Annotated in this window: 39 protein-coding genes; 20 read left to right on the top strand and 19 right to left on the bottom strand. The window is 72.6% G+C overall.

What is annotated here, in order from left to right:
* Window positions 1-723, top strand: a 723-nt coding sequence (locus OJ962_RS28915; protein WP_270006777.1) for an MFS transporter, incomplete at its 5' end; no start/stop codon positions are given.
* Here the strand turns inward: OJ962_RS28915 and OJ962_RS28910 are convergent.
* Together OJ962_RS28910 and OJ962_RS28905 are read right to left on the bottom strand one after the other, a co-directional pair.
* Window positions 644-1,339, bottom strand: a complete 696-nt coding sequence (locus tag OJ962_RS28910; RefSeq protein ID WP_202953971.1) for an SRPBCC family protein — start codon at window positions 1,337-1,339, stop codon at window positions 644-646. The two genes, OJ962_RS28915 and OJ962_RS28910, sit on opposite strands and share 80 nt — an antisense overlap.
* On the bottom strand, window positions 1,336-1,650 hold the full coding sequence (locus tag OJ962_RS28905) for an ArsR/SmtB family transcription factor (protein ID WP_202953972.1): 315 nt from the start codon (window positions 1,648-1,650) through the stop codon (window positions 1,336-1,338). The genes OJ962_RS28910 and OJ962_RS28905 overlap by 4 nt, the downstream gene beginning before the upstream one ends.
* Window positions 1,651-1,681: 31 nt before the next feature.
* On the opposite strand from OJ962_RS28905, the gene OJ962_RS28900 reads away from it, so the two are divergent.
* Window positions 1,682-2,458, top strand: a complete 777-nt coding sequence (locus OJ962_RS28900) for a 50S ribosomal protein L11 methyltransferase (RefSeq protein WP_202953973.1) — start codon at window positions 1,682-1,684, stop codon at window positions 2,456-2,458.
* Window positions 2,431-2,856 (top strand): hypothetical protein, encoded by a 426-nt coding sequence (locus OJ962_RS28895; protein WP_202953974.1) that lies wholly within the window; start codon window positions 2,431-2,433, stop codon window positions 2,854-2,856. The genes OJ962_RS28900 and OJ962_RS28895 overlap by 28 nt, the downstream gene beginning before the upstream one ends.
* Here the strand turns inward: OJ962_RS28895 and OJ962_RS28890 are convergent.
* Window positions 2,843-6,394: an alpha-L-rhamnosidase gene (locus OJ962_RS28890; protein WP_202953975.1), complete on the bottom strand. Its 3,552-nt coding sequence runs from the start codon at window positions 6,392-6,394 to the stop codon at window positions 2,843-2,845. The genes OJ962_RS28895 and OJ962_RS28890 overlap by 14 nt on opposite strands.
* Window positions 6,395-6,485: 91 nt before the next feature.
* Here OJ962_RS28890 and OJ962_RS28885 point away from each other — a divergent pair, with 91 nt between their 5' ends.
* The 4 genes from OJ962_RS28885 to uvrA are packed head-to-tail and all read left to right on the top strand — an operon-like array spanning window position 6,486 to window position 12,375.
* A complete protein-coding gene (locus tag OJ962_RS28885; RefSeq protein ID WP_202953976.1) occupies window positions 6,486-7,256 on the top strand; it encodes an A/G-specific adenine glycosylase in 771 nt (256 codons plus the stop codon).
* A gap of 31 nt (window positions 7,257-7,287) precedes the next feature.
* Window positions 7,288-7,902: a DivIVA domain-containing protein gene (locus OJ962_RS28880; protein WP_202953977.1), complete on the top strand. Its 615-nt coding sequence runs from the start codon at window positions 7,288-7,290 to the stop codon at window positions 7,900-7,902.
* A complete protein-coding gene (locus tag OJ962_RS28875) occupies window positions 7,899-9,431 on the top strand; it encodes a carboxypeptidase M32 (RefSeq protein ID WP_202953978.1) in 1,533 nt (510 codons plus the stop codon). Before OJ962_RS28880 ends, OJ962_RS28875 begins: the two co-directional genes overlap by 4 nt.
* Before the next feature lie 55 nt (window positions 9,432-9,486).
* Window positions 9,487-12,375 (top strand): excinuclease ABC subunit UvrA, encoded by a 2,889-nt coding sequence (uvrA, locus tag OJ962_RS28870; RefSeq protein WP_202953979.1) that lies wholly within the window; start codon window positions 9,487-9,489, stop codon window positions 12,373-12,375.
* 88 nt (window positions 12,376-12,463) lie between these two features.
* Here the strand turns inward: uvrA and OJ962_RS28865 are convergent, their stop codons facing one another.
* The 3 genes from OJ962_RS28865 to OJ962_RS28855 all read right to left on the bottom strand — a co-directional run bounded on the left by OJ962_RS28865 (window position 12,464) and on the right by OJ962_RS28855 (window position 15,397).
* A complete protein-coding gene (locus OJ962_RS28865) occupies window positions 12,464-13,894 on the bottom strand; it encodes an MFS transporter (RefSeq protein WP_202953980.1) in 1,431 nt (476 codons plus the stop codon).
* A gap of 42 nt (window positions 13,895-13,936) precedes the next feature.
* Window positions 13,937-14,413, bottom strand: coding sequence for a MarR family winged helix-turn-helix transcriptional regulator (locus OJ962_RS28860; RefSeq protein WP_270006776.1), 477 nt, complete (start codon window positions 14,411-14,413; stop codon window positions 13,937-13,939).
* A gap of 66 nt (window positions 14,414-14,479) precedes the next feature.
* On the bottom strand, window positions 14,480-15,397 hold the full coding sequence (locus OJ962_RS28855; RefSeq protein ID WP_270006775.1) for a LysM peptidoglycan-binding domain-containing protein: 918 nt from the start codon (window positions 15,395-15,397) through the stop codon (window positions 14,480-14,482).
* 133 nt (window positions 15,398-15,530) lie between these two features.
* Between OJ962_RS28855 and OJ962_RS28850 the strand changes: the two genes are divergently transcribed.
* Window positions 15,531-16,103 (top strand): acyltransferase, encoded by a 573-nt coding sequence (locus tag OJ962_RS28850; protein WP_202953982.1) that lies wholly within the window; start codon window positions 15,531-15,533, stop codon window positions 16,101-16,103.
* Here the strand turns inward: OJ962_RS28850 and OJ962_RS28845 are convergent.
* Genes OJ962_RS28845 through OJ962_RS28830 form a run of 4 tightly spaced genes read right to left on the bottom strand, consistent with a single transcriptional unit; the run spans window position 16,087 to window position 19,193 of the window.
* Window positions 16,087-16,683 carry a DUF47 domain-containing protein gene (locus OJ962_RS28845; protein ID WP_202953983.1) on the bottom strand — a complete coding sequence of 199 codons (597 nt, stop codon included), beginning with the start codon at window positions 16,681-16,683 and terminating at the stop codon, window positions 16,087-16,089. The genes OJ962_RS28850 and OJ962_RS28845 overlap by 17 nt on opposite strands.
* Window positions 16,684-16,713: 30 nt before the next feature.
* Window positions 16,714-17,607: a 3-methyl-2-oxobutanoate hydroxymethyltransferase gene (panB, locus tag OJ962_RS28840; RefSeq protein WP_202953984.1), complete on the bottom strand. Its 894-nt coding sequence runs from the start codon at window positions 17,605-17,607 to the stop codon at window positions 16,714-16,716.
* A 33-nt stretch (window positions 17,608-17,640) separates the two neighbouring features.
* Window positions 17,641-18,495 carry a pantoate--beta-alanine ligase gene (panC, locus tag OJ962_RS28835; protein WP_202953985.1) on the bottom strand — a complete coding sequence of 285 codons (855 nt, stop codon included), beginning with the start codon at window positions 18,493-18,495 and terminating at the stop codon, window positions 17,641-17,643.
* A complete protein-coding gene (locus tag OJ962_RS28830; protein WP_238931350.1) occupies window positions 18,492-19,193 on the bottom strand; it encodes a DUF2520 domain-containing protein in 702 nt (233 codons plus the stop codon). Before OJ962_RS28830 ends, panC begins: the two co-directional genes overlap by 4 nt.
* A gap of 63 nt (window positions 19,194-19,256) precedes the next feature.
* On the opposite strand from OJ962_RS28830, the gene OJ962_RS28825 reads away from it, so the two are divergent.
* Entirely contained in the window at window positions 19,257-19,949 is a 693-nt protein-coding gene (locus OJ962_RS28825; protein ID WP_202953987.1) for a uracil-DNA glycosylase, read from the top strand.
* On the opposite strand, the gene OJ962_RS28820 is transcribed toward OJ962_RS28825, so the two are convergent.
* Window positions 19,946-21,763 carry a methyl-accepting chemotaxis protein gene (locus OJ962_RS28820; protein ID WP_202953988.1) on the bottom strand — a complete coding sequence of 606 codons (1,818 nt, stop codon included), beginning with the start codon at window positions 21,761-21,763 and terminating at the stop codon, window positions 19,946-19,948. The two genes, OJ962_RS28825 and OJ962_RS28820, sit on opposite strands and share 4 nt — an antisense overlap.
* Before the next feature lie 37 nt (window positions 21,764-21,800).
* A complete protein-coding gene (locus tag OJ962_RS28815; RefSeq protein ID WP_238931351.1) occupies window positions 21,801-22,412 on the bottom strand; it encodes a GNAT family N-acetyltransferase in 612 nt (203 codons plus the stop codon).
* Window positions 22,413-22,454: 42 nt separating this feature from the next.
* On the opposite strand from OJ962_RS28815, the gene OJ962_RS28810 reads away from it, so the two are divergent.
* Together OJ962_RS28810 and OJ962_RS28805 are read left to right on the top strand one after the other, a co-directional pair.
* The gene (locus tag OJ962_RS28810; protein ID WP_202953990.1) at window positions 22,455-22,763 is read left to right on the top strand and encodes a hypothetical protein; all 309 of its coding nucleotides are present in this window, start codon (window positions 22,455-22,457) and stop codon (window positions 22,761-22,763) included.
* A complete protein-coding gene (locus tag OJ962_RS28805; protein WP_202953991.1) occupies window positions 22,760-23,731 on the top strand; it encodes a glycosyltransferase family 4 protein in 972 nt (323 codons plus the stop codon). The genes OJ962_RS28810 and OJ962_RS28805 overlap by 4 nt, the downstream gene beginning before the upstream one ends.
* On the opposite strand, the gene OJ962_RS28800 is transcribed toward OJ962_RS28805, so the two are convergent.
* The 3 genes from OJ962_RS28800 to OJ962_RS28790 form a co-directional block, all read right to left on the bottom strand.
* The gene (locus OJ962_RS28800) at window positions 23,728-24,867 is read right to left on the bottom strand and encodes an HD domain-containing phosphohydrolase (RefSeq protein WP_202953992.1); all 1,140 of its coding nucleotides are present in this window, start codon (window positions 24,865-24,867) and stop codon (window positions 23,728-23,730) included. The genes OJ962_RS28805 and OJ962_RS28800 overlap by 4 nt on opposite strands.
* 244 nt (window positions 24,868-25,111) lie before the next feature.
* The gene (locus tag OJ962_RS28795; protein WP_202953993.1) at window positions 25,112-26,311 is read right to left on the bottom strand and encodes an MFS transporter; all 1,200 of its coding nucleotides are present in this window, start codon (window positions 26,309-26,311) and stop codon (window positions 25,112-25,114) included.
* An 18-nt stretch (window positions 26,312-26,329) separates the two neighbouring features.
* Window positions 26,330-27,445: a glycosyl hydrolase gene (locus tag OJ962_RS28790; RefSeq protein WP_202953994.1), complete on the bottom strand. Its 1,116-nt coding sequence runs from the start codon at window positions 27,443-27,445 to the stop codon at window positions 26,330-26,332.
* Window positions 27,446-27,469: 24 nt separating this feature from the next.
* Between OJ962_RS28790 and OJ962_RS28785 the strand changes: the two genes are divergently transcribed.
* A complete protein-coding gene (locus tag OJ962_RS28785; protein ID WP_202953995.1) occupies window positions 27,470-28,645 on the top strand; it encodes a glycosyltransferase in 1,176 nt (391 codons plus the stop codon).
* A 303-nt stretch (window positions 28,646-28,948) separates the two neighbouring features.
* Window positions 28,949-29,824: a sigma-70 family RNA polymerase sigma factor gene (locus OJ962_RS28780; protein WP_407697549.1), complete on the top strand. Its 876-nt coding sequence runs from the start codon at window positions 28,949-28,951 to the stop codon at window positions 29,822-29,824.
* On the opposite strand, the gene OJ962_RS28775 is transcribed toward OJ962_RS28780, so the two are convergent.
* The gene (locus tag OJ962_RS28775; protein ID WP_270006774.1) at window positions 29,825-30,628 is read right to left on the bottom strand and encodes a glycosyltransferase family 2 protein; all 804 of its coding nucleotides are present in this window, start codon (window positions 30,626-30,628) and stop codon (window positions 29,825-29,827) included.
* A complete protein-coding gene (locus tag OJ962_RS28770) occupies window positions 30,625-31,569 on the bottom strand; it encodes a glycosyltransferase family 4 protein (RefSeq protein WP_202953997.1) in 945 nt (314 codons plus the stop codon). The genes OJ962_RS28775 and OJ962_RS28770 overlap by 4 nt, the downstream gene beginning before the upstream one ends.
* A gap of 24 nt (window positions 31,570-31,593) precedes the next feature.
* On the opposite strand from OJ962_RS28770, the gene OJ962_RS28765 reads away from it, so the two are divergent.
* Together OJ962_RS28765 and OJ962_RS28760 are read left to right on the top strand one after the other, a co-directional pair.
* Window positions 31,594-33,045 carry an oligosaccharide flippase family protein gene (locus tag OJ962_RS28765; RefSeq protein ID WP_202953998.1) on the top strand — a complete coding sequence of 484 codons (1,452 nt, stop codon included), beginning with the start codon at window positions 31,594-31,596 and terminating at the stop codon, window positions 33,043-33,045.
* On the top strand, window positions 33,042-34,529 hold the full coding sequence (locus OJ962_RS28760; protein ID WP_202953999.1) for a hypothetical protein: 1,488 nt from the start codon (window positions 33,042-33,044) through the stop codon (window positions 34,527-34,529). The genes OJ962_RS28765 and OJ962_RS28760 overlap by 4 nt, the downstream gene beginning before the upstream one ends.
* Here the strand turns inward: OJ962_RS28760 and OJ962_RS28755 are convergent.
* A complete protein-coding gene (locus OJ962_RS28755; RefSeq protein WP_202954000.1) occupies window positions 34,490-34,972 on the bottom strand; it encodes a cupin domain-containing protein in 483 nt (160 codons plus the stop codon). The two genes, OJ962_RS28760 and OJ962_RS28755, sit on opposite strands and share 40 nt — an antisense overlap.
* Before the next feature lie 20 nt (window positions 34,973-34,992).
* Here OJ962_RS28755 and OJ962_RS28750 point away from each other — a divergent pair, with 20 nt between their 5' ends.
* The 4 genes from OJ962_RS28750 to OJ962_RS28735 are packed head-to-tail and all read left to right on the top strand — an operon-like array spanning window position 34,993 to window position 40,973.
* Window positions 34,993-35,379, top strand: a complete 387-nt coding sequence (locus OJ962_RS28750; protein ID WP_202954001.1) for a hypothetical protein — start codon at window positions 34,993-34,995, stop codon at window positions 35,377-35,379.
* Window positions 35,369-37,606: a YfhO family protein gene (locus OJ962_RS28745; RefSeq protein WP_202954002.1), complete on the top strand. Its 2,238-nt coding sequence runs from the start codon at window positions 35,369-35,371 to the stop codon at window positions 37,604-37,606. Before OJ962_RS28750 ends, OJ962_RS28745 begins: the two co-directional genes overlap by 11 nt.
* Entirely contained in the window at window positions 37,603-39,906 is a 2,304-nt protein-coding gene (locus tag OJ962_RS28740) for a YfhO family protein (RefSeq protein ID WP_202954003.1), read from the top strand. Before OJ962_RS28745 ends, OJ962_RS28740 begins: the two co-directional genes overlap by 4 nt.
* On the top strand, window positions 39,903-40,973 hold the full coding sequence (locus tag OJ962_RS28735; RefSeq protein WP_270006773.1) for an acyltransferase family protein: 1,071 nt from the start codon (window positions 39,903-39,905) through the stop codon (window positions 40,971-40,973). Before OJ962_RS28740 ends, OJ962_RS28735 begins: the two co-directional genes overlap by 4 nt.
* Here the strand turns inward: OJ962_RS28735 and OJ962_RS28730 are convergent.
* The gene (locus tag OJ962_RS28730; protein ID WP_202954005.1) at window positions 40,894-42,321 is read right to left on the bottom strand and encodes an O-antigen ligase family protein; all 1,428 of its coding nucleotides are present in this window, start codon (window positions 42,319-42,321) and stop codon (window positions 40,894-40,896) included. The genes OJ962_RS28735 and OJ962_RS28730 overlap by 80 nt on opposite strands.
* Window positions 42,322-42,323: 2 nt before the next feature.
* Here OJ962_RS28730 and OJ962_RS28725 point away from each other — a divergent pair.
* Window positions 42,324-44,341, top strand: a 2,018-nt coding sequence (locus OJ962_RS28725) for an alpha-(1->3)-arabinofuranosyltransferase domain-containing protein (protein WP_270006772.1), incomplete at its 3' end; no start/stop codon positions are given.

Here is a 44,341-nt window from a genome sequence, read left to right as displayed (position 1 = left end):
ACGGGCCGCGAGGTGCGCCCGCCGGCCGCGGCGGTCACGCCAGGCGCTGCCGCGCTGCCGGCCGCTGCGGCCACGCCCCGCGCCGCCACGTCCGCCCGCGTCGCCGACGTCTTCGCCGGCTGGCGCTTCATCCTGGCCAGCCCCGACCTGCGGCCGCTGTTCTTCAACACGCTGCTCGTCAACGGGCTGATCATGGCCACGGCGCCGCTGATGGCCGTGCTCATGCTCGGCGAGCTCGGGTTCTCGCCGCTGGAGTACGCGGTCGCGTTCGGCGTGCCGTGCGTCGGCGGGATCGTCGGCGCGCGGCTCGCGCGGCGCTGGTCGGGTGACCGGGCGCTGCTGGTGGCCGGCACGCTGCGCGGCTGCTTCGCGCTGCCGCTCGCGTTCGTCGTGCCCGGCGCGCCCGGCCTGCTGATCGTCCTCGCGACGCAGTTCGCGCTCCTGGTCGCGATCGGCGTCTTCAGCCCGCTGCTCGCGACCCGGCGGCTGCAGCTCACGCCCGACGACCGGGTCGCGCGCACGCTGGCGGCGTGGACGGTGTCGGGCAGCCTCACGACCGCGCTCCTCACCGCCGCCTGGGGCGCGCTCGCCGCGGTCGTCGGCCTGCGCGAGGCGGTCGGCGCCGCCGGCGCGCTGCTGCTGCTCACCCCGTTGCTGCTCGTGCGACCGCGGCGCGCACCCACGCCGTCGCCGGTTCCAGCTCCGCCTCGTCCGACCCGTTGACCGCGACGACCAGCCGCGCGCCGTGGCCGGTGCCGTCACCGAGCTTGACGAGCACGTTCGGCACGTCGAGCGACCCCGCGCGCAGGCGATCCCACGCGACGGCGGCCGGAACGACCAGCTGGCGCTCGATCCGCACGCTCCAGCCCGCGTCGCCGCGGATCACGACCGGGTCCTCGAGCCCGAAGGCGCGGACGAGCTCCTCATGACGCGCCTCGAAACGCTCCGGCTCCGGCAGCGGCGCCCCCGCCAGCACGAGGCCCAGCACCTGCAGGCAGTGCTCCCACCCGCTGGCGAAGCTGGCCGCGCCCGCGCGGTCGTCGAACGAATGCGTGAGCACGAACACCGTGCCGGCGCCGTCCTCGCGCAGCGAGAACTCGAGCTGGTCGCCGCCCCAGGTGAACACGAGCCGGCGCGGGGGCTCCATCGTCAACACTTGCCCCGTGCTGTCACCGAAGTCGGCCACGTCGCCCGCGAACCGGACGGGGGCGGGAAACCACGCGGCCAGGCCCTCCGGCGACGTCACCGCCCGCCACACGGCTTCGATCGGATGGTCGTAGCGGCGCTCGACCCGCACCGCGGGCCGGGCGCCGTCTCGCAGGAACACGGGATCGCTCATCGGGAAGCCTCCTCGTCATCCAAGTACCGGCCGAGCCGGTCGAGCCGGTCCTCCCACATCCAGCGGTAGGGCTCCAGCCACTGCGCCACCTCCACGAACGGCTCGGGACGCAGCTCGTACCAGCGCCGCTGCGCGTCCGGCCGCACGCTCACGAACCCGGCGTCCTTGAGCACCCGCAGGTGCTTGGACGTGATCGGCTGGCTCAACCCGAGCGCGTCGGACAGCTCGCTCACCGAGCTCGGGCCGCTCCGCAGCCGCTCGAGGATCTCGCGCCGGGCGGGCAGGGACAGCACCTCGAAGGTCGTCAACATACCTTTGAAAGTATATACCTTCTACGTGCATATGAACGAGGTCTGCGACGCTTCGCCACCGATGTACCGGCTCACCTTCCGCGGCGACGAGGACCTGCTGGACGCCGTCCTGCCGCTGCTCCCCGGCGGCGTGCGCGAGGACGAGGACGCGCTCGTGGCCTACTCCGGCGCGCCGTTCTCCGACGCCGTGCTCGCGCTCACCGGCGGCGCCGTGGACGAGGTTCCGGCCGATTGGAAGCAGCGCAAGATGAGCGCGGGCGTCGTGATCGGCGGCGTGGTCGGCATCCGCTCGCCGTTCGACCGCGAGTCCGGCGCGCCGATCGAGGTCGTGGTGGAGCGGCGCGGGAGCGCCTTCGGCTCCGGCTCGCACCCGACGACCCAGATGTGCGTGGCGCTGCTGCTCGAGCTCGAGCCGGGCGGGAGCGTCGCCGACCTCGGCTGCGGCGTCGGCACGCTCGCGATCGTGGCCGCGAAACTGGGCTGGGCGCCGGTCGTCGGCGTCGACCGGGTGCCGGTGGCGATCGAGGTCGCGCGTGAGAACGTCGAACGCAACGGGGTGGACGTCGACGTCGCCGTGTCCGACCTGGCCGTCGACGACATCCCGCTCGCGAACGTGCTGCTGGTGAACGCGCCGCCGCCCGTGCACGAGCGCGTGGCCGCCGCCGTCGACGACCGCGTCCGCCACGTGATCGTGTCCGGCATCGTGGCCGAGGAGATGGAGGACGTCGTCCGGCGCTACACGGGCTTCAAGATCGCCAAGGCGCTGGGAACGGAGGACGAGTGGATCGCGCTGCGGCTGAGCTGCTGAGCGCGGACCGCGCCGTGAGCGAGGGCGCCGCGCTCGGTCAGCTGGCGTGCGCGCTGCCGGACGGCGGGCTGCTGATCACGGCCTCGCGGCTGGTCGAGTTCGGCGCGCGGGCGGCGATCCTGCTCGCCCCGGGCCTGTTCCGCCTGGACCTGACGCCGCAGGAGGAGACGCTCGGCCTCTATCCGCGGATCCTCGGCCCGTGGGAAGTCGACTGGCGCGCAGCGGAGGAGTCGTGGGACGGCTACCGCGACGCTTCCGGCCCGGCGCCGATCGAGCTGCACGGGACGTTCGGCGATCAGTACACCGCGTGGATCCACGTGCTCTCGTTCACGGAGCGGGACGCCTTGGCCACGCACTTCGTGGCCAAGGCGGAGATCCGCGTCGTTACGGAGCGGTAGTGCTCAGCGTGAACGTGAGCGTCTTGCTGTAGCTGCCGGTGCGCAGGGGCTCGTCGGCGCCGACGTCCTGCGCGAACGTGAGCGTCTTGGCGCCGTTGCTGACCGGTCCGGTCCACGTGTGCAGCGGCGTGGGGGAGCTCGACCCGCCGACCGCCTTGCCGTCGATGCGCAGCGGCTGGGCGAGCGCGAACGAGCCGTTCACGAGCCGGCCCGTGGCCGTCGCGCTCGGGTCGTGCACGCTGAGCGCGGCCTCGCCGGCGGTGGACGTCACGGTCGCGCGCGCCTCGCCGTCGTACGTGCGCGGGACGCCGGGAACGAGCGCGCCCAGCGTCACGGGGCCGACGCTCAGCGCGAGTGTCGGGGGAACCGTCCCCGCCACGTCGCCGTTCACGCTCGTGGCGTTGCTCACCGCCGCCAGGAAGCGGTAGCTGCCCGAGCCGACCTCGTAGGTGGCGACGCCGTTCGCGGTGCCCTTGTGCACGACGCCGGGCTGCTCGGCCGCGGGCTTGCCGTTCTCGAACACGACCTGCCCGTCCGCGAGCGGCAGGCGCAGCTCGGCGCGCGTGTTCACCGGGACGTCGACGTCGATCGTCAGCCGGCCCGCGGCGTCCTTGGACCAGGCGGTCCGCGCGGGGCCGTACGCCGTCTTGACGGAGGACGACGCGCTCCCCAGGTCGCCCGTGGACGGCGCGACCAGCAGCTTCTTGTAGCCCGGCTCGAGCGGGGCGAGGCCACCGACCTCGTCGTAGAGCCAGTCGCCGATCGACCCCAGCCCGAAGTGGTTGAACGAGTTCATCCCGAGGTCCTGCAGCGTGCCGTCCGGCTTGATCCCGTCCCAGCGCTCCCAGATCGTCGTGCCGCCGCGGCTGAGCATGTAGCCCCAGCTCGGGTAGGTGTCCTGCACGAGGAGCTCGTGCGCCAGATCGGCGCGGCCGCCGTCCTCGAGCACGTTGAGCAGGAACGGCGTGCCGAGGAAGCCGGTGCTCAGGTGGTTGCCGCGGTGCGCGACGTCGTCCGCCAGGCGGTCGAAGGCGCGCTGCTCGAGGTCATCCGGGACGAGCCCGAACTTCAGCGCCAGCACGTAGCTGGTCTGGCTGCCGGTGCCGACGGTGCCGTCCGCGCGCACCCAGCGGTTGGCGAAGGCGGACTTGATCTGGGCGTGCAGGCTCGCGTAGGAGGCGGCGTCGGCGTCCTCGCCGAGGATCGTCGCGGCCTGGCGGACCAGGTCGGTCGAGTAGGCGAAGAACGCGGTGGCGATGAAGTCCTGCGCCGTGTTGTCGACGGCGAGCCAGTCGCCGTAGCCGCTGTTGGGCCGGATGAGGTTGGTCGAGTTGGCCCGCAGGTAGGCGATCCAGCGCTCCATCGCGTCGTAGTTCTCGCGCAGGACGCGGACATCGCCGTAGCGCTTGTAGAGCGCGAAGGGGACGACGGTGCCCGCGTCACCCCAACCGGCGACGCCCTCGCCGCAGCACGTCTTCGGCGCCACGTCGGGGAACGCGCCGTTGGCGGACTGGCTGTCGCGCAGGGTCTGCATCCACTGGCCGAGGTAGTGGCTCGCGTCGCCGTTGAACGTGCCGGTCGTGGCGAAGGCCTGGATGTCACCGGTCCAGCCCAGGCGCTCGTCGCGCTGGGAGGCGTCGGTGGGCACGGCCAGGAAGTTCGACCACTGGCCCCAGCGAATCGCGCTCTGGATCTGGTTGACGAGCGCGTTGGAGGAGGTGAAGGTGCCGAACTCGGGCAGGTCGGAGGTCACCACGCGGCCTTCCAGGCTGTCGACCGTGCCGCCCGTGACCTCCACGTAGCGGAAGCCGTGGTAGGTGAAGCGCGGCTCGTGAGTCTCCTGGCCGCCACCGCGCAGGGTGAACGTGTCCGTCTGCAGCGCGGAGCGCAGGTTGGCGGTGTGGACGGTGCCGTCGTCGTTGAGGATCTCGCCGAAGCGCAGCTTGAGCTGCGTGCCGGCGGCGCCGGTGGCCTTGACGCGCGCCCACCCGGCGAAGTTCTGGCCGAGGTCATAGACGGTGACGCCGGGCTTGGGCGTGGTGACCGTCTTGGGGACGAGCGTCTCGATGACGCGGATCGGCGGTGAGCGGTCCGGCTCGATCGTCATCGTCTCGTTGCGCAGGACGGCGTTGCGCCAGCCGCCGTCGAAGCCGGGCTGGTTCCAGTTCGCACGCTCGAGGCGTGCGTCGAACGTCTCGCCGTCGTAGATCGAGGAGGCGCGCAGGCCGCCCGTGCCGGTCTGCCAGCTGTCGTCGGTGACGACGCGGGTGGTGGTGCCGTCGGCGTAGGTGATCTTCAGCTGGGCGATCAACGCAGGGTTGGTGCCCCACTTGCGCCCGCCCTGGAGGCGGCCGGCGTACCAGCCCTCACCGAGGACGGCGCCGATCGCATTCTCACCCGGCTTGACGAGGCCGGTGACGTCGTAGGTCTGCGCGGGGACGCGCTTGGTGTACTCGGTCCAGCCCGGGGCGAGCACGCGGTCGCCGACCTTCTGGCCGTTGATGGACAGCTCATAGAGGCCGAGGGCGGAGACGTACAGGCGGGCCTGCGCGACGGTCTTGTCGGCGGTGAAGTCCTTGCGCAGGTACGGGCTCGGCTGGGAGGGGAGGGAGACGTTGCTGCCCCACGGTCCGGAGCCGTACGTGGCGAGCTCGCGCGCGGCCTGCCAGGCGGAGTCGTCGAAGCCGGGCTGCTCCCAGCCCGCAGGGGCGTTCGCGTTCGACTTCCAGCTGAGCGCCATCGTCTGGCCGCCGGCCTGCAGGCGGCCGATGAAGGCGCCCGGGGTGGCCGCTCCGCTGCCGTTGAGGCGGTTCTTGGCCTGAACGGCGATCGTGTTCGCGCCGGCCTTGAGCGGGACGTCCACGAGCTGCGCCTTCTGCCACGCGTTCTCGTCGGCGTCGCGGATGCTCTTGGTGTCGATCACGAGCGTGCCGTTGACGTAGACGGCGGCCTCGTCGTCGACGGTGAACAGGAAGCGGCCGCTGCTCGGCGCGGTGGCCAGGTCGACGGTGGCGCGCAGGTAGCGCGTCATCGCCGGCATGTTCTGCGTGCCGTCCTCGTGCCAGATCCAGCGGGCGCCGCTCAGGTTCAGGTCATCGCTCGGCGCGGCGATCCACTTCGCCGCGGACCAGTCCGCGTTGGTCAGCAGGGCGGTCTCGAGCGTCGCGGGCGCGCTGTAGTCGCTCGGGCGGCCCGCCTCGTCCCAGACGCGGACCTTCCAGCGGTACTGCGTGCCCGATTCCAGCGCGGGTCCGGCGTAGGGGACGTTCGCCGACGCGGGGGAGCGGACCTCGCCGCTGTCCCAGACGGTTTGGTCGCCCTGGGTGACGATCACCTGGTAGGCCGACTGGGAGCGGTTGCGGCCGTCACCGTTGAGCGTCCAGCCGAAGGCGGGGCGGGCGCTGGCGAGGCCGAGCGGGTCGGTGAGCCGGTCGGCGGTCAGCGCGCCGGGGGTGAGCGGAGCGGCCTGGGCGACGGCAGGTGGGACCGCGACGCAGGCAGCGGCGATCGCCGCGGCCGCGAGGACACGTTGCAGCAACTTCGTTCTCTCCTCCTGGTTGACTGCTTGGGCGGAACGGTACAAAACGATCACGACCGAACGCAACCGCTCTCGCTTCTATGGTCCGTGTGTGGACGTAGAAGCGCTGCTGGACTGGTACGAGTGGGTGCGCCGGCCGTTGCCCTGGCGCGAGACGCGCGACCCGTACGCGCTGCTCGTGAGCGAGGTGATGCTCCAGCAGACGCAGGCGCTGCGGGTGGTGCCGTACTACGAGCGGTGGCTGTCCGCGTTTCCGACCGCGGCTTCGTTGGCCGCCGCTCCGACGCGGGACGTGCTCGCGCTGTGGTCGGGCCTCGGCTACAACCGCCGGGCGCTGGCGCTGCAGCGCGCTGCCGTGTTCGTCTCCGAGCACGGCTGGCCCTCGGACCTCACCGAGCTGCCCGGCGTGGGGAAGTACACGGCGGCTGCCGTCTCCTCGTTCGCCTGGGACCGGGACATGGCCGCCGTGGACACGAACGTGCGCCGCGTGATCACCCGGCGTGAAGGGCTCGACGTCGACGTGGACGCGCGCGCCGACGCGCTGCTGCCGCGCGGGCGGGCGGCCGTGTTCAACCAGGCGATGATGGAGCTCGGGGCGACCGTCTGCCGCCCTCGGGTACCCGACTGCGCGCGGTGCCCGGTCGAGCGTGGCTGCCTCCGGCTGGTGGTCGCGCCGGCCCGTCGCGTCAAGAAGGAGAAGTTCGAGGACACCGACCGCTGGGCGCGCGGGCGCGTCGTCGCCTCGCTCCTGGCCGGCGAGCCCTTCCCGCTGGACGGCGAGCGGTTGGAACGGGCCCTGGCGGGTCTCGAACGCGACGGCCTGATCGTCCGGGACTCGTCCGGTCGTCCACAACTGCCGTAGGCCGCGGGTGTGCCTCCTATCCTGAGCGGTCGTGGATCGCGACCGGATCCTGCGCCGTGACTTCCCGACGGGTCGTCGCGGCTACGACCCAGCCGCCGTGGACGAGCACCTGCGCCGGGTGGCGGACGCCTTCGAGGCCAACGCGCCGCTTCCCGCGCCCTCGCTGGCCGCCTCCACCTCCGAGCAGGTCCGCGAGATCCTCGAGGCCGCCGAGCGCAGCGTCGCCCAGGTGCGCTCCGACGCCGCGCGCGAGGCTTCCGACCACGTCGCTCAGGTCCAGCAGGCCACGTCCGGCATGCTGGCCCAGCTCGACGCCCTCGAGTCCGAGCTCGGCCGCCTGCTCGAAGCGCTCCGCGCCTCCGGCGAACGCCTCACCGAGGGCCTCCAGCAGCTGCAGGCGGACGTCGCCGGCGCCGCGCCGCCGCCCGCCGAGGCGCCCGCTCCGCCCGCGGACTCCTCTTCCCCCGCCGACGCGGCCCCCGTCTCCGCGCTCCCCGCCGACGACGCCGGTGCGCGGCTGATCGCGCTCAACATGGCGCTCAGCGGCTCCTCGCGCGAAGAGACGGCCGCGTACCTGGCCGAGCACTTCGAGCTCACCGACGCCGAAGGCCTGCTCGACGACGTCTACGCGCGGGCCCAGAAATGAACGAACTCGCCGAGTTGCACCGCCGCGCGCGGGAGATCGCGGACCTGAACGGGATCGGCGGTCTGCTGCTGTGGGACCAGAACACGATGATGCCGCCGGGCGGGGCGAGTGCGCGCGCCGATCAGTTCGAGGCGCTCGAGCGCATCCAGCACTCGCGGCTGACCGACCCGCAGCTCGGCCGCATCCTCGAGGAGCTCGCGCCCTGGGCCGCGTCCGAGGACCCCGACTCCGACGACGTCCGCCTGATCGCCACCCTCAAGCGCGACCACGAGAAGGCGGTCCGCGTGCCGACGGACCTCGCCGCCGAGATGTCCTCGGCCGCCGCGCACGCGCAGCAGGCCTGGCTGGAGGCCCGCGAGCGCAGCGACTTCGCCCGCTTCGCGCCCGCGCTCGAGCGCATCCTCGAGCTCCAACAGCGCTACATCGCCTGTTTCGACGACACGGGCGAGTACGCGCACCCGTACGACATCCTGCTCGACGACTACGAGCCGGGCCTCACGACGGCCGAGATCCGCGACATCTTCGGCGTCCTGCAGCAGGAGCTCGTCCCGCTCGTCTCCGCGGCCGCCGCGGCGGGGGAGGACGGGCGCCTGTTCCCGGGCCAGTTCCCGGTCGAGCGCCAGAAGCCGTTCGCGGAGGAGCTGCTGCACGCCCTCGGGTACAACGCCGAGCACTGGCGGCTGGACCCGTCCGTGCACCCGTTCGCGCGCTCGATGGCGCACACGGACGTCCGGCTCACCACGCGCTGGGAGCCCGACGACCTCTCGATGGCGTTCTACTCCTGCCTGCACGAGTTCGGGCACGGGCTCTACGAGGCGCAGATGTCGCCGTCCCACTACCGGACGACGCTCGCCGACGCTGCCGGGCTCGGCACCCACGAGTCCCAGAGTCGGCTGTGGGAGAACCTGGTCGGTCGCGGCAAGCCGTTCTGCGACTGGGTCCTGCCGGTGATGCAGCGCCACTTCGGCCATCCGTTCGACGCGTGGAACGCGGGCGAGCTCTACCGCGCCGTCAACCAGGTGCGGCTCTCGCTGATCCGCATCGAGGCGGACGAGACGACCTACAACCTCCACATCGCGCTGCGCTTCGAGCTCGAGCTGGCGATGGTCGAGGGGCGGCTCTCCGTCGCCGACCTCCCGGACGCGTGGGACGAGGCGACGCATCGGCTCCTGGGCCTTGAGACGCCGTCGATCCACGAGGGCGTTCTGCAGGACATCCACTGGGGCGCGGGCATGATCGGCTACTTCCCGACGTACACGATCGGCAACTTGATGGCGGCCCAGCTGTGGCAGGGCCTGCGCGCGGAGCTGCCGGACGTCGATGATGCGATCGCCGCCGGCGACTTCGGGCCGCTGCGCGAGTGGCTGCGCGACAACATCCACCGGCACGGCCGCAAGTTCGACTCGCGCGAGCTGCTGCGGCGGGCAACCGGGGAGGACCTGCAGGTGGAGCCGTTCCTCGTCTACCTCGAGGACAAGCTGCTCGACGCCGGGTTGCTGACCGCTCCGGTGCGCGTTCCCCGCTCCTAGCGAACGTCTGTTCGAAAAGTCCGTCCGCCCGGGGCCTAGACTGAGAGGCGGTCTTATGTCCAGCCGCCAGAACTCCATCGTCGTCTCGGGCGCCCGCGAGCACAACCTCAAGGACGTCACCGTCGAGCTGCCGCGTGACTCGCTCGTCGTCATCACGGGCCTGTCCGGGTCGGGCAAGTCGTCCCTGGCCTTCGACACCATCTACGCGGAGGGCCAGCGCCGCTACGTGGAGTCGCTGTCCGCCTACGCGCGCCAGTTCCTGGGGCAGATGGACAAGCCGGACGTGGACTCCATCGAGGGCCTGTCGCCGGCCATCTCGATCGACCAGAAGACGACTTCGAGGAACCCGCGCTCGACCGTGGGGACCGTGACGGAGATCTACGACTACCTGCGCCTGCTGTGGGCGCGGATCGGCAAGCCGCACTGCTTCAACTGCGGCCGGCCGATCGCCGCCCAGTCGGCGGAGCAGATCATCGACCAGATCATGGGCATGGAAGAGGGCACCCGCTTCATGGTCATGGCGCCGATCGTGCGCGGGCGCAAGGGCGAGTACGGCAAGCAGCTGGCCGAGCTGCGGTCCGAGGGCTTCACGCGCGTGAAGGTGGACGGTGAGCTGCGCCAGCTCGAGGAAGAGATCGTGCTGGACAAGAAGTTCAAGCACGACATCTCGGTCGTCGTCGACCGTCTGGTGATGCGGCCGGACCTGCGCAAGCGCCTGGCGGACAGCGTCGAGACGGCGGTCGCGCTGGCCGACGGCATCCTCGAGGTGGAGACCGTCCCGCGCGAGGGCGAGCCGGAGATCCACACCTACTCCGAGCGCTTCGCCTGCCTGCACTGCGGGATCTCGATGCCTGAGCTCGAGCCGCGTTCGTTCTCGTTCAACGCGCCGCACGGCGCCTGCCCGCGCTGCACGGGCCTGGGCTCGATGATGGAGATCGACCCGGAGCTGGTCGTGCCGGATCCGTCGCTGTCGATCAACGAGGGCGCGATCCTGCCGTGGTCGTCGGGCGCCAACAGCTCCTACGAGCAGATCACGCAGGCCATCGCCGAGCGCTACGAGGTGGACGTCGATGCCCCGTGGGAGGAGCTCTCGGACGACATCCACAACCTGTTCCTGTACGGCACCAACGGCGAGAAGCTGTACGTCTCCTACCGCAACCGGATGGGCCGCAAGCGGTCGTACATGACGACCTTCGAGGGCATCGTCCCGAACCTCGAGCGCCGCTACAAGGAGACCGACTCCGACTGGTCGCGCGAGAAGATCGAGGAGTACATGTCCATGCGGCCGTGCCCGGAGTGCAAGGGCGCCCGGCTGCGGCCCGAGTCGCGCGCGGTCAAGGTCGGCGGGCTGCCGATCCACGAGTTCACGGCGATGAGCGCCAAGCGCGCGATCGAGTGGCTGGACGGGCTGGACCTCTCGTCGCAGGACCGGGCGATCGCGCGGCTGATCCTGCGCGAGATCGACGAGCGGCTGCGCTTCCTGGACAACGTGGGCGTCGGCTACCTGTCGATGGAGCGCGCGTCGGCCACGCTGTCAGGCGGCGAGGCGCAGCGCATCCGGCTCGCCACGCAGATCGGCTCGTCGCTGGTGGGCGTGCTCTACATCCTCGACGAGCCGTCGATCGGCCTGCACCAGCGCGACAACGAGCGGCTGATCGCGACGCTGGAGCGCCTGCGCGACCTCGGCAACACCGTGCTCGTGGTCGAGCACGACGAGGGCACCATGCGCGCGGCCGACTACGTCGTGGACATGGGCCCGGGCGCGGGCGAGCACGGCGGGCACGTGGTGGCCAAGGGCACCGCCGAGGAGATCATGCGGGTCGAGCACTCGCTCACCGGCCAGTTCCTCTCGGGCACGCGCAGGATCGAGGCGCCGGGCGCCCGCCGCAAGCCGACGGGCTACGTCGAGATCGTCGGCGCGAGCCAGAACAACCTCAAGAACGTCAACGTCAAGGTGCCGCTGGGCGTGTTCTGCGCGGTCACGGGCGTGTCCGGCTCGGGCAAGTCGACGCTGATCAACGAGATCCTCTACAAGGCCGTCGCCAACAAGCTCAACCGCGCGCGCATGCGCCCGGGCGCGCACAAGACGATCAAGGGCCTCGAGCACCTGGACAAGATCATCCAGGTCGACCAGTCACCGATCGGCCGCACCCCGCGGTCGAACCCGGCCACGTACATCGGACTGTTCGACCAGATCCGCGACCTGTACTCCAAGACGCAGGAGTCCCGCGCCCGCGGCTACAAGGCCGGCCGGTTCTCGTTCAACGTCAAGGGCGGCCGCTGCGAGGTCTGCAAGGGCGACGGCCAGATCAAGATCGAGATGCACTTCCTCCCGGACATCTACGTCCCGTGCGAGCAGTGCCACGGCAAGCGCTACAACCGCGAGACGCTGGACATCCGCTTCAAGGGCAAGACCATCGCGGACGTCCTCGACATGCCCGTCGAGGAGGCGCTCGAGTTCTTCGCCCACATCCCGAAGCTCAAGCGCCGGTTGCAGACCCTGCACGACGTCGGCCTGGACTACATGCGGCTCGGCCAGCCCGCCACGACCCTGTCCGGGGGCGAGGCCCAGCGCGTCAAGCTCGCCTCCGAGCTGGCGAAGGTCGCCACCGGCCGCACGCTGTACATCCTCGACGAGCCCACCACCGGCCTGCACTTCGCCGACATCCAGAAGCTCCTCGAGGTCCTTCAGACCCTCGTGGACGCCGGCAACTCCGTCGTCGTCATCGAGCACAACCTGGACGTGATCAAGACCGCCGACCGCCTGATCGACATGGGCCCCGAAGGCGGCGAGGAGGGCGGCACCCTCATGGCCGCCGGCACCCCGGAGGACGTCGCGGCCGTCGAGGAGTCCCACACGGGCCGCTTCCTGCGCGACCTCACCCCCCCGGCCCCGAAGCCCAAGCGCAAACCGCGCGCCCGCAAGGTCCCCGCGGCGGCCTGAACCCGCACGCCATCGGTCACTTGACCCCCTCTGCGGGGGTCAAGTGACCGATCGCGAGGCGGCGGCGGGGCGCCCGCCGTCTGGCGCGCTACACGGTCACCGCGACCGCCGGCTCTTCCACGGCCGCCTCGGCCGCAACGGCCGGGCGGCGGCGCAGCACGACGACCGCCATCACCAGCGCGGCGGCCGCCAGGGCCGCAGCGAGCTCGAACGCGGCGCTGTAGCCCGCGACGAGCGAGGCCGGGTCCTCGCCACCGCCGGATTCGCGCGCCGCGACGCTGGCGAGGATCGCGATGCCGAACGCGCCGCCGACCTGCTGGGTCGTGTTGATCAGCCCGGAGGCGAGGCCCGAGTCCTGCGGTGCGACGCCGGCCATCGCGAGCGTCATCAGGGCCGGGATGACCAGGCCCGCGCCGACGCCCATCAGCAGCAGGGCCGGCAACACGTCGACCCAGTACTGCCCGTCGACGCCCGCCTGGCCGAGCAGGAACAGGCCGACGGCCATCAGCGCCAGCGCCGGGAGCAGCACGAGCCGCGCACCGAAGCGCATGATCAGTCGTGCGGAGAAGCCGAGCGAGAGCACGCCGATCGCCAGCGAGATGGGAAGGAAGGAGACGCCCGTCGTGAACGCGTCGTAGCCGAGCACGCGCTGCAGGTACAGGACGGCGAGGAAGGACATGCCGAGCATGCCGGCCACCGCGACCATCTGGACGACGTTCGCGCCGACCACGTCGCGGGACTTCAGGAGGCCGAGGCGCAGCAGCGGGCGCTCCGCCGTGGCCTGGCGAGCGACGAACAGGGCCAGCAGCGCGAAGGCGACGCCGCCGAGCAGCCACGACTCCGCGTCGACGATCGTGTAAACGGCGAGCATCAGCGCCGCCGTCACCAGCACGGCGCCCGGGACGTCAGCGCCGGCGCGCAGCCCGAGCCCGGGCTCCCGCGCGAGCAGCGGCCGCGCCAGCACGAACGCGACCACGCCGATCGGCACGTTGACGAAGAAGATCCAGTGCCAGCTCAGCAACTGGGTCAGGACGCCGCCGAGCAGCAGGCCCAAGGAAGCGCCCGCGGAGCCGACGAACGAGAACACGGCGATCGCCTTGGCCTGCTCCCGCGGCGTCGGGAACATGGTCACGATCATGCCGAGGATCACGGCGGACGCCAGCGCGCCGCCCACGCCCTGCAGGAACCGGGCCGCGATCAACTGCCAGGCCTCGGCCGCGAACCCGCACAGCAGCGAGGCGAACGTGAACAGCGCGAGCCCGGCCAGGAACACCTGGCGCCGGCCGATGAGATCGCCCACCCGGCCGGCCAGCAGGAGCAGCCCGCCGAACGCGATCAGGTACGCGTTGATCACCCACGCCAGCCCGTCGGAGGACAGCGCGAGGTCCGTCTGGATCGACGGCAGCGCCACGTTCACGATCGTCGAGTCGAGGATGATCATCAGAAACCCGACGCATAAGACGACAAGCGCGAACCAGCGGTTCTCAGGGGTCAACACGGCACGAGTTCGGTCTTTCATAGACCGAACCGTACCAGATGATCTAGAAGTAGACGATCTAAATCAGGATGACCTGGGTCTCCGCACGGTCGCGGAGCACTCGGCCGGCTCGGCGAGCCGGCCGTTCATCAGGGTCTGCAGCGCGCCCACGAGCGCCTCCCGCTGATCCTCGGGCAGCGACCCGAGCACGTCGGCGTAGAGCGCGCTGACGATCTGCTCGCCGCGCTCGACGACCTCCTCACCGGCCGGCGTGACGGCGATGATGCGTGCGCGCCGGTCCGTGGGGGAGGACCGGCGCTCGGCGAGCCCATCCTTCTCCAGCGCGTCCATCGTCACGACCATCGTGGTCTTGTCGAGCGCGCAGAGATCGGCGAGCTCCTTCTGGGTGTACTCGCCCTTGCGCGCGTTGCCGAGGACGCAGTAGGCGCGCGGGGTGGCGTTGATCTGCTCCAGCGCCGCGGTCATCTCCGTCTGGAGCGCATGCGCGGCCCGGGAGAGCAGGAAGATCAGGTCAACGGGCGGGGCGGAGACGGCGGCCACGTGCCCAACGATACCAAGAACGGTCCGCGACGAGATCATCTCGCCGCGGACCGATCCGCCGTTCAACTATCCGCCGAAGCGCGGTCTCAGCGCCTGGACGTTCGCGATGTACTGCCTCGTGTCGTCAAAGACGCCGCGTGATTGCAGCGCCCCCAATCCCTGGTAGTAGGCGGCGATCGCAGCGTTCTCGTCGCCACCGGTCTGGTTGAGCAGCTGCTTGAGGTAGAGCACGCCGGCGGTCACGTTGTCGTGCGCCGACTCGGGGTTGAGCTGGCGCTGCGCGAGGTTCTGTTGCACGTAGTCCCACGTGCCCGGCATGACCTGCATCACGCCGCGCGCGTTGGCCGAGGAGACCATCGCGTTGTTGAAGCCGCTCTCCTGCCACGCGATGGCGGTGGCGAGCGAGGGGGAGACGCCGTGCTGGGCGGCGACGTTCTGGACGTCCGCGGCGCCGACGCGCGTCGCGGTGGGCTCGGGGGCGGCGGCCGGAACGACGGTCGCCTCCGGCTCGGGCGCGGCGGCGCGCGCGGGGGCGGGAGCACCCGTCGGCAGCTTGATCACCGTGCCGGCGAGCAGGACCCCGTTCGGGTCGAGCCCGTTCATGGCCGCGATGTCGCTCACGGCCACGCGCGAGGACGCGGCGAGCCCGGACAGCGTGTCGCCCGCGCGCACCGTGTAGCCACCCATCGGCGCGGGCGCAGCCGGAGCGGCGGCCGGGGCGGACGATGAGGGAGCGCTCTCGGTGGCGGCGGGCGTCGAGGACACCAGCCCCGCGTTCTGGAGGGCGGCGTAGCCCTCCGACGTCGACGGCACCTGGATCGTCGAGCCGAGCACGACCTGCGAGTTCTCGGACAGCCCGTTGAAGGCGGCGACGGTGCGGGTCGTCAAGTTGTTGGCCGCCGCGATCGACCACAGCGTCTCGCCGGGCTGCACGACATGCGGCACGGCGGCGGTGGAAGGAGCGGCGAAGAGAAGCGCGAACACTACGGCGTACAGCGGGGTGAGCCGCAAGACAAAGGCCTCCTGCGTTGGGTGTGACCCCACGAGGCTTGCCCGTCGGCTCTCATATTGGAAGCGCTGCGCGCGGCTTTACGTCCCCCTGCATAACATCGCCCACGTGGACGACCTCAAGCTGTGGGCGCAGAAGTGGCGCTGGTACCAACGCAACTCCCTCCCCTGGAACCGCGCGCGCATCCACTACGAGTTCGCGAAGCGGCGCTCGTTCGCGCGCTGGCCGATCCACGGCGAGATCCTCGAGCTCTTCGACGAGAACCGCCTCACGCTCGGCGAGCACGTCCTGCTGGAGCCGAACGTGTGGCTCACGGGCTCGGGCCGCATCCACATCGGCGACGGCAGCATCCTCAACCTCGGCGTCCAGGTCGCGGCGGTGGACCGGGTCACGATCGGCGCGCACTGCATGTTCGCCAACGGCTGCTTCGTCACGGACGGCAACCACCGCTTCGACGACCCCGACCAGCCGATCACCTGGCAGGGCTTCACGTCCAAGGGCCCGACGACCATCGGCGACAACGTCTGGTGCGGCGCCAACGTCGTCATCACGTCCGGTGTGACCGTCGGCGAGCGCTGCGTGATCGGCGCCAACAGCGTCGTCACGACCGACATCCCGCCGTTCAGCATCGCGGCCGGCGCACCCGCCCGCGTGCTGCGCGAAATCACTTACCGTGCTTGATGATGATGCCCTCGAGCGTGTTGGCCGTGCGCTCGGTGGCGTCGATCGCCTCTTCCAGGCGCTCGAAGAGGTCCTTCCAGCGGATCACGAGCATCGGATCGATCCCGTGGTCGAACAGGGCGGCGACCGCCTCGCGGTAGATCCGGTCGCCCTCGTCCTCGAGCCGGTTGACCTCGAGCCGCTGCGGGTGGATGTCCTGCAGCTTGCGCAGCCGCGGCATCGCCTCGGCGATCTGCCGGGCCGCGTCGCGCAGGACGCGGGCCATCTGCTCGGCGGCCTCCATCGGCGCCTCGATCTTGTACAGCCCGAGGAAGTCCGCGACCTCCTCGGTGAAGTCGACGATGTCGTCGAGCGCCGAGGCGAGCGTGATCACGTCCTGGCGGTCGAAGGCCATCTTGCCGCCCTCGTTGAGCCAGCTGAAGATGTCGTGCGTGATGCGGTCGCCCTCGTGCTCGCAGTCGACCATCTCGCGCGTCGTCGCGGCGGCGTCCGGCCACTGCTCGAGAATGGTCACGAGCAGGTCAGCGGCGCGCACCGCATTGCGCGCCGCCTCCTCGAGTAGATCGAACAGCCGCCTCATCCCGCGGCCACTATATGTGAACGCGGAGCGTCACCCGACGTGGGTGCGCGGCACGGCGGGCAACTCGGCCCGGAAGCGCTCGAGCTCCTCGGGCGCGATGTTGTAGGTGTGCTCGGGCGCCGGGAACGTGCGTGAGCGCACTTCGTCGGCGTAGGCGTCCACGCCGCGGCGCATCTCGTCCTTGACCGCTGCGAACCGCTTGGCGAACTTCGGCTGGAAATCGTCGTGGATCGTGAGCAGATCGTGTAGGACGAGTACCTGCCCGTCCGTGCTCGCGCCCGCCCCGATGCCGATGATCGGGATCTCCATGTAGGGCATGATCGCGTCGGTCACGTCGGCCGGGATGGCCTCGAAGACGATGCTGAAGGCGCCCGCCTCCTGCAGCGCCAGCGCGTCTTCGAGCACGGCGCGGGCGCGGGCGGCGGTGCGGCCCTGCGCGCGGTACCCGCCGAGCATCGTGGCCGTCTGGGGGGTGAGCCCGACGTGCCCCATCACGGGTACGCCGGCGCGCACGATCGCGCGCGCCCGCTCGGCCATCGCGCCGCCGCCCTCGAGCTTGACGGCGTCGCAGCCCGCCTCCTTGACGAAGCGGTGCGCGGTCTCGATCGCCTGCGCGTCGCTGGCCTCGTAGGAGCCGAACGGCAGGTCACCGACCAGCAGCGGCGTCTTGAGCCCGCGCCGCACGGCGCGGGTGAGCATCAGCAGTTCCTCCACCGTCACCGGCACCGTGTCGGGGTAGCCGAGCACGTTGTTGGCGGCGCTGTCGCCGACGAGGACGACGTCGACGCCCGCCTCCTCGACCACGAGCGCGCTCGGGTGGTCGTAGGCGGTGATCATCACGATCGGCTCGCCCAGCGCACGCATCTCGTGCAGCTTGGTGAGCGTGATCCGCTTGCGGTTCGGGTCCTTGGGCGGGGTGGACATGGTGCCTCCTGGGATTGGTTGACGCCTGAGGGCTCAGGTCGCCACCGGGGCCGGAACGGGTTCCAGCACGAGGTTGTCTATGAGTCTGACGGGTCCGACGCGCGCTGCGACCGCGACCAGCGCGGGCGCGGCGATCGTGGACAGTGGAGAGAAGGTCAGCGGGTCGACGACCGCGAGGTACTCGGGGTCCTCGATCTGGGCGAGCGCGGCGGCGCGGATCCGCTCGACGTCACGCTCGCCGGCGGCGACCGCGTCCCGCGCGGCGAACAACGCGCGGCTGAGCGAGAGCGCCTGCTCGCGGTCTTCCGAGCTCAGCCGGACGTTGCGGGAGCTGAGCGCGAGGCCGTCCGGCTCGCGCACCGTCGGCAGGACCTCGATCTTGGACGAGAGGTCGAGATCGCGCACCATGCGCTTGACGACCGCGACCTGCTGGGCGTCCTTCTGGCCGAAGTAGGCGGCGTCGGGCGCGACGATGTTCAGCAGCTTGCAGACGACGGTGCAGACGCCCGCGAAGTGCCCGGGGCCGCGCTCGGCGCCCTCGAGGATCTCCGACAGCCCGGCGACGCTGACGGTCGTCGCGAACCCCTCGGGGTACATCTCGCTCGCGGGCGGGGCGAACAGCACGTCGACGCCCAGCTCGGACGCCTCGACCGCGTCGTTGGCCTCGCTGCGCGGATAGTTCTGCAGGTCCTTCGGATCGTTGAACTGCGTCGGGTTGACGAACAGGCTGACCACGACCGCGTCCTGCTCGTCCTTGGCCGCCCGCATCAGCGAGTGGTGGCCGGCGTGGAAGGCGCCCATCGTCGGGACCAGCCCGACGGACCGGTTCTCGGCGCGGCAGTTCCCCAGCCAGGCGCGCATCTCGGCGATGGTGCGGATCGTTCTCATGCCCAGCTTCTTCTACCCGCCACGGCGCGGGTGACTTCGGCCAACTCGGTCCAGACCGGCAGCAGCTCAGGCGTCCGCTCGGCGATCGTGGCGCGATGGCGCTCGACCGTGAGCTCGTCTCCGCGTGCGATCGCGCCCGTGAGCGCCTGCTCTGGACCGATCTCCGCCCACTGGCGCGCGGTCGCCAGGACGAGCGGGGCGAGCTGGCGGCGCGAGATGCCCGCGGTGGCGGCGAGCCGCTCGGCGCAGGCCTCGAGCGCGACCAGGAAGTTCGCGGCGATCGCGCCCGCGGCGTGGTAGGCGACGCGGTCCTCGGCGGGCACGCGGGTGACCTCCAGCCCGAGCCGGTCCGCGAGGGCGAAGGCCACCTCCAGCGCGCGGTCCGACGTCCCGTCCACGGCCCCACCCGCGCCGCGCAGGATGCTCGGGTCGCTGCCGGGCGGCGTGGACATCATCGGGTGCAGGCTGAAGCCCTCGCGGGCGCCGAACACCTCCAGTCCGGTGGCGCCGGACACGTGGCCGAGCAGCGGGCCTTCCGGCATCGCGGCCGCCACGGCGGCGATCGCGGTGTCGGGGACGGCGAGCAGGAGCACGTCCACGTCGGCCGGAACCGGCTCGTCGCGCCGGAGCGCGCGCGCCTCGAGCGCCTGCGCGAGGACCGTTCCCATCCGGCCGGCGCCGACCACGGCCACGGACATTCTTGTCGCGGAGTTTGCGGGCATTCAGGCCGATTCTGCCGTGCCCGGCGGTACCGTGACGCCATGTCCAGCGCTTCGGAGCGGCGCGAGGAGCTCAAAGCCGTCTTCCACCAGTCCCAGGGCTGCGTGAAGTGCCCGCAGCTCGCGGCGGGCCGGACGACCGTGGTCTTCGGCTCCGGCCACGCCGACGCGGACCTGATGTTCGTCGGCGAGGCCCCGGGCGCCAACGAGGACAAGCAGGGCGTCCCGTTCGTGGGCCAGGCCGGCCGCCTGCTCGACACCCTGCTCGGCGAGATCGGGATGACGCGCGGCGACGTCTTCGTGGTCAACGTCTTGAAGTGCCGCCCGCCCGGGAATCGCGACCCGCTCCCGCAGGAGATCGACAACTGCCAGGACTACCTGTTCCGGCAGCTGGAGCTGATCGAGCCGAAGGTCGTGTGCACCCTCGGGAACTTCGCGACCAAGCTGCTGCGCGCCGACCCGACCGGGATCACGCGGCTGCACGGGCGCGCCGAGGAGCGGCTGATCGGCCCCCGCCGCGTCCGGCTGTACCCGATCTACCACCCGGCGGCGGCGCTCTACACGCCGTCGATGCTGGAGATCCTGCGCACGGACTTCCACCGGCTGCCGGCGCTGCTGGCGCTGCCCGCGCCCGAGCAGCCCGAGCCGGAGCCCGTGGTCGTGGAGGAGCCCGAGCCCGAGCCGGTGATTCCGGAGCCCGAGCTCATCTACGAGCAGCAGCTCGGCCTCTTTTAGGTTGCGACGGTGAAGCGGCCGACGAGGCCGTTGAGGTGCTCGGCGGTCTGCGCGAGCTCCTGTGCCGACGCGGCGATCTCCTGCGCGGACGCGGACGTCTCCTGCGTGGACGCCGACACCTGCTCGGCGGACGCCGACGACTGCTCGGCCACCGCGGCGACCTCGGCCACGTCGTGCTCGGCCCGGCCCGCCTCGGCCGAGATCTGCTGCACGGCGGCGGCGATCTCGCCGACGCGCGCGCTGACCTCGCCGACAGAGCCGCCGATCGCCTCGAACGCCGCGCGGGTCCGCTCGACGGTGGCGACGCCGTGCTGCGTGCGCTGGGCGCCGTCGCCGACGGCGTTGACGGCCAGCACCGTCTCGGCCTGGATCTCGCTCACGAGCTCCGCGATCTGCCCCGCGGCGGCCTGGGACTCCTCGGCCAGCTTGCGCACCTCCTCGGCCACGACCGCGAAGCCGCGGCCCTGCTCGCCGGCGCGCGCCGCTTCGATCGCCGCGTTGAGCGCGAGCAGGTTCGTCTGCTCCGCCAGCCCGGTGATGGTGGTCACGATCCCGCCGATGCGCTCGGACCGCTGTGAGAGCTCGTGGATGGCGCGGCCGGCCAGCTCGGAGGCCTCGGCGACCTGGCGGATCGCGTCGGAGGCGTCCCCGGCGGCAGCGACGCCGTCGGCGGCGAGCCGGCGGGCCTCCTCGGCCGCGCTGGCGGTGTCCTGCGCCGTCTGGGCGCTGGTGGACGCGGCGCGCGAGGCCTCCTGCACGGCTTCGCGGGTGGACTCGACCATGCGCACCTGGCGCTCGGCGCCCTGGGCGACGTCGGTCAGGGCGGAAGCGATCTCACCCACGGCGCGCCCCGCCTCGTCCGAGGACGTCGCGACGTGCTGGGAGGCGGAGGAGACGGTGCCGGCGCTCGTCGCGAGCTCGCCGACGAGGGTCGCGAGCTGGGCGCGCATCTCGTTGTAGTCGGCGATCGAGTGAGCGGTGGTGGCGCGGATCTCGTCCACGGCGCGCGCGACACGGGCGATCTCGTCGCCGCCGCTGTGCTCGAGCGGCAAGGTGGTGGGCGAGAGCGTCCGCGTCAGGTCGCCGGCGGCGATGGCGGCCAGGCCGCCGGACAGGTCGGCGGTGTCGTGCTCACGCAGGGACCCGAGCCGGTCGAGGATCGCGCGCACACCGCGCGTGACGCCGCGGATGATGAGCGTGGCGCTCGCGGCGGCGATCAGCAGCGCGAACAGCGCGACGAGGATGACGGTCCGCTTGCCGCCGCTCGCGGCTTCGGCGGCGCCGACGGACGCCGCTTCGCTGAACGCCTCGGAGTTGGTTTCGACGGCCTGGTTGAGCTCGGTGAAGGTGTCAAAGGCAGGAAGACTCGTGCTGCGCCGGTTCGCGCGCGCCGCGTCGAGGTCGCCCGCGCGCACGAGCTCGAGCGTGCGGGTGATCGACCCCTGCAGCTGCGTGGCGGCTGCGGCGCTGTCACGCAGGCGGCGCGGCATCTCCAGCACGGCGAGCCGCTGCGCCTCGGCCAGTGATTCGGCGAACGCGTCGCCGTCGTCCGTGGTCCACGCCGCCTTCAGGCGGTCGTCGAGCGTGCTCGGCGCGCCGTACAGCAGCGCGGAGGCCTCGACGTCGAGCGCCTCGCGGGCGGCGATCTCCATCGACATGATCTGCTCGTCCAGGACCGCGCCGCGCTTGGCGTCCGCGGTGCGGTCGGCGAGCGCGCCCATCCTCGTCACCGCGACGGCGGTCACGGCGAGCAACAGCAGCAGGGTGACGCCGAAGGCAGCGGCGAGCTTGGATCCAAGGGACAGACGCGACATGAGTTGACCGGGAGATCGGCACCGGTCAACGATTGCTTTAGGCGGCTTCGCTGTTCTTCGCGGCCGCGTGCTCGTCGGCGGTGATGGCGTAGCGCTCGTGATCGCGCCACTGGCCGCCGATCAGCAGGTAGCGCGGGGAGAAGCCCTCGAGGCGGAAGCCGGCGCCGCGGGCGAGCGCGATCGACGGCTGGTTGCCGGGCTGGATGTTCGCCTCGACGCGGTGCAGGCCGAGCGGGCCGAACGCGTGGGCGAGGATCTGCTCGAGCGCCTCGCGCATCAGACCCTGCCCGGCGTGGCGCTCGTGCGCGTAGTAGCCGAGGTAGGCGGACTGGAACGCGCCGCGGACGATCTGGCTGATCGTGAACACGCCGGCGATCGCGCCCGTGTCGCTGCGGCACGCGAGCAGGCACAGGAAGTCCTCGCGGCGCGAGCGGCTGTAGAGCTCCTCGAACTGGTCGGCGCGCTCGGGCGGGTACGTCCACGGCCGGTGCAGCCGGTGGCTCTCACGCGCCAGGGCGAGGAACTCGGCGCGGTCCTCGCGCGCCAGCACCCGCAGGTAGACGCGCGCGCCGGCGGGCGACTCGGCCACGGCGATCTCGGCGGGGCGGACGACGTCTCCCGGACGGCGACGGAGCACTGGCCTCTTCATGCGGCTGCTTATCAAAGCGCACGCATCAATACTGTGCGACCGATGAAGCGCGTGGTGGTGATCGTGGTGACCGGACTGGCGGCGTGGACGGGGTGCGCGGCGAGCTCGTACAAGTTCTCGTGCACGAACCGCGTGTGCGAGGTGGAGACGTCCGGTCCGGCCGAGCTCGACTTCGAGGAGGAGTACGGCGAGACGGTGGAGGTCGTCGAAACGCGCGACGGGCGTGTGACGCTGCAGGCCGGCACGGCGCGCGCGACGCTCCGGACCGGGCAGAACGGCGCGCTCGGGGCGCTGAAGGTGGACGTCTCCAGCGTCAAGGGCGAGCGGGCCTACTTCACCCTGCGTCCTTGACGGCGCCCGCGATCGACGCGCGCGCGGCGGCCCGGCCGGAGCTCGGCGGGGTCGAGCGGTGGGCGCGTGAGCTGTCCGCCCGGCTGCCGTACACCGTGCACCGCCCGCCGGAGGCGCTCTCACACCGGGCCGGGCACGCGTGGGAGCAGGCCGTGCTGCCGCTGCTGAGCGCACGCGCGCCCGCCCTGCTGTGCCCGGCGAACCTGGCGCCGCTGGCGGCTCGCAACGTCGTGGTCGTCATCCACGACGCCGCGCCGCTGCGGCGCCCGGACTGGTATTCGAACCTGTACGCGAGCTTCCAGCGGCGCGTGTTGCCGCTGATTGCGCGCCGCGCACGGGCGGTCATCACCGTGAGCGAGTTCTCGCGCCGGGAGCTGCGGGAGCTGCTGGGTGTGGACGCGCACGTCGTCTACGGCGGCGTGGATCCGCGTTTCGCGCCGGGGGAGAAGGCCGAGCGGCCGTACGTGCTGTGCGTCGCCTCCCACACGGCGCGCAAGAACCTGCGGGCGTTGGTGCCGGCGGCCGAGGCGCTGGCGCGCGAGGGCGTGGAGCTGCGCGTGGCGGGCGGGCACCGGCCGCAGTTCGCCGCCGAGAGCGGGCTGGGCGCCTTGAAGCTGCTCGGGCACGTCGACGACGCCGCGCTCCCGGCGCTGTACGCGGGCGCGGTGGCGTTCGTGCTGCCGTCGGTCTACGAGGGCTTCGGGCTGCCGGTGCTGGAGGCGATGGCGAGCGGGACGCCGGTGGTCGCCTCCGGCGTGACCGCGCTGCCGGAGACGTGCGGCGGCGCGGCGCGGCTGGTCGAGCCGGACGGCGAGGCGATCCGTGAGGCGCTGCTGGCCCTGCTGGGCGATGCGCGCGAGCAGGAGCGGCTCCGCGCGGCAGGGCTGGAACGCGCGCGCGAGTTCCGCTGGGAGCGCACCGCGGGCGAGGTCGACGCGGTGGTCCGCTCCGTGGCGCGGGCGCGCTAACCCGCCGCGATGGCGCGGCGCAGGGGCGCCGGGACACGCAGGGCGTGCAGGCGCGGAACCGGCGCAGGCTCGCGCTCGGAGACGGGCTCTTCGGCGACGACCGCGAAGCACGCCTGGACGACGCGCGGGTCGAAGCGGGTGCCGGCGGCGTTCTCGAGCTCGACCAGCGCGTCGGCGTGCGAGAGCTCGGGGCCGCCCTTGGCGGTCAGCGCGGACCAGGTGTCGGCGACCGCGACGATGCGCGAGGCGATCGGGGTCACCGAGCCGCGCAGGCCCGCGGGGCCGCCCCCGCCGTTCCACCACTCACCGACGTGTCCGGCCTCCCAGGAGGCGCGAGACGGGTCGCGGAGGGTCTGGCGCGCGTAGGCGATCGGGTCGCCGGCGTCGGCGCGACGGGCGAAGGCCAGCTCGGTCACGCGGAGCAGGTGGCGGCGCTCGGCGCGATCCAGCCCCAGGTGGAGGGCGAGCGCGTAGGCGTAGCGACGCGTCGCGGCCAGCGGGTCCAGCGCCGCGACCGGACGCGTGCGTGCGGCCAGGAACAGCGCGGTCTGCGGGACCACCGCCACCAGCGCGAACAGCGCCAGCGACAGCACGCCGACCAGCGGGTACAGCAGCACGGTGATGCCCGCGAGCGTGAGCATCACGATCGTGGCGGGCGCCGTGTCGGCGATGATCTGCGGGCCGGCGGTCCAGCGGTGGCCCAGGTACAGCGGCGCGTAGAGCGCCGGGCCGACCGAGATCTGCGTGACCATCATGACCATGCCGGCCGCCAGCAGCCACGGGAGCGCCTCGAGGCCCAGGGTGGACGCCGAGACGCCGGCCGCCGACAGCAGCGCGGCGCCCGCAAGCGCTTCCCAGCCGAAAGCGGCGACGTTCGCCAGGTTGCCCTGGCGGACGATCCGCTCCCGGCGTATCAATCCGCCGATCGCGAGGGGCAGCACCGCCACCAGGAAGGCGGGGAACGGCCCCATCAGGACCAGGGTGATCAGCACGAGCTCGAGCGCCGCGTCGAACGAGAGGCCGTTCGGCATGGTGATCTCCGTGACGTCTGCGATCACCGCCAGCGCCAGCAGGACGAACAGCAGACCAGGCTGGTCCCACGAGGACGGCGGAGCGAGCCACACGAAGGCGGGCACAAGGGCAACCGCCGCCGCGCCGTGTACAGCGAGCGCAACCCGTGGGCGTGTGATCCGGTTCGACACGAGTGCGCGCAAGCGTATACGCCGCAGGGGCGGTATGGCCGTGCGGATTGGTAGGTGATTCAGCGCGCAGGTAAGCGCGGCGACAAAGGCGCTTAGCACTTGACGTGGCCCATGACCCCTCCCCCCGTGTTCGGTTCCCCCGAAAAGCGCCAACGCGCCATAAGTCGGAAGTTACTCATCAGACGCGTGTCGCCGGATTCGTGAGCGGTATGCGTCCAGACAAAATCAACGCACCCGCTGCGGGCGCGATTCCGGCCAGAGCACACGTGGCTGCGAGCCAGAGGCCCGCCACCGGTCCGGACGCGTCGCTGAGCGCCCCCGCGGCGGCCGCTCCGAGCGCCAGTCCGCTGTTGTTGGCCGTCACCAGCCAGCCGAACGTCCGCGTGCCTGAACCGCGCGGGGCGAGGCGGCCGACGAGCAGATACAACGACGCGAACAGGGCTCCAAGAGCGATTCCCGGCACGACCAATACTGCACCGAGCAGCACGAGTTGTGTCGCGAACAATGTTGAGACCGCCAACCCGACGGCCATCAGTCCCTGCGAGACGACGACCCGGCGCCGGATCGTCCCGAGCACGACCTTCCCCGCCAGCAGGCTGCCGGCGACCGTGCCGACCGCCATCGCGGCCTCCAACGCGCCGGCCGCGGCCGGATGCCCGCGCTCGGTCGCCGCCGCCGGGAGCGCGATGTCCAGTGCGCCGAGCGCCGCCGCCGTCGGTAGGAAGGCGACGAACACGAGCCACAGCGAAGCCGGGATCGGCGGCGAAGGGCCCGTACGCGCGGCCGGCGCGCGCGCCAGCGAAGTCCGCCCGGCCACGAACGCACCCGCGACCAGCGCTCCCGCGCACACGCCCAACGCCAGACCGGGCGAGCCGACCAGCACGAACACCGAGACGAGCAGCGGCGAGACGATCAGCGCCGCCTCCTCGCCGGCCGCGTCCAGCGCGTGCACGCGCTGCTGGAGCTCGCCTTCGTCGGCCAGCCCGCTCCAGACCGAGCGTGCGAACGGGCCCAGCGGCGGAGCGAACAACCCTGCGAGGCCCGCGAGCGCCACGAACGCCCACGACGGCCCGTCCAGCGCCCCGGCCACCACGACCAGGGCGACCGAAGCCGAGCAGGCCGCCGCGAGCGCGGCGAGCGCTCCCGGGCCGTGGCGGTCCACGATCCGGCCGCGCACGGGCGCGAACGCCGTCGTGATCGCGAACGTCGCGACCAACGCGCCGGTGATCGCGATCGACCCGGTCTCGGCCGTCGCGAAGAGCACGAAGCCGAGCCCGAGTGCGTTGAAGGCGAAACGGCCGCACAGCGAAGCGAGCAGCAGATCACGGATCGGCCGCTTTGCTAGGACAGCGCCGTAGCCCCCGCTGGTGTCCCGCACGCCGGGATAAGCGTACGCCTAAGTCCGGCAGCGCCGCGCGTCGCCCAGCGGCTTCGCGCACCCCTGGAGCCGGCGGGCGACCCGCCGGAAAACCGCCAGCGCCGGCGCGTCCACGAGCGTACCCGCACGCAGTCGGCGCAATCCGCTGTAGTCGAATCCGCTCGAGGTGATCCCCTCGGTCGAGAGCCACGTGTACCAATAGACGCGGTCGAGCCTGTAGCGCCGCCGCGCCTGCGCGATCAGCTCCAGGCCCAGCTCGAGCCGCTTGGCCTGCCCGGAGTCGGTCGTCGAGAAGTCGCCCTCCTGCTTGGTCTTGCCGACGCCGGCGGGCCACGAGAGCTCCGTCAGCCAGATCGGGCGCGTCGCGCCCTTGTTGCGCTCCATCACGCGCCGGATGATCTTCACGATCCGGATCACGTTCTTGGGCTTGCCGGTGTACGGATGCAGCGCGACGACGTCGAAGCTCGCGCGCGCGCCCGCGTCGTAGAGCGCCTGCAGCGCCTTCCAGCTCTCGTTCGGCAGGCCCGCCAGGACGGTGGTCGAACCGGGGTCGGCGGCGTTCAGCGTCCGGTGCGCGACCTTGAGCAGCGCGGCGTAGGACGGCGCCCAAGGCGCGACGTTCCAGTACCGCATCAGGTTCGGCTCGTTCCAGATCTGCCATGCGCGAATCGGCTGCTTGACGACCTCAGGGTGCTCGGCCCATAACGAGCCGTTGGGCCCATAGCGCGTGACGAGTGCGGTCAACAGACGGGCGAAGTCGGCCGCGTCACGCGGGGGAGAGGCCGGATCGCCGGGGTTTAGGGCGGCCCAGGCCGGCGTGCCGTGGACGACCGGCAGCACGCCGAGGCCGCGCTTGGCCGCCGCCAGCACGAGCTGGTCCTTGACGGAGAAGTCGAACGCCTCGGGTCCGGTCGGCTGGATGGAATGCCAGTAGAACGCGGTCCGTACCGCCTCCACGCCGCTTGAAGCCATCCGGTCCCATTCGCCCGCCGCGTGCGCGTACCCCGGGTCGTTGAGCGGCCCGTCCACCGTCACGCCGAGCCACCCGCGCGGCACGAGGCGGTCGGCGGCGCTCGCGCTGGCGGGCGTGAGCAGGAGGACCAAGAACAGGACGAATGTGGCGGTTGCGCGCATGCGGGTACGTAGGATGGCGCGTTCATGCCGCGCGTCGCTCTGATTCACGACTTCCTTCTGGACCTGCGAGGCGCGGAGCGCGTCTTCGCGGCCATCTGCGACGCCTGGCCGGACGCGGACGTCTTCACCGCCGTCTACGACGAGAAGGGCACCGAAGGGCGCTTCGCCGCGCGCCACCCCCACGCGTCCTTCCTGCAGAAGCTGCACCCGACGTCGAACACCTTTCGCCCGCTGCTCCCGCTCTACCCGCACGCGGTCGAGTCGCTGGACCTGCGCGGCTACGACATCGTCGTCTCCAGCTCGAGCGCGTGGGCGCACGGCGTGCTGGTCGACCCCGGCGCCGTGCACGTCTGCTACTGCCACAACCCGTTCCGCTACGCGTGGTCCGAGCGCGAGGCGACGCTCGCCGCCCGCAGCCCGCTGACCCGTCCCGCGCTGCGGCTGCTGCTCTCGCGCTGGCGCCAGTGGGACTGGATCGCGGCCCAGCGCGTCGACGCCTACGTCGCCAACTCGACGATCACCCAGAAGCGCATACGGCGCTACTTCGGCCGCGAGTCGACGGTCCTGCACCCGCCGGTGGAGCTCAGCCGCTTCTCACCCGGCCCGGTCGGGGACCACTACCTCGTGCTGGCGGAGCTGATGGCGCACAAGCGCATCGATGTCGCCATCCGCGCCTTCAACGCGCTCGGCCGGCCGCTCGTGGTCGTGGGGGACGGGCCGGAGTACCGCCGCCTGAAGCGGCTCGCCGGCCCGACCGTCCGGCTGACGGGCCGGCTGTCGGACAGCGAGGTCGCCGATCTGCTGCGCACGGCGCAGGCGCTGGTGGTCACGGCGGAGGAGGAGTTCGGGATCGCGGCGGTCGAGTCGCTGGCGAGCGGCCGGCCCGTGATCGCGCTACGTGCGGGCGGTGTTCTCGAAACGGTCACAGAAGGGGTGACCGGAACCTTCTACGACGATGGGGACGACCCGAAGGCGCTCGCGGAGGCCGTCTCGAGCTTCGATGTGGCGCGGACGCACTCGTCCACTTGTGTGACATCGGCACACAGGTTTGGAGTCGAGCGATTCCAGGAACGACTCCGGACGATCGTCACAGAAACGGCCGCAAAGGGCGGCACAGCGCGAGAAATAGAGCGTCCGCTCGGCGGGCTCTTGCCTACGAGAGTCTCACGGCGGGGCGCAGAATCCATGAGGAGCCGTTAAATCTCTCCCCTCGTGGGCACAATCAGCGTAACCCTGTGGCATTCTTTGGGTTGTCTGTTGTGCGCGGGCGTCCAGCCTGCGCCCTGATCTCGCCGCAACGGTCACAAGCTTAGCGGGAGATCGGGACCTCTCCGGAGGGACGGCCGTGAATGTCTGCGGCGTTCCACCTCGAAGAGACTCCAGCTTGCCGGGTCCGGTCGTGTGTCGTGGGGCCCGAACAAGGTGGTTGCGGAAACAAGTAACTTAGCCTATAATTCCTACTGCCCCGGTAGGACTTGAACTGACTCTTGGAAGGACCCCCAACTGAGCACCATCACCGACACCCCACGCCGCCGCGACACCGAGCACGAGGTCGACCCGACCCTGGACTCGCTGCAGCTGCTCCTGCGTGAGGCTGGCCGGTACCCGCTGCTCAAGCCGAGTGAGGAGATCGAACTCGCCAAGCGGATCGAGCGCGGAGACCTGGCAGCCAAGGAACGCATGATCAACTCCAACCTCCGCCTGGTGGTCGCGAACGCGCGCCGCTATCAGGGCCAGGGCCTCGCCCTCGGTGACCTGATCCAGGAAGGGATGCTGGGGCTGATCCGCGCCGTCGAGAAGTTCGACTGGCGCAAGGGCTTCCGGTTCTCGACGTACGCGACCCTCTGGATCCGTCAGGCGATCCAGCGCGGCCTCGAGAACACCAGCCGGACCATCCGCCTCCCCGTCCACGTGGCGCAGCGCTCCCGTAAGGTCGGTCGCATCGAGCGTGAGCTCACCACTCGCCTCGGTCACGAGCCGTCCGACGAGGAGATCGCGTCCGCCGCGGACCTGCCGCTGGAGGACGTCATCGAGATCCGCAAGGCCGACCGCGCGGTGGTCAGCCTCGACAAGCCGGTTGGCGACGACGGCGACACCGCCTTCGGCGACCTGCTGGCGATCGAGACCCCGGCCGTGGACGAAGAGGTCCACGAGGCGCTGAAGTCCGAGACGCTCCTGAACGCCATCGCCGAGCTCCCCGAGCCCGAGCGTGACGTCATCGAGATGCGCTTCGGTGCCGGCGACCGTGAGCCGCAGACGCTGTCGCAGGCCGGCCGCAAGCTCGGCGTGTCGACGGAGCGGGCCCGCCAGATCGAGGAGCGCGCCCTCAAGCGCCTCTCGCAGCGGCCGGAGCCCGCCGCCCTGCGCGAACCGGCCTAGTCACGAGTTGCGTCGTCCCTCCAAGGCCGCCGCGAGCTGTTGTCGCTCGCGGCGGCCTTTGTACGTTCTGAGGGCGAACGTGAGGATCTGAGCGGCGGCGTCGCGCCGCGCCGCGCGGCGCCCGAGCGTGCGCTCGATCACGTCGTGCCGGTTCTGCGCAAGCTGCAGGAACGGTTCGTGCTCGATGCTGTGACCGCCTGTATGGGTGACCGCCAGGTCGGTGTGGAGGTAGGTGCGCAGGCCGCGGTTACGGGCTTGGAGGCACAGGTCCATGTCCTCCGCGAACAGGTGGATGCGTTCGTCGAAGCGGATCAGGTGCGTGGGGGCGGCGACACACGCCGCGATCACCCAGCCGACCGTGCGCGGCGTCGCGGACCGGTACGGCTCGGCGCGCACCGGGGCGAACGGCAGCAGGGCGGGGATGAAGGCGCCGACCGTGCCCGGGAGCGGGTGGGCGCTGCGCTGCACGCTGCCGTCCTCGTTGAGCAGGCGGGGCGCGTGCAGGCCGGGCTGGGTGGCTCGTCGCGCGAGCTCGGGGAGGACGCCGTGCTGGTCGATCGCATCCGGGTTCAGGAGCACGGTCGTGGGGTGCGTCACGTGGGTGAGCGCGAGGTTGTTGGCGGCGCCGAAGCCGGGGTTGTCGCGGCGCTCGATGACGTGCGCGCCATGGTCGCGGGCCAGCTGCGCGCCGCCGTCGTCGGGGCCGACGTCGACGACGATCAGCTGAGGCGGGTTGATCGTCGGCAGCAGCCGCTCCAGGTGGGGCCGGGAGCGGTGCAGGACGATGACGGCGGCCCAGGTCACCCGAGGACGGCGCCGAGGCGGGCGACGCTGTCGCGGACGTCGACGGCGCGCTGTCTCGGGTCGCCGGGGTCCTCGAGCGCTTCGCGGATCTTGGTGACCGCTTCGTCGACGTCGCCGGGGGTGTAGAGGCCGCGGTCGAGGATCTCGAGCGGGCCCGCGGCGGCGGGCGCGACGACCGGCCGGCCGGACGCCAGCGCCTCTACGAGCACGAGGCCGTAGGGCTCCCGGTCGGCGCAGTGGAGCAGCACGTGGTGCTCCTGCAAGGCGCGGTGCATGTCGGTGCGGCCCGCGAAGGTGACGTTCGGCGGAGGGTCGAGCTCCGGCATGGGGTCGCCGGGGAGCGGCTCGCCGGCGAACGTGAAGCGTGCGTCGGGCATCCGGCGGGCGATCGCGACGGCCAGATCCGGGCGCTTCCACGGCACGAGTGCGCCCGCGATCAGGACCTTGGGCGGGCCGTCGGGCAGTGGCGTGGGGACGAACACGTCGAGGTCGACGCCGGGGTGCAGGATCGTGGCCTCGAGCGCAAGGTCGTCCGCGACCGCCTGGGAGGCGGCGACGACGACGTCCGAGCGCTTCGTGGTGGCGCGGACGGCGCCGCGCAGCGCGGGGGAGTCGAAGAGGTCGTGGTGCACGGCGATCCGGCGCGTGTTGGGCACGGCCGCGACCGCCATCACGGCCTTGGCGCCCCAGGCGACGAGCGTGGACGGCTTGAGCTTCGTCAGCTCGTAGGTGAGGCCGAGCGTGCCGGTCGCGCTCTTGGCCAGCCCGCGGTCCTGGAGCGGCACGTGGTCGATCCCCGCGGCGTGCAGCTCGTCCGCGAGCGGCCCGGGCGGGCACGCGACCCGCAGCGGCCGCTCGAGCCGCGTCACGCAGTCCAGCAGCACGCGTTCGGCGCCGCCGAGGACGCCGGCGTAGGAGGCGAAGAGCACAGGCTCGGTCATCGGGCGCCACTAGCATCGCGCGTCATGGCGTCGCGCCGCGTTCCGGACCCGCCCGGCCTGCGTGCGCGCACGGCGCGTGGCGGCGTGGTCAACGCCGCGTTCCTGTCCGGGGCGGAGCTGTTGGTGCTCCTGCAAGGGCTGCTGGCGACGGCGCTGCTGGGGCCGGACGCGATCGGCCTGTACGGGATCGTGACCACGACGGCCATGACGATCGTCGCGCTGCGGCGGGTGGGGATCGACGAGGCGTTCGTGCAGACCGCCGTCGACGACGAGGAAGCCGAGTTCCAGCGCGCGTTGACGGTCGAGCTGGCGCTGGGGCTGGTGAGCGCGCTGGCGGTGGCGGCGCTCGCGCCGGTGCTTGCGGCGGCCTACGACGACTCCCGGCTGCTGGGGTTGACGCTGGCGGTGACGTACCTGCCGGTGGCGTTCACGCTGCAGGCGCCGCAGTGGGTGTTCTTCAAGCGCATGGAGTACGTGCGGTTGCGCGTGCTGCAGGCGATCGTGCCGCTCGTGACGGTCGCCGTGGCGGTGCCGCTGCTGCTCGCCGGTGTCGGCGTGTGGGCGCTCGTGATCGGGCCGTTCGTCGGCAATCTGGCGGCGGTCCTGGCCGCGTGGCGGAGCTCGCCGTACGCGCTACGGCTGCGCCCGGACCGGGCGGCGGCGCGGCGGTACCTGCGGTTCTCGTGGCCCGTGTTCGTGACGTCGCTGGTCGCTCTGCTCGTGGCGCAGGGCCAGATCGCGGTGTTCGGGCTCGACGACGGGCTCGTCGGGGCCGGCTACATCACGCTTGCGGCGACCCTGACGCGGTACGCCGACCGCGCCGACCAGATCCTCGCGACCACGATCTACCCCGCGATCGTCCGCGTGCGCGAGCGGGCCGAGGTGCTCGAGGAGCTGTTCGAGAAGGCGAACCGGCTGACGCTGATGTGGGCGTTCCCGTTCGGGGCCGGGCTCGCGCTGTTCGGCGCGGACCTCGTGGTGTTCGTGCTCGGCGACGACTGGCGCGGCGCGATCGTGCTGCTCGGCGGGCTCGCGGTCGCGGTCGCGCTGCAGCAGATCGGCTACTCGTGGTTCGCGTTCTACCGCGCGCGGGGTGAGTCGTGGCCGCAGGCCGTCGAGTCCGGCGTGTTCGGCGCGTCCTTCGCGGCGCTGGCCGTTCCGGGCGCGCTGCTCTGGGGCTCGTGGGGGTTCGTGTGCGGGCGCATCGGTTGCACGCTGTGCGTCCTGGGCGCGCGGGCGGTCTATGTGCGCCGGCTGCTCCCGGGCGCGCGGCTGCTGCCGATGGCGCTGCGCGCGGCCGTGCCGGTGGCGCTCGCGACGGTGCCGGTGCTCGCGTTGCGCGGCGCCCTGTGGGGCGGCGAGCGCCCGCTCTGGCAGGCGCTGCTCGAGCTCGCGGTCTGGCTCGGTGGGCTCGCAGCGGCGACGTGGCGCCTCGAGCGGCCGCTGCTGGCCGAGCTGCGCGGGTACGTGCGGTGAGCGCCGCGGTGCTTCGGCGAGCCGCGACAGCGTCCGGCGCCGGGCTCGCCGTGCTGTGGCTGGCCGCGGCGCTGATCAGCGGCTTCACCGCTCGCCGCTACCTCGGCCCGCTCGACGAGGGCATCCTCATGCAGGCCGCGGCCCGCATGGCCGACGGCCAGTGGCCGTGGCGCGACTTCAGCTGGTCCTACGGCCCAGGCCAGCCGCTCGTCGTCCTGGCCACCGGCGAGTCGCTGTTCTCGTGGCGCGTGCTGCGCGTCGCCGCCGACGCCACGGCGGCGGTGCTCGTGTGGGCCCTCGTGCGGGACGTCCGCCCGCGCTGGGCGCCGTGGGCGTGGGCCGCCGCTGCGGTGACCGCCGCGCAGCCCACCAGCGCGAACCCGACCGCTCCGGCGCTGGCCTTCGCGCTCGGCGCCGTGCTGTGCGCAACGCGAGGACGGCCGGCGTGGGCGGGCGCGCTGGCCGCGGCGGCCGCGTTCTGGCGCCCGGACGTGGGCGTGATCGGCGCGCTGGCCGCGGCCGCCGTGTTCGTGGCGGGAGAGCGACGCGTCCGCGCGAGGGAGGGCGACGAGTCGCGGTGCGCCGGCGAGGCGCGGGGCGGCGCGCGCGCGGCCGCGGTCGCGCTCGGCGTGGCGGCCGTCGTCGGGCTCGGGCTTTACGCGCCGTTCATCGTCGCGGCCGGCCCGGGAACCGTGTGGGACGCGCTCGTGGTCCAGGCCACGAAGGACGGCGCGTGGTGGCGGCTGCCGTTCCCCGCCGGGTTCGACGGGGGCGATCCGAAGGACTTCCTGGCGTGGCTGGCGCCGTACGCGGCACTGATCGTGCTCGCGCTGGCCGTGCCCCGCCGCCCCGCGGCCGGGCTCGTCGTGCTCGGCGCCGGCGCGGCGATCTACTACGTCTCCCGGGCCGATCTCGAGCACGCGCAGGGCCTGCTCGTCGTGGCGGCGGCACTCGCCGCGTTCGTCCGGCCGGCAGTGGTCGGCATCGCACTGCTCGCGATCCTGATCGTCGTCGGCGTCGGGAACCGCGCGTCGGCGCTGCTCAGGCCGCCCGAGCTCACCACCTACCGCGGCATCGCCATCCCGCCCGAAGAGGCGAGGGCGCTGCCCGAGGTGGTCGCGCGCATCGACCATCTGGTGCCGCCCGGGGAGCCGATCTACGTCGCGCCCCGCCGGTCCGACCTCGTCACGTTCACCAACCCGCTCCTGCACTACCTCACGGACCGCCCGAACGTCCTGCGCCGCGACGTGCTGCTGCAGGCCAAGCCGGAGGAGCAGCGCAACATCGTCCGCGCGCTCGAGCAGCGCCGCCCGCGCGTCGTGATCCGCTGGACGGACCCGGCGTCCTCGAAGCCCGAGCCGAACCGGCGCGGCGAGCCGAGCGGCTCGACCGCGCTCGACGACTACCTCGAGCGCGCGTACCGGCTGGAATCGCGGTTCGGGTACTACGACGTGCTCGTGTCGCGCTCGATCGCGGCCGCGTAGGCCTCCAGGAACGGCACCTCGCCGTCGGCGCTGAACGCCTTCCCGACGCCCGGGGAGGACATCGTCAGCGTCGTGCCGGTGCTCAGGTGCTCGGCGATCTCCGGGAAGTTCATGGTGGAGACGAGCAGGACGCGGGCGGGCTCCTCGGGGCCCGCCGCCACCCGGTGCGCGCCGTCCGCACCGCGCGGGAACGCGACCACGGCGCCCGCGTCGAGCTCCCGTTCGCCGTCGGGCGTGCGCAGCCGCACGCGCCCGCTCAGCACGATCAACAGCTCCTCGTTCCCGTGATGCAGGTGGTAGGGCGAGACGGCGACGCCGGGCTCGAGTTCGTAGACGGTGGCGCCGAGCTCGGTCGCGCCGGCTGCCGCGCCGACCATCTGGCCCTTCACGCCGGGCGGCGTGCCCGGCTGCCACTGCGGCGAGAAGACGTTGGGGTCGCCCACGCCCGGCATACTGCCACGCCATGGTCGCCCGGGTCCTGCTCGTCGTCGCCGCGCTCGTCGCGGGCACCTGGCTCGTCGTCCAGGCGCGGGCGGGGCGCGCCGAGGAGCGGCTGATCGAGCTCGCCTTCGAGGCGCCGGAGCCGCCGCCGCAGGCCGAGAGCGAGCGGCTGCTCACCCAGGCGCGGCGCTGGAACCCGGACCGGCGCCCCGAGCTCTTCGAGGGCGTGATCCTCGCCCGCCAGGGCCGCACACGCGAGGCGATCGCGACGCTGCAGGCCGTCACGCGGGCCGAGCCGGCCAACCTCGAGGCCTGGGGGCTGCTGCGGTCGGCCGCCGCCGACACGGACCCGGCGATCGCCCAGCAGGCCGCCGCCCGCGCACGGGCGCTCTCACCCCTTGGCCGCTAGGCGCCCGGTTTTCGCGGCGGCGCTGTTCTATGCGCTGCTGGCGGTCGCGATGGTCGCGCCCGCGCTGATCCCCGGCCACACGCTGGCGTCAACCGACCTGCTCTGGTCACTCGCGCCGTGGACTGCGGACACGCCGCCGGGCGTGCCTCCGTACGGCTCCAATTACGAGCTCGCGGACGCGGTCGCCTACTTCCAGCCCGCGCTCGAGTACACCCGCTCCCGCCTGCCGGAGATGCCGCTCTGGAACCCGCATATCGAGGGCGGCCGCCCGTTCCACGCGAGCATCCAGCCCGCGGTCTTCTCGCCGTTCTCGTGGCCGGCGTACGTGCTGCCGTTCTGGTGGTCGCTGGGCGTGATCGGCGCGCTGAAGCTGTGGGTGCCGGCGTTCGGGACGTTCCTGCTCGCTCGCGCGCTGGGCCAGAGCCACGCCGGCGCGCTGCTGGCGGGCGTGGTGGCGGGCTTCGGCCTCTTCCACGTCGTCTGGCTCGCATGGCCGCTCTCGAGCGTGTGGGCGTGGCTGCCTTGGCTGCTGCTGCTCACCGACCGCGTCGTGCGGCGTCCCGGGCGGCTGCCGGTCGTCGGGCTGGCCGTCGTGGTCGCCGTGCAGTACACGGGCGGGCATCCGGAGACGAGCTTCCACGTGCTGGCGGCGACGCTCGCCTTCGCGTTGCTGCGCATGCAGGGCTGGCGCGGCCTGCTGCGGTTCGGGATCGGCGCGCTCGCGGGCACGGCGCTGGCCGCGGCTGTGCTGCTGCCGTTCCTCGAGCTGTTGTACCACTCGTCCGATCTCGCCAACCGGAAGGACCGCGAGCCCGCGCGTTCGCCGCTGCGCTACCTGCTGAGCGTCGCGCTGCCGGACTTCTGGGGCCGCCCGACGCAGCTGGTGAGCGAGCCGTTCATCGTGGCGCGGGCGTTCTACGCGGGCGCGCTGCCGCTGCTGCTGGCGGCGTGCGCGCTGGTGCTCAAGCCCACGCGTGAGCGGCTGATCATCGCGGCGGCGGGTGCCGTCGCGCTGACGATCGTGGTCGGCGTGGAGCCGTTCTTCACGCTCATCCACCTCGTCCCGGGCTTCAGCATGGCCCACAACACGCGGCTGGCAATTATCGCGCTGCTGGCGGTCGCGCTGCTCGCTGGGTGGGGGCTGGATTCGCTGCGGCCATCGCGGTGGCTGCTCCCGCTGGCGGTCGGCGTGCTGGTGCTGCCGATCGTGGGCGGCTTCGCGGAAGGCGGGCTGCGGTTCCCGCTCGGGGACGCGCTCGCGAGCGCCTGGGGCTTCGTCACGCCCACCGATCCGGCCGTGCTGCCGCTCACGTCGATGCTGATCTGGGTGCCGTTCGCGCTGCTGGCGGGCGTGCTGGTGGTCAAGCGGCCCGCGCACCTGGCGACGCTCGCGGTCACCCTCACCGTGCTCGACCTGTTCCGCGCCGGCATGGGCCAGAATCCCGCGATCCCCGTCGATCACGCCACGGTGCCGTTCACCCCGGCCATGCGCGAGCTCGCGAACGGCCGCTTCGTGGCCGTCGGGGGCGAGCTGCTCACGCCGCTGACGGCGAACGTCGGCATGCGCTTCGGCCTGCACGACGCCCGCGGTTACGACTATCCGACCGAGAAGCGCTACGACGAGCTGTGGCGGCGCGCCGTCAACCCGCCGGACCCCCTGGGGCTGACGCTGCCGTCGGTGCGGGCGTCGGCCGGGCCGGAGGCGCTGCGGGCGCTGGGCCTACTGAACGTCACGCGGATCCTGCAGCCGCCGGATGAGCCTGCGCTGTCGCTGCCGCGGGTGTATGCCGGGCCGGACGCGGTCGTGTACGCGAATCCGCGCGCCACGCCACGGACGTACGTGGCCGGGAGCGAGCGGGTCGTCGAGGATCAGCTGACCGCGGTGCTCGAGTCCGGGCCGGAGGCGGTGGTGAGCGAGCCGCTGGGCCTCGACGGGTCCGGCACCGCGCGGATCACGCGCGACGACCCTGAGCACGTGGCGGTGCGCTCCGACACGCGCGGGCGGGCGATGGTCGTGCTCGCCGACACGTACTTCCCGGGCTGGAAGGCGACGGTGGACGGCGCGGACGCCCCGATCATCCGCACCCAGCACCTGCTGCGGGGCGTCGTGGTGCCGGCGGGGACGCACACCGTCGAGTTCCGGTACGCGCCGCTGAGCTGGCGGATCGGATGGATCGTGTCGCTGCTGACGGCGCTGGCGCTGGTCGGGGTCGCGTGGCGGCGGTGAAGCGCCATCCGCTGCTCGCGGCGGCGCTGCTGTACGCACTGCTGGCACTCGCGTTCGTCTCGCCCGCGCTGGTCCCGGGGAAGGTGCTCTCCAACTCGGACGAGCTGTGGTTCGAGGCACCGTGGGGCGCGTCCAGGCCCGCAGACCTGATCCGGCCCGCGAACCCCGAGCTCGGCGACGCGCCCGAGCACGTGCAGCCGTTCCTGCGCGAGGTCAAGCGCTCGCTGCCGGAGATCCCGCTCTGGAACCCGTACATCCAGGCCGGCCGGCCGACGCTGGCCAACTCGCAGAGCGCGGTCTTCTCGCCGTTCAACGCAGTGGTGTGGGTCATGGATGCCTTCACCGCGCTGGCGTGGCAGGCGATCCTGAAGTTCTGGGTCGCCGCGTTCGGCGCGTTCCTGCTCGCGCGGGCGCTGAACATGCGCTGGCCGGGCGCGTTGCTGGCCGGGCTCGTCTACGGGTTCAGCCTGTGGATGGTCACGTGGGTCTCGTATCCGCACGTGAGCGTGTGGGCGATGATCCCGTGGGCGCTGGCCGCGGCCGACGGGGTGATGCGCCGGCCCGACCTGCGCCGGGTCGCGCTGTTCGCGCTCGTGATCGCGATCCAGTTCCTGGGCGGGCATCCGGAGTCGAGCTTCCATCTGCTGGTCGCAACGGTCGTGTTCTGCGCGCTGCGGCGGCCCGGGTGGCGGACCGCGGCGTGGCTGGTGGCCGGCGGCGTGTGGGGCGCGGCGCTGGCGGCCCTGGTGCTGCTGCCGGCGGCGGAGCTCGTGCTGCGGTCGGCGGACCTCGAGCAGCGGGCGGGGGAAGCGCGCCACATCTGGACCTCGCGCAAGTTCGCGCTCGGCGTGATGGTGCCGTTCTACTGGGGCAAGCCGACCCAGACGCCGCTCGACTTCTTCCTGCTGGCGCGCGCGTTCTACGGCGGCGCGCTGCCGCTGCTGCTGGCCGGGATCGCGCTGCTGCGGCCGACGCGGGAGCGGGTGGCGGCGGCCGTGCTGGGCGTGGCCTGCATGGCGGTGGTGCTCGGGGTCCCGCCCGTGTTCCAGCTCGTCACCGCGTTGCCGGTGTTCTCGAGCGGGCACAACACGCGGCTGGCCGTGCTCTACCTGCTGTGCTTGGCGCTGCTGGCGGGGTGGGGGCTGGACGACGTCGTGCGGCGCGGGGTGTCGCGGCGGGTGCTCCTCGTCGGGGTCGCCGTGCTGCTGTTCCCGGTGGCGTACACGGTCGTGCGGTCCCGCTCCGCGTGGGACGTGGTCGGCGAGGCGGTGCAGGTCGCGTTCGGGTTCGCGGACGCGCCGGCGGTGAACGAGCCGGACGTCGGCTTCGTGGTGCGCGGCGCGGCGGTGGTGCAGTGGCTCGTGGTGGGGGGAGCGGGATTGCTCGTGCTCGCGTGGCGGCGCAACGTCGCGGTGGCGGCGCTCGTCGTGGTGTTCGCCGATCTGGCGTGGGCCGGGGTGGGCTACAACCCGGCGATCCCGCGCGAGCACGCGATCCAGCCCTCCACACCGGCGATCGAGGCGGTGGCCGCGGTAGCTCCCGCGCGGTTCGTGAGCATCGGGGCGATCTCCCAGAACTCGATCCCGATGGACTACGCGGCGCCCGAGGCGCGCGGCTATGACCTGCCGGTGGACAAGCGCTTCGACCGGCTGTGGCGGGCGAAGCTGTCGCCCGAGTTCCCGTCGCAGGTCGGGCCGCTGCCCGCGTTCATCCCGCTGTCGCTGCCGAAGGTGGATGCCGAGCGGCTGCGGTTCCTCTCGCTGCTCGGGGTCTCGCGGGTGCTGCAGCCGGTCGGGGACCCGGAGCTGCGGGTGCCGGGGCTGCGGGTCGTGCACGACGGGCCGGACGCGCGGGTGTACGCGAACGAGGGCGCGCTGCCGCGGGCGATGGTCGTCGGGGCGCGGCGCCCGGCGGCCGATTCGTTCGCGGCGATCACGGCGCCGGGGTTCGACGCGCGGCGGGAGGTGATCGTCGAGGGCGGCGGGTCCGGGGGTGCGCCGGGGCCGGCGGGTGCGGCGCGGATCGTGGCGCTGGAGCGCAACCGCGTCGTGGTGGAGGCGCGGGCGGACCGGACGGCGACGCTCGTGCTCACCGACAACTGGTACCCGGGCTGGAAGGCCCGGGTCGACGGGGAGGAGGTCGACGTCGAGCGGGTGGATTACACCTTCCGCGGCGTGGCGCTGCCCGCGGGGGCGTCGCGCGTCGAGTTCGTCTACGCGCCGCTCAGCTGGCGGGTGGGGTGGATCGTGTCGCTGCTGGCCCTGGTCGGCCTGGTGGGGGCGTTCGTGTGGCGGCGGTGAGGCGGCCCGAGCTCGACGGCGTGCGGGCGCTGGCCGCGCTTGCGGTGCTCGCGTTCCACGCGGTCGGTTACTGGGGGCGCGGGGCGGGCGGGGAGGCGGCCGCGCAGCCGTGGGTCGGACGGCTGGACGTCGGCGTGACGATCTTCTTCCTCTTGTCGGGGTACTTGCTGTATTGCCCGTTTCTGCGTGGGTCTTTACGTCTAGGGGAGTATGCGTGGCGGCGCTTGTTCCGGATCGTGCCGGCGTACTGGGTGGCGCTGACGGTGGCGGCTCTGGCGCTGCCGCTGCGCGAGGTGTGGGACGCGCCGGTGTGGTTCTTCGGCTTCCTGCAGACGTACCGCGCCGAGACGGCGGGGCAAGGGCTCGGGCAGGCGTGGACGCTGTGCGTCGAGGTCGCGTTCTACGCGTTTCTCCCGCTGTGGGCGTGGCTGACGGTGCGGACGCGGTCCGTGTGGCCGCTGCTCGGGATGGTGGCGTTCAGCGTCGCGTACAAGCTGGTCGTGTTGGCGGGCGCTCCGGCGCTGGTGCGGCCGTTGGACCCGGCGCTGATTGCGCTGCCGGCGTTCCTGGACTTTTTCGCCCTCGGGATGGGGCTGGCGCTGCTGGAGGCGCGCGGCGTGCGGCCGTCCGGCTCCTGGTGGTGGTGGGGCGGCGCGGTGGCGCTGTTCCTGGTGGGCAGCTGGGCGTTGGGCGATGCGCGGCTGGACGTCTACACGCACGGCCAGTGGCTCGCCCGGCACGCGCTGTACGGGGCGGTGGCGCTGCTCGTGCTGGCGCCGGCGGTCGCGGGGCGCGGTGGACCGGCGCGGGTGCTGGGCACCTGGCCGCTGGCGCGCCTGGGCGAGATCTCCTACGGGCTGTACCTCTACCACCTGCTGGTGCTGATGCTGCTGGCGAAGTGGGGGTTCGGCGCCTGGGAGTCGTGGCTGCACCCGTACGCGCTGTGGCTGGTGGGCGCGTTCGTGGGCTCGGTGCTGCTGGCGACGGCTAGCTGGGTGCTGGTCGAGCGTCCGCTGATGGCGCTTCGTCCGCCAGCCGCGCGGCGAGCACGAGCGCGAAGAGCGTGAGCGCGGGGAGCTCCCAGTCCCAGTCCAGCCCCGCGTGGGCGGCGTAGACGACGAGCGCGGCGACCGCGCCCGCCTGGGGATTGCGCCGCGCCATCCCGACGATCCCGCCGAGGAACAGGGCGAGCGCCGCGAGCCCGACCAGGCCGAGCTCGGCGGCGGTCTCGAAGTACAGCGAGTGCGCGTCCCGGACGGCCTCCGGGATCTCGCGCTCGCGCAGCCACTCCGTGCGGAAGGCGCCGCTGCCCGCGCCGTTGAGCGGGTGCTCGGCGAAGGTGCTCAGCGCCACGCGCCAGTACTCGTCCCGGTTGGACTGCGTGGACAGCAGCCGCGACGCCTCCGCGTTCGCGGGCGTCTCCGTCGGCCCGCCGCTCGTCGAGAGCACGATCGTGGCCCCCAGCGCGAGCACGAGCACCCCGATCGCCACCGCCCGCAACATAAAGAGGGACTGTCCCTCTTTAGGTTCGTGTGGGTCGATCCTCACGGCAGGCTGGAAAAAGCGGGGGTGTTTCCTAAAGAGGGACAGTCCCTCTTTCGGAAACAGGGCCGCCGCGGCGGCGCTCGTGACGGCCAGCAGCGCGAGCATCGCCGCGCCCTGGGCCGCGCTGCCCCCGGGGCGTTCGAGGTCGCCGAGGGCGAACGTGGCGAGCGCCGGAATGGCGGCGGCGACGGCGACGAGCAGCGTGCGGGTCAGGCGCTCGCGGGTGGGTTCGAGCGCGAGCAGGGCGGCGACGCCGACGGCGGTCGCCCCGAGCGCGCCGCGCGAGAAGGTCAGGTACAGCGCCAGGCCGAGCAGTGGGGCGGCGGCCGCCGCGACGCGGTTTCGGGTCGCCGCCGCGAGCACGAGGCCCATGCCCATCAGCGCGCCCATCGCATTCCAGTAGGTGAGCGGCCAGGCGAGGCGGTCGTTGGCGGACGGCAGCGTCTGGAGCTCGAACACGCCCGGCAGCAGGCGCTCGGACAGGCCGTAGAGTGCGGCGGCGACGATCCCGGCCAGCAGCACGGGCTCGACGATCCGGCGCGCGGGCGGCAGCAGCGCGAGCGCGGCGGTGAACGTGGCGAGGTAGAGGAGCAGGCGCTGGAGGTCGTCGCCGGCCACGCCCGCAATCGGCGCCCAGGCCAGGGAGGCGCCCGTCCAGGCGGTCAGCGCGGCCAGGCCGAGCAGCGCGAGACGGGGCGCGCGTTCGCGGGGCAGCGGCCGCTTGGTCGCGACCGCCGCGACCACGACCAGCGCGCACGCGATCACGCCCGCGGCCAGGCGCGGGACGTCGAAGTAGCCGCCCTTGGCGAACGTGAGGCCCACCGGCAGGGCCAGCACCGGCAGGGCGAGAATCAGGCGTGACCGTGCCATCCGTGGGCGTGGACCGTATCCTCGCCGCCTTGCCGTTGCGCTCCCGCCTCCTCGTCCCGGGCCTCGCGGCGCTGGCGCTGCTCATCTCTCTGGCGCAACGGCCGGGGCTCGCGTCTTCGGACACGAAGATCGACCTGCACACGGACCCGGGTGGGTTCCTGGCCGATGTCGCGTCGGCGTGGTCGTCGACCGGGGACCTCGGGCACGTCCAGGGCGGCCAGTACGGCGGCTACCTGTTCCCGATGGGCCCGTTCTTCGCGCTCGGCCACGCGCTCGGAGGCGCGCCGTGGCTCGTCCAGCGGCTGTGGCTCGCGCTGGTGCTGTTCCTGGCGGCGTGGGGCGCCGTGCGGCTGATGGACGAGCTCTGCTCGGGCCGGCGCGGGCTCCCGCACGCGGTCGCGGGACTGCTGTTCCTGCTCAACCCGTACGTCGTGGTGTTCACGGCCCGGACCTCGATCACGCTGCTCGGGTACGCGGCGCTGCCGTGGCTGCTGGTGGCGGTCCGGCGCGGGTTGCTCGCGCGCGGGTGGCGCTGGCCGGCGGTGTTCGCGTTGATCGTGACGGCCTCCGGTGGCGGTGTGAACGCGGCCGTCACCGCGTGGGTGCTGCTCGGGCCGGTGCTCCTCGGCGCGTACCTGTGGTGGACCGGGGCGGTCGACGTGCGGCGGCTGTGGGCGTTCGCGTGGCGCACCGGCCTCGCGACCGCGCTCGCGTCCGCGTGGTGGGTGATGCCGCTGCTCGTGCAATCCCGCTACGGCGTCGACTTCCTGCGCTTCACCGAGCAGCCCGGGACGATCTGGTCGACGACGTCGCTGCCCGAGTCGCTGCGGCTGATGGGCTACTGGATCTCCTACCTGGGCGTCGGCTACGGGGGAGACCTGCGGCCGTACTTCGGGGACGGCGCCGTGCTGCTGTTCGCCCTGCCCGTCGTGCTCGCCGGCCTGCTGGTCCCGGCGCTGGCGCTGATGGGGTTCGCAGTGACCCGTCGGCACCCCTTCGCGCCCTTCGCCCTCGCGCTCGTCCTGATCGGACTGATCGTCATGATGGCCGGGTTCCCAGAGGGAACGCCGCTTCGCCGGGCGTCGAACTTCACGTACAACAACTTTGTCCCGGTGCAGTTTCTGCGCACGACCTACAAGGCCGGTCCGCTGGTGGCGCTGGGCGTCGCGCTGCTGGCCGGCTTCGCGGCGACCCGGCCGCGGGCGGTCGTGTTCGTCGGGCTCGCGATCGTCGCGTGCTGGCCGCTGGCGCGTGGCCGCGCCGTCGACGACCAGCTGCTGTGGGAGCGGATCCCGTCGACGTGGGCGACGGCCGCGGAGCACGTCGACGCGCGCGCAGGGGACGGGCGTGCCCTCGTCCTGCCGGGGCAGCTGTACGCCTACTACGACTGGGGCGGGACGATCGACCCGATCCTCCCGACGCTCGCCGACAAGCCGGTCGCGACCCGCAACGCCGTGGGCTACGCGGACCTGCGCGCGACGGACCTGCTGTGGACGGTCGACGCGCTCGTCCAGCAGCGGCGCGCCGTTCCGGGCCAGCTGGACCCGCTGCTCGACCTGCTCGGCACGCGCGTGGTGGTCGCCGGCGCCGACGACGACCGCCAGCGCAGCGGCGCGGCCCCCGCGGCGGACGCCGCCGACGTGCTCGACCAGCTCGGCGAGCCGGACGCCACGTTCGGTGCGCCGCGGGAGCGGCCGCGGGCGGCGGGAACGCTCGGCGAGCCGCGCCTGCTGCCGGCGGTCCGCGCCTGGGACCGCCCGTCCGCGCCTGGCCTGGTCCGCGTCGAGCCCGAGCGGCCGTCCGTGATCGTGGACGGCTCCGCCGAGGGACTCGCGGCGCTCGCCGCCTTCGACGGCCCCGATACCACGAGCGACACCGTCACAGAGGTGCCGCCAGAGGGGATGACGTCGGACGGCGCGAGCGCCGGGGCGGGGGATGGCGCACCGCCCGGCGGAGGTGCGGCCGGCGGCCCGCCGCCCGGGGGCGATGCCGCGGAAGCGGGGCGCGAGCCGCCGGCGCC

Source organism: Solirubrobacter deserti, assembly GCF_027587175.1.
Lineage (GTDB): Bacteria > Actinomycetota > Thermoleophilia > Solirubrobacterales > Solirubrobacteraceae > Solirubrobacter > Solirubrobacter deserti.
This window is presented reverse-complemented; position numbering and strand designations above follow the sequence as displayed.

Coding starts and splice junctions, on each gene's coding strand:
- OJ962_RS28910 (WP_202953971.1), bottom strand. CDS start 1,339: ATGAGCGATCCCGTGTTCCTGCGAGACGGCGCCCGGCCCGCGGTGCGG.
- OJ962_RS28905 (WP_202953972.1), bottom strand. CDS start 1,650: ATGTTGACGACCTTCGAGGTGCTGTCCCTGCCCGCCCGGCGCGAGATC.
- OJ962_RS28900 (WP_202953973.1), top strand. CDS start 1,682: ATGAACGAGGTCTGCGACGCTTCGCCACCGATGTACCGGCTCACCTTC.
- OJ962_RS28875 (WP_202953978.1), top strand. CDS start 7,899: ATGAACGAACTCGCCGAGTTGCACCGCCGCGCGCGGGAGATCGCGGAC.
- uvrA (WP_202953979.1), top strand. CDS start 9,487: ATGTCCAGCCGCCAGAACTCCATCGTCGTCTCGGGCGCCCGCGAGCAC.
- OJ962_RS28865 (WP_202953980.1), bottom strand. CDS start 13,894: ATGAAAGACCGAACTCGTGCCGTGTTGACCCCTGAGAACCGCTGGTTC.
- OJ962_RS28845 (WP_202953983.1), bottom strand. CDS start 16,683: ATGAGGCGGCTGTTCGATCTACTCGAGGAGGCGGCGCGCAATGCGGTG.
- panB (WP_202953984.1), bottom strand. CDS start 17,607: ATGTCCACCCCGCCCAAGGACCCGAACCGCAAGCGGATCACGCTCACC.
- panC (WP_202953985.1), bottom strand. CDS start 18,495: ATGAGAACGATCCGCACCATCGCCGAGATGCGCGCCTGGCTGGGGAAC.
- OJ962_RS28830 (WP_238931350.1), bottom strand. CDS start 19,193: ATGTCCGTGGCCGTGGTCGGCGCCGGCCGGATGGGAACGGTCCTCGCG.
- OJ962_RS28825 (WP_202953987.1), top strand. CDS start 19,257: ATGTCCAGCGCTTCGGAGCGGCGCGAGGAGCTCAAAGCCGTCTTCCAC.
- OJ962_RS28820 (WP_202953988.1), bottom strand. CDS start 21,763: ATGTCGCGTCTGTCCCTTGGATCCAAGCTCGCCGCTGCCTTCGGCGTC.
- OJ962_RS28815 (WP_238931351.1), bottom strand. CDS start 22,412: ATGAAGAGGCCAGTGCTCCGTCGCCGTCCGGGAGACGTCGTCCGCCCC.
- OJ962_RS28810 (WP_202953990.1), top strand. CDS start 22,455: ATGAAGCGCGTGGTGGTGATCGTGGTGACCGGACTGGCGGCGTGGACG.
- OJ962_RS28790 (WP_202953994.1), bottom strand. CDS start 27,445: ATGCGCGCAACCGCCACATTCGTCCTGTTCTTGGTCCTCCTGCTCACG.
- OJ962_RS28785 (WP_202953995.1), top strand. CDS start 27,470: ATGCCGCGCGTCGCTCTGATTCACGACTTCCTTCTGGACCTGCGAGGC.
- OJ962_RS28770 (WP_202953997.1), bottom strand. CDS start 31,569: ATGACCGAGCCTGTGCTCTTCGCCTCCTACGCCGGCGTCCTCGGCGGC.
- OJ962_RS28765 (WP_202953998.1), top strand. CDS start 31,594: ATGGCGTCGCGCCGCGTTCCGGACCCGCCCGGCCTGCGTGCGCGCACG.
- OJ962_RS28750 (WP_202954001.1), top strand. CDS start 34,993: ATGGTCGCCCGGGTCCTGCTCGTCGTCGCCGCGCTCGTCGCGGGCACC.
- OJ962_RS28730 (WP_202954005.1), bottom strand. CDS start 42,321: ATGGCACGGTCACGCCTGATTCTCGCCCTGCCGGTGCTGGCCCTGCCG.